51 protein-coding genes, 2 tRNA genes, 1 other RNA gene and 3 riboswitches (1 of these 57 cut by a window edge) are annotated in these 56662 nt (G+C 72.2%); of the genes, 31 read left to right on the top strand and 23 right to left on the bottom strand.

Annotation, left to right across the window (positions count from 1 at the left end):
• Positions 1-351, top strand: partial view of a lytic polysaccharide monooxygenase auxiliary activity family 9 protein gene (locus KJS59_RS20890; RefSeq protein ID WP_249714575.1) — the 3' portion only. The gene continues 231 nt to the left of window position 1, outside the view; only the last 351 of its 582 coding nucleotides appear in the window; the start codon falls outside the window, past its left edge; the stop codon is at positions 349-351.
• A 212-nt stretch (positions 352-563) separates the two neighbouring features.
• Positions 564-1145 (top strand): hypothetical protein, encoded by a 582-nt coding sequence (locus KJS59_RS20885; RefSeq protein WP_213454638.1) that lies wholly within the window; start codon positions 564-566, stop codon positions 1143-1145.
• Between the two features lie 94 nt (positions 1146-1239).
• Here KJS59_RS20885 and KJS59_RS20880 read toward each other — a convergent pair whose 3' ends face one another.
• Positions 1240-1692, bottom strand: a complete 453-nt coding sequence (locus tag KJS59_RS20880) for an iron chaperone (protein WP_213454637.1) — start codon at positions 1690-1692, stop codon at positions 1240-1242.
• Positions 1693-2075: 383 nt separating this feature from the next.
• On the opposite strand from KJS59_RS20880, the gene KJS59_RS20875 reads away from it, so the two are divergent.
• Together KJS59_RS20875 and KJS59_RS20870 are read left to right on the top strand one after the other, a co-directional pair.
• Positions 2076-2279, top strand: coding sequence for a cold-shock protein (locus KJS59_RS20875; protein ID WP_213454636.1), 204 nt, complete (start codon positions 2076-2078; stop codon positions 2277-2279).
• A gap of 225 nt (positions 2280-2504) precedes the next feature.
• The gene (locus KJS59_RS20870) at positions 2505-3176 is read left to right on the top strand and encodes a class I SAM-dependent methyltransferase (RefSeq protein WP_249714573.1); all 672 of its coding nucleotides are present in this window, start codon (positions 2505-2507) and stop codon (positions 3174-3176) included.
• Positions 3177-3179: 3 nt separating this feature from the next.
• On the opposite strand, the gene KJS59_RS20865 is transcribed toward KJS59_RS20870, so the two are convergent.
• Positions 3180-4610 carry a DEAD/DEAH box helicase gene (locus tag KJS59_RS20865; RefSeq protein ID WP_213454635.1) on the bottom strand — a complete coding sequence of 477 codons (1431 nt, stop codon included), beginning with the start codon at positions 4608-4610 and terminating at the stop codon, positions 3180-3182.
• A 298-nt stretch (positions 4611-4908) separates the two neighbouring features.
• On the opposite strand from KJS59_RS20865, the gene KJS59_RS20860 reads away from it, so the two are divergent.
• A complete protein-coding gene (locus KJS59_RS20860; protein WP_213454634.1) occupies positions 4909-5523 on the top strand; it encodes a superoxide dismutase in 615 nt (204 codons plus the stop codon).
• Between the two features lie 51 nt (positions 5524-5574).
• Here KJS59_RS20860 and KJS59_RS20855 read toward each other — a convergent pair whose 3' ends face one another.
• Both KJS59_RS20855 and KJS59_RS20850 read right to left on the bottom strand, forming a co-directional pair.
• The gene (locus tag KJS59_RS20855) at positions 5575-6198 is read right to left on the bottom strand and encodes a LysE family translocator (protein ID WP_213454633.1); all 624 of its coding nucleotides are present in this window, start codon (positions 6196-6198) and stop codon (positions 5575-5577) included.
• A 3-nt stretch (positions 6199-6201) separates the two neighbouring features.
• On the bottom strand, positions 6202-6648 hold the full coding sequence (locus tag KJS59_RS20850; protein WP_249714587.1) for an acyl-CoA thioesterase: 447 nt from the start codon (positions 6646-6648) through the stop codon (positions 6202-6204).
• Positions 6649-6841: 193 nt separating this feature from the next.
• Positions 6842-7056, bottom strand: a riboswitch (cobalamin riboswitch).
• Between the two features lie 159 nt (positions 7057-7215).
• On the opposite strand from KJS59_RS20850, the gene KJS59_RS20845 reads away from it, so the two are divergent.
• Positions 7216-7692 (top strand): nucleoside deaminase, encoded by a 477-nt coding sequence (locus tag KJS59_RS20845; RefSeq protein ID WP_213454631.1) that lies wholly within the window; start codon positions 7216-7218, stop codon positions 7690-7692.
• Positions 7693-7771: 79 nt separating this feature from the next.
• On the opposite strand, the gene KJS59_RS20840 is transcribed toward KJS59_RS20845, so the two are convergent.
• Positions 7772-8509, bottom strand: a complete 738-nt coding sequence (locus KJS59_RS20840; RefSeq protein ID WP_213454630.1) for a TetR/AcrR family transcriptional regulator — start codon at positions 8507-8509, stop codon at positions 7772-7774.
• A 113-nt stretch (positions 8510-8622) separates the two neighbouring features.
• Between KJS59_RS20840 and KJS59_RS20835 the strand changes: the two genes are divergently transcribed.
• Entirely contained in the window at positions 8623-9606 is a 984-nt protein-coding gene (locus tag KJS59_RS20835) for an NAD(P)-dependent alcohol dehydrogenase (protein ID WP_213454629.1), read from the top strand.
• A gap of 23 nt (positions 9607-9629) precedes the next feature.
• Here KJS59_RS20835 and KJS59_RS20830 read toward each other — a convergent pair whose 3' ends face one another.
• The gene (locus KJS59_RS20830; protein WP_213454628.1) at positions 9630-10214 is read right to left on the bottom strand and encodes a TetR/AcrR family transcriptional regulator; all 585 of its coding nucleotides are present in this window, start codon (positions 10212-10214) and stop codon (positions 9630-9632) included.
• 85 nt (positions 10215-10299) lie between these two features.
• Here KJS59_RS20830 and KJS59_RS20825 point away from each other — a divergent pair, with 85 nt between their 5' ends.
• The gene (locus KJS59_RS20825) at positions 10300-11232 is read left to right on the top strand and encodes an SDR family NAD(P)-dependent oxidoreductase (RefSeq protein WP_213454627.1); all 933 of its coding nucleotides are present in this window, start codon (positions 10300-10302) and stop codon (positions 11230-11232) included.
• Between the two features lie 158 nt (positions 11233-11390).
• Here KJS59_RS20825 and KJS59_RS20820 read toward each other — a convergent pair whose 3' ends face one another.
• The gene (locus KJS59_RS20820; protein WP_213454626.1) at positions 11391-12050 is read right to left on the bottom strand and encodes a hypothetical protein; all 660 of its coding nucleotides are present in this window, start codon (positions 12048-12050) and stop codon (positions 11391-11393) included.
• A 302-nt stretch (positions 12051-12352) separates the two neighbouring features.
• On the opposite strand from KJS59_RS20820, the gene KJS59_RS20815 reads away from it, so the two are divergent.
• The 4 genes from KJS59_RS20815 to KJS59_RS20800 all read left to right on the top strand — a co-directional run bounded on the left by KJS59_RS20815 (position 12353) and on the right by KJS59_RS20800 (position 14812).
• Positions 12353-13156, top strand: a complete 804-nt coding sequence (locus KJS59_RS20815) for a metallophosphoesterase (protein WP_213454625.1) — start codon at positions 12353-12355, stop codon at positions 13154-13156.
• A gap of 179 nt (positions 13157-13335) precedes the next feature.
• Positions 13336-13974, top strand: a complete 639-nt coding sequence (locus tag KJS59_RS20810; RefSeq protein ID WP_213454624.1) for a DUF6928 family protein — start codon at positions 13336-13338, stop codon at positions 13972-13974.
• 70 nt (positions 13975-14044) lie between these two features.
• Positions 14045-14224 (top strand): hypothetical protein, encoded by a 180-nt coding sequence (locus KJS59_RS20805; protein WP_213454623.1) that lies wholly within the window; start codon positions 14045-14047, stop codon positions 14222-14224.
• Positions 14225-14461: 237 nt separating this feature from the next.
• Positions 14462-14812 carry a hypothetical protein gene (locus KJS59_RS20800; protein WP_213454622.1) on the top strand — a complete coding sequence of 117 codons (351 nt, stop codon included), beginning with the start codon at positions 14462-14464 and terminating at the stop codon, positions 14810-14812.
• Here KJS59_RS20800 and KJS59_RS20795 read toward each other — a convergent pair.
• On the bottom strand, positions 14758-15438 hold the full coding sequence (locus KJS59_RS20795; protein ID WP_213454621.1) for a TetR family transcriptional regulator: 681 nt from the start codon (positions 15436-15438) through the stop codon (positions 14758-14760). The genes KJS59_RS20800 and KJS59_RS20795 overlap by 55 nt on opposite strands.
• A gap of 74 nt (positions 15439-15512) precedes the next feature.
• On the opposite strand from KJS59_RS20795, the gene KJS59_RS20790 reads away from it, so the two are divergent.
• Both KJS59_RS20790 and KJS59_RS20785 read left to right on the top strand, forming a co-directional pair.
• Complete coding sequence (locus tag KJS59_RS20790; RefSeq protein WP_213454620.1) at positions 15513-16631, top strand: FAD-dependent monooxygenase; 1119 nt, start codon at positions 15513-15515, stop codon at positions 16629-16631.
• 145 nt (positions 16632-16776) lie between these two features.
• Entirely contained in the window at positions 16777-17445 is a 669-nt protein-coding gene (locus tag KJS59_RS20785) for a DUF433 domain-containing protein (RefSeq protein WP_213454619.1), read from the top strand.
• 77 nt (positions 17446-17522) lie between these two features.
• Here KJS59_RS20785 and metE read toward each other — a convergent pair whose 3' ends face one another.
• From metE to KJS59_RS20770, 3 genes are all read right to left on the bottom strand, one after another.
• A complete protein-coding gene (gene metE / locus KJS59_RS20780) occupies positions 17523-19763 on the bottom strand; it encodes a 5-methyltetrahydropteroyltriglutamate--homocysteine S-methyltransferase (protein WP_213454618.1) in 2241 nt (746 codons plus the stop codon).
• Between the two features lie 109 nt (positions 19764-19872).
• Positions 19873-20086, bottom strand: a riboswitch (cobalamin riboswitch).
• Between the two features lie 74 nt (positions 20087-20160).
• The gene (locus tag KJS59_RS20775; protein ID WP_249714585.1) at positions 20161-21138 is read right to left on the bottom strand and encodes a ribonucleotide-diphosphate reductase subunit beta; all 978 of its coding nucleotides are present in this window, start codon (positions 21136-21138) and stop codon (positions 20161-20163) included.
• 68 nt (positions 21139-21206) lie between these two features.
• Positions 21207-23603: a ribonucleoside-diphosphate reductase subunit alpha gene (locus KJS59_RS20770; RefSeq protein ID WP_213454616.1), complete on the bottom strand. Its 2397-nt coding sequence runs from the start codon at positions 23601-23603 to the stop codon at positions 21207-21209.
• 131 nt (positions 23604-23734) lie between these two features.
• Positions 23735-23954, bottom strand: a riboswitch (cobalamin riboswitch).
• A gap of 265 nt (positions 23955-24219) precedes the next feature.
• On the opposite strand from KJS59_RS20770, the gene KJS59_RS20765 reads away from it, so the two are divergent.
• On the top strand, positions 24220-27201 hold the full coding sequence (locus tag KJS59_RS20765; RefSeq protein WP_249714564.1) for a S8 family peptidase: 2982 nt from the start codon (positions 24220-24222) through the stop codon (positions 27199-27201).
• A gap of 163 nt (positions 27202-27364) precedes the next feature.
• On the top strand, positions 27365-27853 hold the full coding sequence (locus KJS59_RS20760) for a hypothetical protein (RefSeq protein ID WP_213454615.1): 489 nt from the start codon (positions 27365-27367) through the stop codon (positions 27851-27853).
• 174 nt (positions 27854-28027) lie between these two features.
• On the opposite strand, the gene KJS59_RS20755 is transcribed toward KJS59_RS20760, so the two are convergent.
• The 4 genes from KJS59_RS20755 to KJS59_RS20740 all read right to left on the bottom strand — a co-directional run bounded on the left by KJS59_RS20755 (position 28028) and on the right by KJS59_RS20740 (position 36511).
• A complete protein-coding gene (locus KJS59_RS20755; RefSeq protein ID WP_213454614.1) occupies positions 28028-28867 on the bottom strand; it encodes an LppX_LprAFG lipoprotein in 840 nt (279 codons plus the stop codon).
• A 144-nt stretch (positions 28868-29011) separates the two neighbouring features.
• Positions 29012-30877 carry a molecular chaperone HtpG gene (gene htpG / locus KJS59_RS20750; RefSeq protein ID WP_213454613.1) on the bottom strand — a complete coding sequence of 622 codons (1866 nt, stop codon included), beginning with the start codon at positions 30875-30877 and terminating at the stop codon, positions 29012-29014.
• A gap of 103 nt (positions 30878-30980) precedes the next feature.
• On the bottom strand, positions 30981-33323 hold the full coding sequence (locus KJS59_RS20745) for a bifunctional diguanylate cyclase/phosphodiesterase (RefSeq protein ID WP_213454612.1): 2343 nt from the start codon (positions 33321-33323) through the stop codon (positions 30981-30983).
• Positions 33324-33535: 212 nt separating this feature from the next.
• The gene (locus KJS59_RS20740; protein ID WP_213454611.1) at positions 33536-36511 is read right to left on the bottom strand and encodes an EAL domain-containing protein; all 2976 of its coding nucleotides are present in this window, start codon (positions 36509-36511) and stop codon (positions 33536-33538) included.
• 156 nt (positions 36512-36667) lie between these two features.
• On the opposite strand from KJS59_RS20740, the gene KJS59_RS20735 reads away from it, so the two are divergent.
• The 6 genes from KJS59_RS20735 to KJS59_RS20710 all read left to right on the top strand — a co-directional run bounded on the left by KJS59_RS20735 (position 36668) and on the right by KJS59_RS20710 (position 42804).
• Positions 36668-36973 carry a type VII secretion target gene (locus tag KJS59_RS20735; protein WP_213454610.1) on the top strand — a complete coding sequence of 102 codons (306 nt, stop codon included), beginning with the start codon at positions 36668-36670 and terminating at the stop codon, positions 36971-36973.
• Positions 36970-38481, top strand: a complete 1512-nt coding sequence (locus KJS59_RS20730) for a WXG100-like domain-containing protein (protein ID WP_213454609.1) — start codon at positions 36970-36972, stop codon at positions 38479-38481. The genes KJS59_RS20735 and KJS59_RS20730 overlap by 4 nt, the downstream gene beginning before the upstream one ends.
• Before the next feature lie 2 nt (positions 38482-38483).
• On the top strand, positions 38484-39179 hold the full coding sequence (locus KJS59_RS20725; protein WP_213454608.1) for a hypothetical protein: 696 nt from the start codon (positions 38484-38486) through the stop codon (positions 39177-39179).
• Between the two features lie 92 nt (positions 39180-39271).
• Positions 39272-40255, top strand: coding sequence for a pirin family protein (locus KJS59_RS20720; protein ID WP_213454607.1), 984 nt, complete (start codon positions 39272-39274; stop codon positions 40253-40255).
• Between the two features lie 328 nt (positions 40256-40583).
• Positions 40584-41204, top strand: coding sequence for a DUF6230 family protein (locus KJS59_RS20715; protein ID WP_376771221.1), 621 nt, complete (start codon positions 40584-40586; stop codon positions 41202-41204).
• A gap of 79 nt (positions 41205-41283) precedes the next feature.
• On the top strand, positions 41284-42804 hold the full coding sequence (locus tag KJS59_RS20710) for a DUF6114 domain-containing protein (protein WP_213454606.1): 1521 nt from the start codon (positions 41284-41286) through the stop codon (positions 42802-42804).
• 51 nt (positions 42805-42855) lie between these two features.
• On the opposite strand, the gene KJS59_RS20705 is transcribed toward KJS59_RS20710, so the two are convergent.
• Entirely contained in the window at positions 42856-44523 is a 1668-nt protein-coding gene (locus KJS59_RS20705) for a DUF885 domain-containing protein (RefSeq protein WP_213454605.1), read from the bottom strand.
• A 102-nt stretch (positions 44524-44625) separates the two neighbouring features.
• Between KJS59_RS20705 and KJS59_RS20700 the strand changes: the two genes are divergently transcribed.
• Positions 44626-45651: a DMT family transporter gene (locus tag KJS59_RS20700; protein WP_213454604.1), complete on the top strand. Its 1026-nt coding sequence runs from the start codon at positions 44626-44628 to the stop codon at positions 45649-45651.
• Positions 45652-45785: 134 nt separating this feature from the next.
• On the opposite strand, the gene KJS59_RS20695 is transcribed toward KJS59_RS20700, so the two are convergent.
• A complete protein-coding gene (locus KJS59_RS20695; RefSeq protein WP_213454603.1) occupies positions 45786-46865 on the bottom strand; it encodes a PHP domain-containing protein in 1080 nt (359 codons plus the stop codon).
• A gap of 22 nt (positions 46866-46887) precedes the next feature.
• Here KJS59_RS20695 and KJS59_RS20690 point away from each other — a divergent pair, with 22 nt between their 5' ends.
• Complete coding sequence (locus tag KJS59_RS20690; protein WP_213454602.1) at positions 46888-47643, top strand: translation initiation factor eIF-2B alpha/beta/delta subunit family protein; 756 nt, start codon at positions 46888-46890, stop codon at positions 47641-47643.
• Positions 47644-47648: 5 nt separating this feature from the next.
• Here KJS59_RS20690 and KJS59_RS20685 read toward each other — a convergent pair whose 3' ends face one another.
• Together KJS59_RS20685 and KJS59_RS20680 are read right to left on the bottom strand one after the other, a co-directional pair.
• Positions 47649-48641 carry a prephenate dehydrogenase gene (locus tag KJS59_RS20685; protein WP_213454601.1) on the bottom strand — a complete coding sequence of 331 codons (993 nt, stop codon included), beginning with the start codon at positions 48639-48641 and terminating at the stop codon, positions 47649-47651.
• Between the two features lie 78 nt (positions 48642-48719).
• Positions 48720-49493 carry a M23 family metallopeptidase gene (locus KJS59_RS20680; RefSeq protein ID WP_376771225.1) on the bottom strand — a complete coding sequence of 258 codons (774 nt, stop codon included), beginning with the start codon at positions 49491-49493 and terminating at the stop codon, positions 48720-48722.
• 91 nt (positions 49494-49584) lie between these two features.
• Here KJS59_RS20680 and KJS59_RS20675 point away from each other — a divergent pair, with 91 nt between their 5' ends.
• The 4 genes from KJS59_RS20675 to tadA all read left to right on the top strand — a co-directional run bounded on the left by KJS59_RS20675 (position 49585) and on the right by tadA (position 51450).
• A complete protein-coding gene (locus tag KJS59_RS20675) occupies positions 49585-49989 on the top strand; it encodes a hypothetical protein (protein WP_376771219.1) in 405 nt (134 codons plus the stop codon).
• Between the two features lie 89 nt (positions 49990-50078).
• Positions 50079-50255 (top strand): hypothetical protein, encoded by a 177-nt coding sequence (locus tag KJS59_RS20670; RefSeq protein ID WP_213454600.1) that lies wholly within the window; start codon positions 50079-50081, stop codon positions 50253-50255.
• Between the two features lie 161 nt (positions 50256-50416).
• Positions 50417-50947: a tRNA adenosine deaminase-associated protein gene (locus tag KJS59_RS20665; RefSeq protein WP_213454599.1), complete on the top strand. Its 531-nt coding sequence runs from the start codon at positions 50417-50419 to the stop codon at positions 50945-50947.
• A complete protein-coding gene (gene tadA, locus KJS59_RS20660; RefSeq protein WP_283775831.1) occupies positions 50944-51450 on the top strand; it encodes a tRNA adenosine(34) deaminase TadA in 507 nt (168 codons plus the stop codon). Before KJS59_RS20665 ends, tadA begins: the two co-directional genes overlap by 4 nt.
• Here tadA and KJS59_RS20655 read toward each other — a convergent pair whose 3' ends face one another.
• The 3 genes from KJS59_RS20655 to deoD form a co-directional block, all read right to left on the bottom strand.
• Positions 51451-51894 carry an acyl-CoA thioesterase gene (locus tag KJS59_RS20655; RefSeq protein ID WP_213454598.1) on the bottom strand — a complete coding sequence of 148 codons (444 nt, stop codon included), beginning with the start codon at positions 51892-51894 and terminating at the stop codon, positions 51451-51453.
• A gap of 1 nt (position 51895) precedes the next feature.
• Complete coding sequence (locus KJS59_RS20650) at positions 51896-52534, bottom strand: TetR/AcrR family transcriptional regulator (RefSeq protein ID WP_213454597.1); 639 nt, start codon at positions 52532-52534, stop codon at positions 51896-51898.
• Positions 52535-52622: 88 nt separating this feature from the next.
• Complete coding sequence (gene deoD / locus KJS59_RS20645) at positions 52623-53330, bottom strand: purine-nucleoside phosphorylase (RefSeq protein ID WP_213454596.1); 708 nt, start codon at positions 53328-53330, stop codon at positions 52623-52625.
• 76 nt (positions 53331-53406) lie between these two features.
• Between deoD and KJS59_RS20640 the strand changes: the two genes are divergently transcribed.
• Positions 53407-53493 (top strand) — tRNA-Ser (locus KJS59_RS20640).
• 1059 nt (positions 53494-54552) lie between these two features.
• Here the strand turns inward: KJS59_RS20640 and KJS59_RS20635 are convergent.
• Positions 54553-54637: transfer RNA gene (locus KJS59_RS20635), tRNA-Ser, on the bottom strand.
• 81 nt (positions 54638-54718) lie between these two features.
• On the opposite strand from KJS59_RS20635, the gene ffs reads away from it, so the two are divergent.
• Positions 54719-54813: signal recognition particle sRNA small type (gene ffs, locus KJS59_RS20630), an RNA gene on the top strand.
• 186 nt (positions 54814-54999) lie between these two features.
• Positions 55000-56662, top strand: a 1663-nt coding sequence (locus KJS59_RS20625; RefSeq protein ID WP_213454595.1) for a DNA polymerase III subunit gamma and tau, incomplete at its 3' end; no start/stop codon positions are given.

Genomic DNA, 56662 nt, shown 5'->3' with positions numbered 1-56662 from the left:
CAGCTGTGCAGCAACGCCCTGTCCAGGAACGACAGCCTGAACCAGCCGGGGGCGTGGCGGGCGAGCAACGTCAGCAGCAACTTCACGGTCCAGCTGTACGACCAGGCCAGCCACGGCGCTGACTACTTCCGGGTCTACGTCAGCAAGAACGGGTACAACCCGGCCAGCCAGCGCCTCGGTTGGGGCAACCTCGACTTCATCACCCAGACCGGCCGCTACGCGCCGGCAAACAACATCTCGTTCAACATCTCGACCTCGGGATACACCGGAAAGCACGTTCTCTTCGTCATCTGGCAGGCCTCGCACATGGACCAGGCATACATGTGGTGCAGTGACATCAACTTCGTCTGATCGGCAAAACCGGCAGTCGTAGTACCGCTCCGGCCCAGGACGTCCGACTGACGTCCTGGGCCGGAACCCCCGCCAAAACGCTGCCGGCATCGGGCGGTGCCGGGCAGGTCGGCCCGGCCGGGACCACGCCGAAGGTCGTCGATCTAGGACACGCCGGAGCGCCCGATGCGGTCTGTCAACGCACCAGAACCAGCGACGAGGTGAGAGCAATCATGATTTCCGGGGAAAGTTCCGCGGGGTGGTACCGGAACCGCTTCGTGTGGGTGGCGGTGATCCTGCTGGTGTCGGCCGGCGCGGTCGTACTGCTCAACTCGGCCGGCTCGAAGGCGAAGCCGGCAGATCTGCAAGGGCAGATCGCGGCCCGGATGCGCAGCACGCTCGAACAGGCGGACCCGGGGCAACACAACCACGCCGGACACGCTGTCCAGCAGGTGGCCACCGGGGAGGGGGCGAAGCCGGCGGTGGTCTGCGGGGTCCGCGTCTACGGCTACGAGCCGGCCGAGGCCACCGCGCTCGCCGACGTGCGGACGGTCTACGGCTTCCACCTCTGCGGGGTCGCCGAGCAGGAGAGCCCCTGGGACGTGGCGGTCAAGCTGGCCGGTCCGGTGATCATGGACATGTCCACCGAGCCTCCGGGCATCCGGGTGGTCGAGGCGACCGCCGACGTCAGGTACGTCGACCGGCTGCGGGAGATGTTCCCGGAGAAGTACGCGGAGCTGGCACTCAAGGAAGCGCTGACCGACTCGGAAGTGGCCGACCTGCGCCGCCGGTACGACGCCGCGGCCGGCTTCTGACCGGTGCTGGACGGCCGCCCAGCCATCCGGACCTCCCGGCGGACGGCTGGGCGGTACCGGCTACCGGTCGGCGGGGTGGGCTGCCGCCCCCGCGTCACGACGAGACCGCGACGCGCACCAGCGCGACGACCTTCTTCTCCACCGCGGGGCCCCACTTCACCAGCGCGTACGACACCGGCCACAGGTCCCCGTCGTCAAGGTTGGCCGGGTCCTGGAACTCAAGGCTGGAGTACCGGGTGTTGAACTTGCCCGAGTTCTTGAAGGCCACAACGATCTTCTCGTCGGCGTTCGCGTAGGCGGGCATCCCGTACCAGGTCCTGGGCGTCAGCCCCGGGGCGGCAGTGGTCACCGCCACATGCACCCGCTCGGCGAGGGCCCGGTCCTCCGGCGTCATCTTCGCGATGCTGTCGAGGACCGCCTGCAGCCCGTCCGCCTTCTTGGCGCCCTTCCTGCCCTCGGCCCGCAACTCGTCCGCGCGCGCCTTCATCGCGGCGCGCTCCTCGGCGCTGAAACCGCCGGACTCGGTCGTGGAGTTCTTCGCGGGCATGTCGGGCTGCCTTTCGACGCGCAGGGCCCGGCGACGTGCCGGCCATCTAGAAGGCTAGGCCCGACGGCACCCGGCCGCTTCTCGGTTCCTGACCCGTTCGGGTGCTGGTTGAGGCGTCTCGGTAGGCGCTCTCAGCGGACCTGGATGGTGCGCGCCACCGCCGACGGGAAACACGGGGTGGTGATCGACGGGGTCGGTCACCTTCAGTGCTACGGTAGCCGGGTTGCAAGTTTTGGTTTCCGTAGACGTTGCCAGCGCCTGATGGGTATCCGAACCCGTCAGGCGCTGTTTGCGTTCGTCGTCTTGCTCGGACGCGGATGATCAACGCGGCGACCGGAGATTCCACACGGTGTGGCGTCTCATCAGCCTGCGAGGGAGAAGACATGGCTACCGGCACGGTCAAGTGGTTCAACGCGGACAAGGGGTTCGGCTTCATCGCCCAGGACGAAGGCGGCGCGGACGTGTTCGCCCACTTCTCGGCGATCGCCGCGACGGGCTTCCGGAGCCTGGAGGAGAACCAGCGGGTGGAGTTCGACATCACCCAGGGCCAGAAGGGCCCGCAGGCGGCCAACATCCGCCCGCTCTGAGTCGCTCACGGTAGGGCGGTCCGACCGGTTCAGCGGGCCGCCTACCGTGCTGAGCCAACACCACGTTTCCGCGCCGGTTGTTTCCCGTGCTGGCGGCGAAGCTGGTGGATGCTCTCGGGGTCAAACAGCTCCAAGAGTCGCGGATGTCAGGGGTGGCGCAGCATCTCGACGCTCGGTCGAGGCGTTCGGCGGCCCGCTGTGTACCAGCCATGAACGGAGTATGTCTTGCCCACGCCGACCGGCGGCCTGCTCGCGCCCTTTGTCGCATCCCGCGCCGACGCGCCCGACGGGCTGCGCCTCGTCCGCCTTCCGTTCGTCCCGGAGATCCGCCTGCACCTGGCCGATGACGCGATCCTGCTACGGGCAAGGATGGAGGCACAGGCCGGCTGGTCGGTCACACCGTTCTGGGCCACCGCGTGGGCCGGCGGTCAGGCCCTCGCCCGGTACATCCTGGACCACCCACGGGTCACGGCCGGCCGGCGGGTGCTCGACGTGGCGTCCGGGTCCGGCCTGGTCGCCATCGCCGCCGCCAAGGCGGGCGCCGCCGAGGTGACCGCCAACGACATCGACCCGTACGCGGAGGCGGCCGCCGCGATGAACGCCACGGCCAACGCGGTCACCATCGCGGTGAACGGGGACGACGTGCTCGACGGGGACGGCGGCGACGCCGACGTGATCCTTGCCGGCGACGCCTTCTACGACTCCGAACTGGCCGCGCGGATGCTGGCGTTCCTGCGCCGCGCCGCCGACCGGGGCGCGGCCGTCCTCGTCGGTGACCCCGACCGTGGGCACCTGCCCCCCGACTGGCCGAAGATCACCAGCTACCGGGTGCGTGGCCTCGGCGCCGCCGAGGACGCCGAACTCACCGAGGTCTCGGTCCTCGGCCCCGGCCGGTAGCGCTCAGCGTCCACCGCCGCGCCTGCCCGGCCGGGCCCGGGACGAGAAGGCCGCCGCACCGGACCCCGCCGACGGCGCGGATCGCGCGGATCGCGTGGCCGTGGACGACGGCGCGGGCTTGCCGCCGCGCCGGCCCCGGCCGCCCCGTGCGGGCTGCACCTCGTGTGGCGGGGCGGCGGGCTGCCGCGCCGGCTGTGGCACCAGCCGCCGCTCCCCGGGCGCGAGCTGGCGGAGCAGCGCGTCACCCGGGCGCGACCGGGTGGTGGTCGCCTTGATGCCCGCCTTGCGGGTCAGTTCCCGCACCTCGGACGCCTGCGTGTCGGTCATCAGCGTGACGACCGTGCCGGCCGCGCCGGCCCGGGCGGTACGACCCGAGCGGTGCAGGTACGCCTTGTGCTCCACCGGTGGGTCGGCGTGCACCACCAGGGCCACGTCGTCGACGTGGATGCCCCGGGCGGCGATGTCGGTGGCGACCAGCGTGTGCGCCGCACCGTCGGAGAACGCCCGCAGGTTCCTGGTGCGCGCGGCCTGGGCCAGGTTGCCATGCAGTTCCACGGCGGGCACACCGGCCTCGACCAGCCGGCGGGTGAGCGTCTTGGCGCCCCGCTTGGTGCGCGTGAACACCACGGTCCGGCCGGACGCGGCGGTCAGCTCGATGAGTACGGCGAACCGGTCGTCGGCGTGGACGTGCAGGACGTGGTGCGTCATCGCGGCGACCGGCGACAGGCTCGAGTCGATGCTGTGCACGACCGGATCGGTCAGGAACCGCCGCACCAGGACGTCGACGCCGCCGTCCAGCGTGGCGGAGAACAGCAGCCGCTGCGCGCCGCGCGGGGTCCGCTCCAGCAGCCGCCGGACGATGGGCAGGAAGCCGAGGTCAGCCATGTGGTCGGCCTCGTCGAGCACGGTGATCTCGACGGCGTCCAGGTGGGCGTGGCCGGACTCGACGTGGTCGGCGAGCCGGCCCGGGCAGGCCACCAGCACGTCGACCCCGGCGCGCAGCCCGGCGATCTGCGGCCGGGCGGCGACGCCGCCGAAGATGGTCATCGTGCGTAGCGACAGTGCCCGCGCCAGCGGCGCCATCACGCTGTCGATCTGGGTGGCCAGCTCCCGGGTGGGCGCGAGGATCAGCGCGCGGGGGCGGCCGGCGCGCAGCGGGGTGGCGCTGGCGGCCAGGCGGGTCAGCACCGCCAGGACAAAGGCATAGGTCTTGCCGGAGCCGGTGCGGCCCCGGCCGAGCACGTCCCGCCCGGCGAGCGCGTCGGGCAGGGTCGCGGCCTGGATCGGGAACGGCCGCTCCACCCCGGCCGCGGCCAGCACCCGGGTCAGCGGGTCGGGCACGCCGAGGTCGGCGAAGGTGAGCGAGGCGGACGGGGTGGTCGGGGCCGGGGTGGTCTGGGGCGAGGTGGTCTGGCGTGGGCGGCGTGCCGCCATAAGAACTCCGAACGTTGAAGGGACGTCCCGCCCGGCGCTGACCGTGTCGGCCGCGGCGCGTGGCGTCGGACATCGAACCGGTCCGCCCTGCTGGGCGGGCCGCGCCGGCAAGTCTACCCGAGCCCGCGACCGGACCCGCTGCCGCTGATGGCGGTACCGGCGCGGTCTTGTTGCCAATAACTTGCAATTGCGAAAGACTGGCAACAGCGGGTGGGGGTCGCGGCTTGCGATGATCCGAAACTCTGTCGGGGCGCCCACCCGCGGACGATCCGACGACTGTGAGGCGGGGAACTTGCCGATGGGCCTCTACACGCTGCCCGACATGCCCTACGACTACGGCGCCCTCGAACCGGCGATGTCCGGCGAGATACTGGAGCTGCACCACAGCAAGCACCACGCCGCGTATGTCAAGGGCGCCAACGACGGTCTCGACCAGCTCGCCGAGGCGCGGGAGAAGGGCGACTTCGGCCGGCTGGTGGGGCTGGAGAAGACGTTCGCGTTCAACCTGTCCGGGCACGTGCTGCACACCATCTTCTGGGGCAACCTGTCCCCCGACGGCGGTGATCGCCCGGACGGCGAGCTGGCCGCCGCGATCGACGAGCACTTCGGCTCCTTCGACGCGTTCGCCGGGCACCTGTCGGCGGCCACGAAGAGCGTGCAGGGCTCCGGCTGGGGCGTGCTGGCGTGGGAGCCGCTCGGTCAGCGCCTGATCGTGGAGCAGGTGTATGACCACCACGGCAACGTCGGCCAGGGGGCGACCCCGCTGCTGGTCTTCGACGCCTGGGAGCACGCCTACTACCTGCAGTACAAGAACGTGCGCCCCGACTACGTCGACCGACTGTGGAAGCTGGTCAACTGGTCGGATGTGATCGGCCGCTTCGACGCCGCCCGCACCGCGACGCCGAAGATCTGACCGGGGGACGGCATCGACGCGGAACTGCACCGACGCGCGCCTGGCCCGACGTCAGCCGGCCGCCAGGCGAATTCCGAGGGCGACGAACGCGACGGCGCAGATCCGGTTGATCCGTCGTGACCAGCGGTCGTCGGTCAGCCGGGCGGCGAGCCGCCCGGCGCCCGCGCCCAGCGCGATGTCGACGGTGAGCTGCACGGCCATGAAGACCGCGCCGAGCAGCACCAGCTGCGCGGTGGTGTTACCCGTGGCCGGGTCGACGAACTGGGGTAGGAACGCCACGCTGAACAGGATCATCTTCGGGTTGAGCAGGTTCGTCACCAGCCCGCGCAGGAACGCCCGCCCGGGCCGGTCGCCCCGCTGCGGCTCGACGCCGACCGGGCCGTGGTCGCTGCGCAGCGCCCGCACCCCGAGGACGATCAGGTAGGTGGCGCCGGCCCAGCGGATCGCGGTGAACAGCACCGGTGAAGCGGATACCAGCGCCGCGAGGCCGCAGACCACCGCCGTGACGTGCACCGCCTCCCCCGCCGCGACGCCGAGCGCGGCGACCACCCCGGCGCGGGTGCCATAGCGGGCCGCGTTGGCCAGGACGAACATCATGTCCGGGCCGGGGGTGACCATGAACACGACGATCGCGGCGAGGTAGCCGGCGAGCGCCGCCACGGACAGTCCTAGCACCTCTCAGCCCTCCCCGGCGCCGTCGAGCAGGGCCTGCCGCAGCGTGAGCCGGTGTTGGCGGCGGATCTGCGCCTCGCGGTAGCGGCGCCGGTCACCGTCGGTCTGCGGCAGCAGCGGTGGGACCGTACGGGGCTGGCCGTCATCGTTCACGGCGACCATGACCAGGTGGGCGGTGGCCACGTCGACCGGTGGAACCGCCCGGTCCCACCGGTCGGCGGTGACCTTGACGGCGACCTCCATGGAGCTGCGGCCGGCCCAGGTGATCCGGGCGTCGACGTGGACGACGTCGCCGACCCGCACCGCGCGGAGGAAGGCGGTTTCGTCGATGGCCGCGGTGACGGCCGGCCCGTCGGAGTGCCGGGCGGCGACCACCCCGGCGACGGAGTCGATGAGGTTGAGGATCCGGCCACCGTGGACGGTGCCCATGAGGTTGGTGTGGTGCTGGTCCATGATCTGCGACAGGGTCAGGTGCGACGCCGACGGGGGTCGGCCGGCGATGGCGGCGGTGTCGTGCACAGCGGTATTCCGTCCCTCGGGGAGCCACACCGCCGGGACGCGGACACGCTGTCGAGGACCCGTCCGCGTCGGGACGCGGCGGGCCACCCGTCCAGCCCTCCCACGAGGCCGACGGCAGCGCACACGGGTCGTGTACGCGGCGCCGGCAGGTCTTCGGACTCGTGGGCGGGCCGGGGTTACCGGTCTCCTACTGGCCGTCGCTTCCCAGACCTCGTGGTCCAGTGCGTGGTGACGGCGGTCGTTCCCACTTACCGCTGCGGGGCAGTCCCGGACTCGCACCGGGTTCCCTCTTACGACGCCCGGCCGGTTCCGGCCGGGCGAACCAGCGCCGTCTGGCAGCGTATCCCCTCGCCGGTCACGTCTCGGCTGGTCGCAGGTCCGTTGTGAGGTAACTCCTGCCGCCCTCGCGGGCGGTGGCGGCGCCACCGGCGGTGACCGCCCGGATTTGTCCCCGCCGTGCGTGGCCGGGGCCGGCGTCGGGGATGTGGTAGGTCTATGCGCATGAGCGCCACGGATAGCGACCTTGTACATCTGCGCCGTTGCGTTGATCTGGCGCGGGAGGCCCTGGCGGACGGGGATGAGCCGTTTGGGTCGGTGCTGGTGTCGGGCGATGGGGTGGTGCTGTTCGAGGACCGGAACCGGGTCAAGGGTGGGGATGCCACGCGGCATCCGGAGTTCGAGATCTCGCGGTGGGCGGCGGCGAACCTGAGCCCGGCGGAGCGGGCCCGGGCGACGGTCTACACGTCGGGTGAACATTGCCCCATGTGCGCGGCCAGCCATGGCTGGGTCGGTCTGGGCCGGATCGTGTATGCCCTGTCCGGTGCGCAGCTGGCGGGGTGGCTCGCGGAATGGAATGTCCCGGCGGCGCCGGTCGCGGTGTTGCCGATCGGTGAGGTGGTTCCGGGAGCGGTGGTGGAAGGGCCGGTCGCGGAGCTCGAGGCGGAGTTGCGTGAGGTGCACCGCGCCCGGTTCCGCTGACCCCGCACGGCTCCATGCCGACGACCGGATCGTGACCGCGGAGGCGCGCCGGGAACGGGCCGAGGTGGCGTTCGGCGAATCAATGCGAATCTGGTGCGCGCCGGGCGGGGGCCGAAAACGAGGTCCAGCCTTGCTGTTGCAGCCGTTCGATGCCGTCCAGCAGCAGGTCCAGCGCGAACTCGAACTCGAACTGGTCGTCGCAGCCCTGTCCCACGACCGACGCGTCGTCGTGGGACGCCGCCGTGGCGATCTCGGCGAGGTGCGGGAACCGGGCCGCGACCTCCGGTGGTAGGGGCGCCGGCGGCGCCGGGTCGGTCGGGCCGGTCCGGCCGGCGTTCCGGGAGGCGTCGAACAGTTCCTGGCTGAAGCCCAGGATTCGGCTGCCCATCGCGTGCATCACGTGGTGGGCGAGGTCGGCGGAGAACCCGCCGGCCCGGAAGGTCCCGACCATCGAGTTGAGGTAGGCAAGGGCGGCCGGCGTCGCCATGTTCCGCGACTCGATCGCGAGTGGCGCCCAGGGGTGGCGCAGCAGCACCTGCCGCGCCGAGAGGATGCGGGCGCGGACGGCCTGCTTCCAGCCGGCGTCGGGCACCAGCGGATCGATCTCACCGACGACCACGTCGATCATGCCGTCGAGCAGTTCGTCCTTGTTGGCCACGTGCTTGTAGAGGGCCATCGGGACGACGCCCAGATTCTGGGCGAGGTTGCGCATGCTGAGGGATTCCAGCCCGGTCGCGTCGGCGAGCGCGACGGCGGCGCGCATGATCCGGTCCCTGCTCAGCGGGGTCCGGCGCAGCGTCTCGGCCTGCTCAGCCATCTCGGTCCTTGTCTTCCGGCGGCGGTTGACACGATAACCGCCTTGACAGGTGTACGGCGTACACCTACGGTACCTCCAGGTAGGTGTACGCCGTACACCAGGGGAGGGAAGAGATGAAAGCGATCGTTCAGGATCGATACGGTTCGCCGGAGACGCTCACGCTCGCGGAGGTCGACAAGCCGGTGCCGGCCGCCGACGAGGTACTCGTGCGGGTCGAGGCCGCCGCGCTCAACGCGTACGACTGGCATGCCATGCGGGGCGACCCGCGGATGGCGCGGTTGGCGATGGGCCGGTCAGGGCCCAAGGCGCGCATCCGTGGTCGCGACTTCGCCGGCCGGGTCGAGGCGGTCGGCCCGCACGTTCGAGAAATGCGCCCGGGCGACGCCGTCTTCGGCGACCTCGGCGATGCCAACGGCGCGTTCGCCGAGTACGTGTGCGTACCCGAGGCCCTGGTCGCGCCGAAGCCGGCGAACCTGACGCCGCAGCAGGCCGCCGCCCTGCCGCTGGCGGGCATCACCGCACTCATGGGACTGCGCGACGCCGGGCAGGTCGAGCCCGGCCACCGCGTCCTCATCAACGGCGCCTCCGGCGGCGTCGGCACCCTGGCCGTCCAACTGGCCAAGGCGCTCGGCGCGACGGTGACCGCGGTGTGCCGCACCCGCAACGTCGACCTGATCCGCTCCCTCGGCGCCGACCGCGTCGTCGACTACACCCGCGACGACTTCACCCGCGACGCCCGCCGCCACGATGTCCTGTTCGACCTGGTCGGCAACCGCTCACTCACCGCGCTTCGGCGGGCACTGACCCCAACCGGGACGCTGGTGCTCTCCGGCGGCGGGGTGTACCGCGGCGGCAGTGTCATCGGACCGGTCTGGCTGCTCATGCGCGGGCGGATGCTGGCGCCCTTCATCCGACACCGCATCGTCATCCTCGCAACGGCGCCGAGCCGGCAGCACCTCGACGCGCTCCGCGCCTACGCCGAGGCCGGCCGGCTCACCCCGGTCATCGACCGGACCTACCCGCTCCACGGGGTGCCCCAAGCCATCCGGTACCTCGAAGGTGAACACGCCCGGGCGAAAGTGGTCATCACCACCTGACGGCCGACACAGGCCGGCCGGTGTCACCGCTTCCGCTGGTTCGGCGGCGCGGTGCGGATGCCGTCGAGGAGGACCCGCAGGTAGCGCTCGACCCGTTCGCTCGGCTCATCGCCGATGCGCAGGGCGAATACCGTGCCGCAGACCAGGTGGTGCAGGTCGTCGTCGGTGAGGCCGGCCCGCACCACATCGGCCTTTCGGGCGTGTCCGAGTACGGCCCGGGCCAGCTCGCTGAACTCGTCGCGATGGGTGGCGGTGCGCGCCGACACGTCCAGGTCCGGCGACGTGGAGATCACTTCGGCGAACGCCGGGTCGGCCAACTGCCGCATGAGCAGCGCCCGCAGGAGGATCTCGACGCCGGTCCAGGCGTCCTGGTGCTGGCTCGCGGCGCGGGCGTCGTCGAGCAGCGCGGTGAAGGCGTCGTCGGCGAGGGCCTCGAGGAGCGCCCGGCGGGTCGGGAAGTGCCGGTAGACCGTGCCGACGCCCATCCCGGCCCGGCGGGCGATGTCGTTGAGCTGCAACGACAGCTCGCCCGCGGCCACCGCGAGGCGGGCCGTGGCCAGCACCCGGTCGCGGTTGCGGGCGGCGTCGGCGCGCAGCGGCGTGGTCACCGGGCCAGTCTACCGAAGCGGATTGACAATCCGGTTCGGCTGGCCTTCAATCGGATAAGTCATCCGCTTACCCTCGGGAGGGTTCATGACTCGCACCGCCACATGGAGCGTCGCCGACCTTCGCGACCAGACCGGCCGTACCTTCGTGGTCACCGGCGCCAGCAGCGGCCTCGGCGTGGCGATCACCCGCCACCTCGCCGCGCGCGGCGCTCGCGTGATCATGGCGGTCCGCGACACCGACAAGGGCGATCGGGTACGCCGTGAGCTGCGCACCGACAACGCGAAAGCCGACCTCGACATCCGCCACCTGGACCTGCTGGACCTCGACACCGTGCACCGGTTCGCCGACGATCTGCGCGCCGACTCGGTCACCGTCGACGCGCTGATCAACAACGGCGGCATCGGCAACGTGCCCCGGCGACTCAGCCCGCAGGGCGTGGAAAGCCAGCTGGCCACCAACCACCTCGGCCACTTCGCGCTCACCGGCCGGCTCCTCGACCGGCTGACCGCCGGACGCGACCCCGTCGTGGTGACCGTCGGGTCCGGCCTCTACCGGCTGGGCCGCCTCGACCCGGCCGACCTCGCCGCCGAACGCGGCTACTCACCAGGCGGCGCCTACGCCACGTCCAAACTCGCCAACGTGCTCTTCGCCCTCGAACTCGACCGCCGGCTGCGTGCCGCCGGGTCACCGGTACGCAGCCTGCTCGCCCACCCCGGCATGGCCAGGACCGACCTGGACCGGGACGCGCCGCCCCTGACCCGCGCGGCCGGCACGTTGATGGGTCTCCTCCTGCGCCGACCGATCGACGAAGCCGTGGCGCCGATCCTCTACGCCGCCACCGAGGCCGCGGCACCCACCGGCCGGCACATCGGCCCGGGCCGGCCACTACGCCAAGCCCGACCGACGTTCGAGGCGCTCACCGGAGCGGCCACCGATCCCGACCTCGCGGCCCGCCTGTGGGTGCGGTCCGCGCAACTCACCGGCATCGACATCACCCCGTCCGCATCACGCCACTGATCGGCGTCGCGACCGACCCGCAATGACCCCACCATCACACGGCCGACGCGCGCCGGTGGTAGACCTTCTGCCGGAGGAGTGAGCCAGGCCCTTGAGGATCCCGGTCACTGATCCGGCGGCCCGGTTGATGGCTGCCCGGAGGTCGAGGCCAACGATCGCTAGAGGCGGCCGTTCTCGCTGAGGGTTACCAGCGCCTCCACCGTGACCCAGCCTCGCCACTCGGGGCGGGTGATCGGCGTCCAGGACTCGAAGGTGAAGTCCCACCCGCCGTCCGGTTTCTGCCTCGCCGCCAAGGCGTCCAGGTGGCGGTCGAACACATCGGCGGGGAGCATGGATCGCGCCAGGCTGCGCGGGGTCGGTGCGAAGTCAAGCGGCCCGTGTGTCTCGCCCTCGGCGTCCGGATCGAGGTCGACCACAGTGAGGACGGCCCTGCTCAAGGCGGCCCAGATCGTCTCGGCGCGACGACGATCCGGCACGTGCTCAAGGAACTTGAGGATGGCGCGTATGTCGTACGGGCCGGGTGGCTCGGTCAGGTTTTCGAGGGCCGTCCAGCAGAAGTCGGTGGCCCGGTTGACCCATGGGTGGGCGATGCCGTTCTTCAGCAGCAGGCCGGCGATCGAGGTGGTGGGGTTGAGCGAGCCGGGCAGGCCGTCGGCCGGTGCCCACCATGGGCCGCGTGGGCTGCGCGTCGGCAGAACCCAGGGGACGCCGCCATCCGGCCTGGTGATTGACTCCAGGTAGCGGAGGCAGCCGGAAAGCAGGTCACCGTCGATCGTGCCCACCTCGTCCATGACGAACAGCGCCACCTCGACCGGCACGGGTTGGCTTTCGGGGCCGCGCAGGTCCGGTTCGAGTCCGTGCCCGAACCGCCGTCAGGGTTCTGGTATGGCCGCAACGCGTCGATCACCCGGGCCGGGTCGCCGTCGCGGAAGTGGAACGCGAAGCGCAGCCGATCAAGCAGACGGGCGTTGACCCAAAGGAACGCCTCCGCGCGGTCCAGCACGTCCATCAGGCCACAGTACGTGCCCGGTGCGACACGAAATCGGCATCGCGTCGACCATCGTTGGTACGCCAACCATGAACGTTTACCGGGTTGGCCGCCCGGGGGTAGGTTGACCCGATGTCAAGATCGAGCAGGCCGCTGTATGTGGTCGCGGATGTTCATGGTCACCGGTCGGAGTTGCGGGACGCGCTTCGTGACGCGGGATTGATCGACGGTGCCGGTCGGTGGTGTGGGCGGGATGCCCGACTGTGGCTGCTTGGTGACTACGTCGATCGCGGTCCCGACGGTATCGGCGTTGTTGATGACATTCGAGAGTTGGCGGCGACCGCCACGGCCACCGGCGGTGAGGTGCGGGCGTTGCTGGGCAACCATGAGGTGCAACTGCTCGCCGCGCACCGTTTCGGCAACGCGCCCGTCGCGGGGTGGGACGAGCCGGGCGGGTTCCGGGGTGGTTGGGCGCGGTTCGGCGGGCGTGAGGAGGACCTGCGCCGACTGACGCCGCAGCATGTCGCCTGGATCACCGGCCTACCCGCGGTCGCGGTCGTCGATGGGTATCTGCTCGTCCATTCCGACACGGCGCGGTACCTGGAGTTCGGTTCGAGTATCGCTGCGGTGAACGCGGCCGTTGCCGAGGCGTTGAACTGCTCGGACGGCGCCAGGTGGCTGGAGTTCTGCGGGCGGATGAGCGATCGCGGCGCATTCCGTGACGCCGAATCGGCGCGGCCGGACGACCCGGTGTCAACGATGCTGCGCGTGCTTGGCGGTGACGTGCTGGTGCACGGGCACAGCACGCTCACCAAGCACTTTGGGGTGGCGCCGCGGGATGTTCAGGAAGCGCTGTGGTATGCCGGCGGCCGGGTGATCGCGATCGATGGCGGGATCTACGAGGGCGGTCGTATCCTGCTCACCCGACTCAGCTAGGTCGCTTTCTGTGGCTGTGAGCGCGAGGAGCGCCGGGAGCGCGCCGGGCCGGAGGATCGGTGGTTGCGGAGGAAGCACCGCGGTCGTGAACGAATGGTCAACTCTGTCCCGATCGGGTCGGCCCAGGATCCGGTACCGTGCCGGGCACCATCACACAGTGGACGGTTGGGGGAATGGGCATGGGTGCGAAGACCGCGTTGCTTGCGTTCGCTGATGGGGACCTGGTCCCGGCGTTGCGCGGCGCGACGGCGTGCGATCCGGCCGAGGCCGAGGACCTCGTCCGGCGGGTCCACCCGGAGTCCGAGGTGACGCGCGCCGAGGGTGACACGCTGTTCGAGCGGCCGTACCCGCCAGACGGCATCACCTACGCCACCGTGCTGGCCGGGGCCGAACTGCTGTGCGATCGCAGGCTGGTGCTCGATCGCCCCTCCAAACTCCCCGAACACCCGCGCGCGGCCGGCGCCGGTCGGCGGATCATCATGCACGGGATGCATTCCATGGTGGACTGGGTGTGCTTCGCCGTCTGGGAGGACGGGAAACTCATCCGCTCGCTCAGCCTGTCAACGGACGGCGGCATCGAGGAGAACATCGGCGAACCGTACGACTTCGAGCTGCCGCTCTGGGCCGGCCAGAACCCGGATCCGTATCGGTTGCCGTTCCATCCGCTCGAGTTGGGTGAGCGGGCGCTGCGGGCGCTGTTCGGCTTCGTGGTCGAAGGCCGCCGAGACCCGGGCGACATCGATGCGGAAGCCGTCTCCCTGCACGGCTTCCGGGTGACCGACCGGACCGGACGGGAGCGGGCCGAACGGGTGTTCTGAAACATGGGACCACCCCGCCTGTTCCGTATGGGACCGGATGAACACTGATAAAACCGCGAAGGGAAAGCGGATGAGCCCCCGTATCAACCTAGTTCTCGGCCTGATTTGTTCGGCGATCGCGATCTCGATCCTGGCAGTTCGTGTGCCGTACTACGCAACGATCGCGTCAATCTCCGTCATTCTCATTCTGGCGGTCTGGGCCTCGCTCATTATTCCGACGATAAGGCGCCGATCCCGCGCGTCCGAGTAGACGAACATCGTGGTATCCCAGCCGAAGACCGCGCGTAGTCCTCGTCGGTCAGCTCGTTGACGACGGCCTTGGCGGGGTCGCGGACGTCCCAGAACACCCGCTCGCCCTCGGCGCGGAACGTTCCGGCCACGATCACGCCGGGGACGTTCGTGCCGGGGCCGCGCCGGCCCTTCGGCTCACCGACGATCCCCGGGTCGGGCGTGGAGCCGCGGACGGTCGCGCCGGTTGCGGCGCCGGGTGCTGGTCGACAGGGAATGCGGTATCAAGCAGACCACCGGGAAACCGACACAATCGGTCGCTTCGTCGACGGTCAGTTCCTTGCCGGGGTGGTTGCCGCCTTCCGGCGGCACCACGGCCGATGGCGAGCAAGCGGCCGTTGCCCGAGCCGAGCGCGAGCTGAGCGAGCTGCTCGCCGGTCTGCCCGGCAGGCACTACGGCGACGTGGCGATCCGGTTGTTCCAGACCGTCCTGGACGGTGTGCTGTTCGGTCTCGTGGACGAGACGGACGACGAGTTCGGCGAGAGTGTCGAGCTTTACCCGGATGAACTCGGCTTCGTGCCCCCATGGGACGGCGAGTACGACACCTGACCCGCGTGTGGGGACACGCCCGGGCACTTCTGCGACGCCCACGGACGCAGGGCGATCTCGGTGGCCCGCTGCATTGATTCGCGGATCGCGGCGGGGTCGGCTCGCCGCGTCGGATCCCGCATCAGCGTGGCAAGTGCGCCGGTAACCGCGCCGACGAAGGCGCCGACCAGGGCGGCGGCGCTCACCTCGGTCAAGCGGTCGGGGTAGGCCGCGGCCAGGTGCCCGGCGATCTCGCGCTGGCTTTCCCACAGCAGTTGAAGGGCGCGCCCGCGGACCGCGGGCACCTCCATGGTCAACCGGATCCGCAGGGCGGCGAGCGGGCCGGTCAGGTCCGCGCTATCGTCGTTCGCCGCGCTGAGCGCGCGCAGCAGAACGTCGGCGGGCTCCTCGTCGGGCGACCGGTGGGCGATCGCCTCGACCGCGATGCGTACCCGGCGGTCGCCCTCCGGGAAGAGCAGATCCTCCTTGCTCGGGAAGTAGCTGAAGAAGGTGCGGGCGCCGATGTCGGCGGTGGCCGCGATGTCGGCGATCGTGGTTGCCTCGTAGCCCTTCCGCGCGAACAGCTCGGCGGCGGCGTCGATCAGCGCCTGGCGGGTGCGGGCCCGCTTGCGGTCGCGAAGTGACATGGCGGCAGTTTAGTGCACTGACTGCAAATCTGCACACGTTGCGGTCTTGCATCGAGTGCACCTAAACTCCGGTCATGCGGAAGGTGCTGATCTCCGGAGCCGGCGTGGCCGGCCCGACGCTCGCCTACTGGCTGGCCCGCGCGGGGTTCCGACCCACGGTTGTCGAGCGCGCGACCGGGCAGCGATCCAGCGGCAACCCGGTCGACGTACGCGGGCCGGCCCTTCCGGTGGTCGAGCAGATGGGCCTGGTCGAAGCCCTGCGCGCGGCGGCCACCCAGACGGCCGGCGTGCGGTTCGTCGACTCGTCCGGCCGGCTCAGCCGCCGGATCTCGATGCCCGCCACCCGCAGCCCGGCCGGCACCAGCGAGGTCGAGGTGCCCCGCGCCGACCTCGCCCGGATCCTGCACCGGGCGGCCCGCGACGACGCCGAGTTCGTCTACGACGACACCATCACCCGGTTCGACCAGGACCCGGGCGGGGTGGACGTCACCTTCGAACGCGGCCCGGCCCGCCGGTTCGACCTGGTCGTCGGGGCGGACGGGCTGCACTCCGTGGTGCGCCGGCTCGCCTTCGGCCCGGAGCGCGATTTCGTGCGCCACCTCGGCATCTACGTGGCCACCACACCGCTCGGTGAACCGCCCGACGAGCCGCACGACGTGCTGCTCCACAACACGCCGGGCCGGCTCGTCGCGGTGCATCCCGTCCGCGGCGAAGCGGGCGTGGCGTTCATCTTCCGGCACCCCGTCATCCCCGACTTCGACTACCGCGACTCCGCCCAGCATCGACGGATCCTCGCCGAGGCGTACGCGGGGGAGCGCGGCTGGCGGGTGCCCGAGTTGCTGGCCCGGGCCCAGCGGACGGAGGACCTCTACTTCGACGCCGTCTGCAAGGTGGTGCTGCCGTCCTGGTCGGCCGGGCGGGTGGTGCTGCTGGGCGACGCGGCGGCCTCCGTCTCGCTGCTGGGCGACGGTTCGAGCATGGCCATCGCCGGCGCCCGCACGCTGGCTGCCGCTCTCGCCGAGAGCGACCACGTCGCTGCTTTCCGGCGCTACGAGGCCGAGCACCGGCGCCGCACCGATCCCCGGAAGCGCGGCGCCCGCCTCGCGGCGGCGATGTTGATCCCAAAGAGCCGGGCGGGCCTCGCCACCCGTAACGCGATGGCGAGGTTGCTGCCGGGCCGCCGATCGTCCTGATCCGGCCAACTACCCGAACCATGAACGCGACGCCGCGTTCCAGCAGTCGATCGCATCGTCGCGCGCTGGCTCATCGGCGGCGGATGTCGACGCGTGCCTGCCGTTCCCCCTCCCCGCCGGGGAGCGTGGGAAACTGGGCCGATGGGTGAGCGTCCTGGAGCATGAGGTCTTCTCGGAGGCGGAGGCTGCCCGGCTGCTACGGGTCGCCCAGTCGACGCTGCACTACTGGCTGGAGGGAGGCGAGCGCAGAGGGCGCAGCTACAAGCCCGTGCTGCGGACCGAGTCGCGCGGCGCCCGTTCGGTGACCTGGGCCGAGTTCGTTGAGGCGGGGCTTCTGCGGGCGTACCGCCGTACCCACCGGGTACCGATGGTCGAGTTGCGGGCGTTCATCGATCTGCTCCGCGAGCAGTTCGGGGTGCCCTACCCGCTCGCCGACCGCCGTCCCTACGTCGCCGGCAAGAAACTCGTGCTGCAGGCGCAGGCCGAAGCTGGCCTCGACCCGGAGTATTGCCTGGTGGCCGCAGTGGGCAACCAGTTGCTGCTCACTCCGCCGTCGGCGGCGTTCGTCGAGCGGATCACCTGGGACGGTGACGTCGCCGCCGGCTGGCGACCGGACCCCAACCCTCAGTCCCCGGTACGGATCCTGCCGGATGTCCGGTTCGGTCGGCCCTCGATCAAGGGAATCAGCACCGAGGTGCTCTGGGAGCAGGACGAGGCGGGGCTGGACGTCGACGAGATCGCGGAGATGTACCGGCTCGATGTGCCCGATGTGCGGTGGGCGCTGGCGTACGAGAATTCCCAGCGGGCGGCGTGAGCAGGGTCAAGCCTGCCGAGGTTTCGCTGGCCTGACGCGAGTGAGCCGGGTGGCAGCGTCACCCGGCTCACTCGTTGTCAGGACTGTCCGCGGACCTCGGCCGCGGCGGCGACGAGGTGGCGCAGCGAGGCTTCGACCTCGGGGTAGCCGCGGGTCTTGAGGCCGCAGTCCGGGTTGACCCAGAGCCGCCGCGCGGGGACGGCGGCGACCGCCCGGCGCAGCGCTTCGACCACCTCGTCCAGGGCCGGGACGCGCGGGGAGTGGATGTCCCACACGCCGGGGCCGACGCCGCGGCGGTACCCGATGGCGGCCAGGTCGTCGAGTACCTCCATCTTGGAGCGCGACGCCTCGATGCTGGTGACGTCGGCATCGAGGGCGTCGATGGCGGTGATGACGTCGCCGAATTCGCTGTAGCAGAGGTGGGTGTGGATCTGGGTGCTGTCGGCGACGCCGCTGGTGGCCAGCCGGAAGGCGGCGACGGCCCAGTCCAGGTAGGACTTCTGGTCGGCCTGGCGCAGCGGGAGGGTCTCCCGCAGGGCCGGTTCGTCGACCTGGATGACCCGGATGCCGGCGGCCTCCAGGTCGCGGCACTCGTCGCGCAGGGCGAGCGCGACCTGGTCGGCGGTGTCGGCCCGGGGCTGGTCGGTGCGCACGAACGACCAGGCCAGCATGGTGACCGGTCCGGTGAGCATGCCCTTGACCGGCTTGGTGGTCAGCGACTGCGCGTAGGTGGACCAGGCGACCGTCATCGGCGCCTTGCGGGCCACGTCGCCGTAGATGATGGGTGGGCGCACGCAGCGGGAACCGTAGGACTGGACCCAGCCGTTGTCGGTGGCGGCGAAGCCGTCGAGTTGCTCGCCGAAGTACTGCACCATGTCGTTGCGTTCCGGCTCGCCGTGCACCAGCACGTCCAGGCCGAGCTGCTCCTGGAGGCGGATGACGTGCTCGACCTCGGCCCGCATCCGCTGGGCGTAGCCGGCGTCGTCGAGGGTGCCGGCGCGTAGTTCGGCGCGGGCCTTGCGCAGTTCGGCGGTCTGCGGGAAGGAGCCGATGGTGGTGGTGGGCAGCGGCGGCAGGGTGAGCCGTTCCTGCTGGGCGGCGGCCCGCTCGGTGTACTCGCCGCGCCGCCGGTTTGCCGGGGCCAGCGCGGCGAGCCGGCCGCGCACGTCGTCGTGCCGCCACGCGGCCGGGGGCGGGGGCGGCGGTTCGGGCAGCTGGGCGGTGCCGTCGCGCAGCGCCTTCCCGAGCAGGACGACCTCGTCGACCTTCTGCCGGGCGAACGCGAGCCGCTCGTACAGGTGCGGGTCGAGGCGGGTCTCGGCGGACAGGTCCACCGGGACGTGCAGCAGCGAACACGAGGAGGAGACGGCGACGTGGTCGGCGAGGGCGGTGACCGTCGCGCCGGTGGTGACGGCCTTGCGCAGGTCGGCGCGCCAGATGTTGTGCCCGTCGACGAGCCCGGCGACGATCGTCTTGCCGCGCAGTGAGCGGGCGGCGGCCAGCCACCGCAGGTTGCCGGGGCCGGCGACGAGGTCCAGGCCGACCGCCTCGATCGGGGTGTCGAGCAGGGCCGGCAGGGCGGCGCCGAGTTCACCGAAGTAGGTGGCCACGAAGATCTGCGGCCGGTGTGCCAGGTCCCCGAGCCGGGTGTAGACGGCGCGGAGCGCGTCGATCTCGGCGGCGGTGCGGTCCGCCACGTAGGCGGGTTCGTCCAGTTGCACCCACGCGACACCGGCGTCGGCCAGGGCGGCCAGAATCCGCGCGTACGTGTCGACCAGGTCGTCGAGCCGCGCGAACGGGTCGGCGCCCTTGGCCAGCAGCAGGAACGTGGCCGGGCCGACGAACACCGGGCGGGTGGTGATCCCCAGCGCGCTCGCCTCGGCGTACTCCCGCAGGGCCTTCTCGGGGTTGGCGGTGAAGACGGTGTCCGGGCCGATCTCGGGAACCAGGTAGTGGTAGTTGGTGTCGAACCACTTGGTCAGTTCGAGGGCCGGCTCGGCGTCGACGCCGCGGGCCATCGCGAAGTAGGTGTCCAGGTCCGTCAGGCCCAGCCGGCGGAACCGCTCCGGGACGGCGCCGACCGCGACGGCGGTGTCGAGCATGTGGTCGTAGTAGGAGAACGTGTTCGACGGGATCGCGTCCAGGCGGGCGTCACGCAGCGTCTGCCAGACCTCGGCCCGCAGCCCGGCGGCGGTCGCTGCCAGGGCGTCGGCGTCGATCCTGCCGGCCCAGTAGGCCTCGACGGCCTTTTTCAGTTCCCGGTTGGCGCCGATGCGCGGGTAGCCGAGCACGGTGCTCTGCCCGAAGGTGGTGCTCACAAGGGGTCCTTCCCTCGAAGTTCCCGGCGAGCGGGAGGGGGAAGGCGAGGTACGCGGGGTACCGGCTTCCGCCCGGGCCCTCCCGAGAGGCCGCCGACGGCACACACCGGCGGTGTGCGCGGCGCTGGCAGGTCTTCGGACTCGCGGGCATGACCCGAAGGTCGCCTACCGGCCGTCGCTTCCCAGGCCCGGGCGGGCCCAGTGCTTCATGACGGCGTTCGTTCCCGCTTACCGCTGCGGGGCAGTCCCGGACTCGCACCGGGTTCCCTCTTGCGACGCCCCGTCCGTGGCGGTCGGGGCGAACCAGCACTGCCGGCCATCGTACCGGGATCGGCGGCGGAGCCGCCGCCGTCCTGGGCAATGAGAATCGCCCGGGACGGCGGCGGGAAGCAGCGGATCAGAAGTCGTCGTCGAAGCCGACCGTGCCGGTGACGCCGACCTGGTAGGCCGAGACGCGGCGTTCGAAGAAGTTCGACAGCTCCTGCACGTCCTGCAGTTCCATGAAGGCGAACGGGTTCCCGCTGCCGTAGAGCGGTTCGATGCCGAGCGCGGCCAGGCGCCGGTCCGCGACGTGCTGGAGGTACTCGCGCATGTCGGCCGGGGACATGCCGGAGACGCCCTGCTCCAGCAGGTCCTCGGCGAACTGGACCTCGCACTCGACGGCCTCGGCGAGCATCTCCCTGACCTGCTGCTCCATCCGCGCGTCGAACAGGTCCGGCTCCTCCGCGCGGACGGTGTCGACCACGTCGAACGCGAACGCCATGTGCATGGACTCGTCGCGGAACACCCAGTTGGTGCCGCTCGCCAGCCCGTGCAGGAGCCCCCGGGAGCGCAGGAAGTACACGTACGCGAAGGCGCCGTAGAAGAACAGGCCCTCGATGCACGCCGCGAAGCAGATCAGGTTGAGCAGGAAGGCCCGCCGGTCCTCCTTCGTCCTCAGCTCCCGCAGCTCGAAGATCGAGTCGATCCACTTGAAGCAGAACTCCGCCTTGCGGGCGATCGACGGGATGTTCTCCACCGCGGCGAACGCCTCGAACCGCTCCTGCTCGTCGGGCACGTAGGTGTCGAGCAGGTTCAGGTAGAACTGGACGTGCACGGCCTCCTCGAACAGTTGCCGGGAGAGGTAGAGCCGGCCCTCGGGCGAGTTGACGTGCTGGTAGAGGTTGAGCACCAGGTTGTTCGCGACGATGGTGTCGCCGGTGGCGAAGAAGGCGACCAGCCGCGAGACCAGGTGCTGCTCGGCGGGCGACAGCTTGTGCAGGTCGGCGAGGTCGGAGTGCAGGTCGACCTCCTCGACGGTCCAGGTGTTCTTGATGGCGTCCCGGAAGCGGTCGAAGAAGCGCGGGTAGCGCATCGGCCGCAGGGTCAGGTCCATGCCCGGGTCGAGCAGCAGGTGCCGCTCGCCGGCGGCGCTGGAGCTGGTGCGGGCGTCGGGAATGGTGGTCACTGGCAGGCCTCGCAGGATTCGGGGTTTTCCAGGGAGCAGGCGAGCGCTTCGGCGTCGGGCAGGACGGCGATCGGCGCGGTTGCGGCGGCCGGTGCGACCGGCACGGTGGCCTGCTGGATGCGCGTCGCGGGGCGCGAGCGCAGGTAGTACGACGTCTTCAGGCCGGACTTCCAGGCGTAGAGGTACATCGAGGAGAGCTTGCCGATGGTCGGCGCGCTCATGAACAGGTTCAGTGACTGCGACTGGTCGATGAACGGCGCCCGCGCGGCGGCGAGGTCGATCAGCGCGCGCTGCGGGAGTTCCCACGCGGTCCGGAACAGTTCCCGGACGTCGGCGGGCAGCTCGGCGATCTGCTGCACGGAGCCGTCGGCCCGCTTGATCTGCTCCCGGATCGCCGACGTCCAGAGCCCGCGCGCCTTCAACTCCCGTACCAGGTAGGTGTTGATCTGAAGGAACTCGCCGGACATGGTCTCGCGCTTGAACAGGTTGGACACCTGCGGCTCGATGCACTCGTAGCAACCGGCGATCGAGGCGATCGTGGCGGTCGGCGCGATCGCGATCAGCAGCGAGTTGCGCAGTCCGTGCTCGGCGATCCGCTCCTTGAGGGCCGCCCAGCGCGGGGTCTGCTCCATGTCCGCACCCCAGATTTCGGGGTGCAGCTCGCCAGCGGCGGCGCGGGTCTCGGGGTACGCCGGGTGCGGGCCGAACCGCTGCGCCAGGTCGGCGGACGTCTCCAGCGCGGTCAGGAAGATCTCCTCCTGCACGCGGGTGGACAGCGCCCGGGCCTCGGCCGAGTCGAACGGCAGGCGCAGCGCGAAGAACGCGTCCTGCAGGCCCATCAACCCGAGCCCGACCGGCCGCCAGCGCGGGTTGGACGCCGCCGCCTGCGCCGACGGGTAGTAGTTGATGTCGATCACCCGGTCGAGGAAGACCACCGCGGTGCGGACCGTCTCCCGCAGTCGCGCCCAGTCGATGCCGTCCGCCGTGACGTGCGCGCCGAGGTTGACCGAGCCCAGGTTGCAGACCGCCGTCTCGTCGTCGGAGTTGACCTCGAGGATCTCGGTGCACAGGTTGGACAGGTGGATCGTGTTGCCCGCGGCGCCGGTCTGGTTCGACAGCCGGTTCGACCGGTCCTTGAAGGTCATCCAGCCGTTGCCGGTCTGCGCCAGGGTGCGCATCATCCGCCCGTACAGCTCGCGGGCCCGGACCCGCCTGACCGCCTTCTTCTCCGCGGCCCGGTACGCCTCGTCGAACTCCTCGCCGAACAGGTCCGGCAGTTCGGGCGCGTCCGACGGGTCGATCAGCGACCATTCGCCGTCCGCCTCGACCCGGCGCATGAACTCGTCCGGGATCCAGTTCGCCAGGTTCAGGTTGTGCGTGCGGCGGGCGTCCTCGCCGGTGTTGTCGCGCAGCTCGAGAAACTCCTCGATGTCCGGGTGCCACGGTTCGAGGTAGACGCACGCCGCGCCCTTGCGCCGGCCGCCCTGGTTCACCGCCGCCACGCCCGCGTCGAGGGTCTTCAGGAACGGCACGATCCCGTTCGACTTGCCGTTGGTGCCCCGGATCAGCGCGCCCCGGCCACGCACCCGCGACCAGGAGATGCCGATCCCGCCGGAGAACTTCGACAGCTTCGCCACCTGGTGGTAGCGCTCGTAGATCGAGTCCAGTTCGTCCTGGGGCGAGTCCACCAGGAAGCAGGACGACAGCTGCGTGTGCCGGGTGCCCGAGTTGAACAGGGTCGGCGAACTGGGCAGATAGGCCAGCGACGACATCAGCCGGTAGAAGCCGATCGCCTCGCCGGGCGTCTGCGACAGTCCACAGGCGACGCGGAGCAGCCAGTACTGCGGGGTCTCCACCACGAGGCGGGTCTCGGGGTGGCGCAGCAGGTAGCGGTCCGCGACGGTGCGCAGCCCGAAGTACTCGAACCGGAGATCGCCGTCGAGGTCCACGGCGTCGTCGAGCTTGCGGGCGTTGCGCGCCACGAACGCCGCCGCCTCGGCACCGATCAGCCCCTGCTGGTGGGCGTAACGGATCGACTGGCTGAAGCTGGCCACGCCCTGGCCGCGGACCTCTTTGTCCACGTACGCGGCGAGCAGCCGCGCGGCCAGCTTGGAGTACTGCGGCTCCTCACCGATCAGCTCCGCCGCGGTGTGGATCGACAGCTTGTCCAGTTCCGCGGTGGTCGCGCCGTCGTACAGGCCGCTGATCGTCTTCGTGGCGACCCGTAGCGGATCGACGTCGTCCAGGTCGCCGACCCACCGCTCGACCGCCTTGACGATCTTGTTCACGTCGACCGGTTCGAGGTCGCCGTTGCGCTTGCGGACCCGCATCGCGTGCCGGCGCTGCGTCGGCACCGCCTGATCGGGCGCGCCCTGCTCCTGCGTCGCCGTCATGTCCCCCTCCTCACGCCACTGAACGAGGTCGACGAGCGCGCAGGGGACGCCACCGGATCCGTACGGCGTCAGGCCGCACCGGTCCGGCCGATGGCGTCGGCCGTCCCGCGCGGCCTCCGACCGCCACACGCGGTGCGTGTGGCGCGCTGGCAGGTCTTCGGACTCGCGGGCGTCGTGCACACGGACGTCGTGTCCGCGCCTACTGGCCGTCGCTTCCCAGGCTCTCGCCCAGTGCTGTGTGACGGCGGTCGTTCCCGTTCACCGCTGCGGGGCAGTCCCGGACTTCCACCGGGTTCCCTCTTGCCTCGCCCGCCGTGTGTCGGCGGCCGAACCAGCTGCGAGCAACACCATATATGGCCCACCGACCGAAAGCACAACACAAGATGATGTGTCGGCGTGTCGCGTTCGCGCGATCGACGGCCGGCCATCGCCGCGGTGCGTCGCACCCGAATGGCGGCGCACTCTTCCGTGGCCCTGTCCGCACCCCGTACGCTCACCGCCACCGCGGGTCCGATCGATCCGTGGCGGCCGGGCAGTACGCATCGTCGTCGATGGGGCACCGCACCCGTCGCTGGCTGTCCGGGCGACGGCACAAGGCACTGGAGGGCCACCGCTCGTGTCGGTACGAAGAAGCCCTGGGCAACGCTCAGGCCGGAAACTGTTCGCTCTCACCGCGCTGACCGCCCTGGCGGTCGGCACCGTCACCTACTCGGGCCCGGCGCAGGCCGTCCCCGATTCCAGCACCGATCTCTACCTGGTCCAGGTTGCGGACGCGCCGGTCGCCTCGTACGGCGGCGGCGAGGCCGGGCTGCCGGCCACCAAGCCGGCCGTGGGCGCGAAGCTGAATCTCGGCTCCGCCGCGGCGCGGGCCTACCGCGGCCACCTCGCCGCGAAGAAGAAGGACATCCTGCGCAAGGGCGGCGTCGGCGCGAACCAGCAGGTCCGCGAGTACGACGTGACCTTCAACGGCTTCGCGGCCAGCCTGACCGCGGCGCAGGCCAACGCCCTGCGGCACACCGCCGGCGTGGTCAACGTGTGGAAGAACGAGATCCGCCAGGCGGACACCATCTCCACGCCGCGGATGCTCGGCCTCGACGGCAAGAAGGGGGTCTGGGACAAGCAGTTCAAGGGCGACAAGCACGCGGGCGAGGGCGTCATCATCGGCGTCATCGACACCGGCTTCTGGCCCGAGAACCCCAGCTTCGCCGCGCTGCCCGAGCCGCGCCCGGACGCGAAGACCATCGCCGGCAAGTGGAAGGGCACCTGCGACCAGGGGGTCAGCGACACGATCACCTGCAACAACAAGGTGATCGGCGCCCGCTACTACAACGCCAGCGGGGTCGGCGACCGGTTCGCCGGGGAGTTCAAGTCCCCGCGGGACTACAACGGCCACGGGTCGCACACCGCGTCGACGGCGGCCGGTGACTTCGGCGTCCCCGCCACGATCAACGGCCTGCCGGTGGGCAACGTGTCCGGCATGGCGCCGGCCGCCCGGATCGCCGTCTACAAGGCCCTGTGGCAGCAGTCCGACGGCAACGGCAGCGGCGCCACGGTCGACCTGGTCGCCGCGATCAACGACGCCGTCGCCGACGGCGTGGACGTCATCAACTACTCCATCTCGGGCTCGACGACCTCGTTCGTCGACCCGGTCGAGCTGGCGTTCCTGGGCGCCGCCGACGCCGGCGTCTTCGTCGCCGCGTCGGCCGGCAACAACGGCCCCGCGGCGAGCACCGTCGCGCACAACTCGCCGTGGGTCATGACGGTCGCCGCGAGCACGCACGACCGCTCGTTCACCAAGACGGTGACCCTGGGCAACGGGTCCACCTACAGCGGTGTCGGTGTCGGCGGCGCGGTGGCCTCCACCGGGCTGGTCGATGCGATGACCGCGGGCAAGGCGGGCGTGCCGACCGGCGACGCCGAGCTGTGCCTGCTCGACTCGCTCGACCCGGCGAAGGTGACCGGCAAGATCGTCCTGTGTAAGCGGGGCGTCAACGCGCGGGTGGAGAAGAGCCAGGCGGTCCGGCAGGCCGGCGGCGCCGGGATGATCCAGTACAACGATCCCGACAACTCGCTCAACGCGGACTTCCACTTCGTCCCGTCGGTCCACGTGGACCAGGCCGCCGGCCTGGCGATCAAGGCTTACGCGGCCACCGCCGGCGCGACCGCGGCCCTGTCCGCCAGCGTCTCCGGCACCGCCCAGGCGCCGGAGATGGCCGCCTTCTCGTCCGCCGGTCCGGCCCTGGCCGGCGACGGCAACCTGCTCAAGCCGGACATCACCGCGCCCGGTGCCGATGTCATCGCGGCGGTCGCCCCGCCGGGCAACAGCGGCAACAACTGGGACGCCTACTCCGGCACCTCGATGTCCAGCCCGCACATCGCCGGGCTGGCCGCGCTGCTGGTCGGCAAGAACCCGACGTGGTCCCCGATCTGGGTCAAGTCGGCCCTGATGACCACGGCCGGGCAGGTGGACAACGCCGGCCGGCCGATCCAGCGCGCGGGCACCGACGCCACCCCGCTGGACTTCGGCGCCGGGCACGTGCGGTCCGCCGCCTCGTTCACCCCGGGCCTGGTGTACGACAGCGGCTACGCCGACTGGGTGCGGTTCCTCTGCGGCACCGGGCAGGTCATCGGGCCGGCCTGCACCCTGTACGGAAAGATCGACGTCAGTGACCTGAACTACCCGTCGATCAGCATCGGCGCCCTGTCCGGCACCCAGACGATCACCCGTACGGTGACCAACGTCGGCAACGGCGCCGGCAAGTACCGGGCGAAGGTGTCGGCCCCGGCCGGCTTCTCGGTGTCCGTCTCGCCGTCGGAGCTGCACATCAAGAAGGGGCAGAAGGCCACCTTCACGGTGACCGTCACCCGCACCACGGCTGCTCTCGGCCGGTTCTCGTTCGGCTCGCTCACCTGGGTACCGAACGAGAGCGGCGTCTCCGAGGTGCGCAGCCCGATCGCGGTCCGCGCCACGGCGATCGCCGGGCCGAGCGAGATCAGCGCCGCCGGTGCCAGCGGGACCGCCGAGGTCAAGGTCCGCGCCGGCTACACCGGCACCCTGACCGCGAACGTCGGTGGCGCGGTTCCGGCGAACGTCACGGCGATGAACCTGGTCGGGACGAACACCACGTTCAGCTCGGCCGCGCCGGCCGCCGGCCCGGCGGTCGGCAAGGTCACGGTGACCGTGCCGGCCGGTACGAAGGTGGCCCGGTTCGCCACCTTCGACGCCGACTACGGGGCCGGGACGGACCTCGACCTGTACGTGTACAGGTCGGGCCAGCTGGTGGCGCTGAGCGGCAGCGGCACCGCCGAGGAGTCGGTCACGCTGACGGCGGCCGGCACCTACGAGGTGTACGTGGTGCAGTACGCGCTGCCGCCGGGTCAGACCCAGGCGACGGTGAAGCACTACGACTGGGCGGTCGGTGACGCGACCGGCAACCTGACGGTGACACCGGCCAGCCAGGCGGTGACGACGGGCGCCGAGGCGTCGCTGACCCTCGGCTGGACCGGCCTCACCGCCGGTACCCGCTACCTCGGTCTGGTCGTCCTGAACGACGGGACCAGCGAGATCGCCCGGACGATCGTCAACCTGAACGCCTGACGATCCGCGCACATCCCCGGCCGGCAGCCCCGAAAGCGGTGGCTGCCGGCCGGATCCGTCTCCCGGGACCGGTCGAGTTCATTGACGCAGACGAATGTGGATGATAATCGATGTTCATCCATCGATTCGGGCTCACGACCGGCCCCCCGAAAGGGAGTACGCCATGCGACCCATCCGCCTGCTGGCCGCGCTAGTCGCCGCGCTGGCCATGCTCGCCCTGCCGACCGCCGCCCACGCGGCCACCGTCATCGACAACTTCGCCGCCGACTCCGGCGACGCCTGCCACTACGGCGCCACCAGCGGCACACTCGTCTGGCGCTACGGCGCCATCTCCCCCCTGCCGGGGGCCGGTGTCGACCTCAAGGGTCAGGTCACCGACCGGCCGCTGCTCGCGGACCCGGGCATCTCCTGCCGCGACGACGGCTACTACAGCACGGCCACCTTCACCGCCTACGCCGGCAACGTCGCCGTCGACCAGCAGAGCTACTCCGCCAACAACGCCATCGTCACTTTCGGATTCACCCTCGGCACCAACTCCGCGGTCGCCCGCATCGACCGCGTCGTGGTGCAGGTCTGCCGCAGCCCGCTCATCACCTTGCCGCCCAGCTACTGCGGCCGGGCCGTCACGTACCTCGCCCCGCCCACCGCCTGACCCGGTAGCGCCCTGCCGTCGGCGGGCCGCGGTACCGGTTGATCACACTCCTATGGATAAGCGTCTGTGGGCGGCGTTACGTCGCGCCGCGCCCGGGTGTGGCGCGGCATGCGCTGACGTTCCATCCGGAAGCACCCTCCGGGCCTGCCAGCCCGGAGGGTGCCCCGCCACGCGTCACTTGCCGGTCGGCAGCTTCAGGCCCTTCAGCATGTCCGAGAAGTCGGCCGTCTCCGCGGCGGGCGGCGCGGTCACCGACACCGGCGTACCGAAGTCGCTGTACGTGACGGTGCTCTCGGTCCGGCCCGCGACCGAGCGGACCCGGCGCGGCTGGTAGTTCTCGTCCACCCACAGGTCGACGGTCATCTCGGCCGCGCCCATCGCGCCGAGCTGCTTCTTGACCTCCGGCTGCACCTTGACGTCGAGCTGCTTCAGGTACGTGTCGATCGGCGCGGTGCCGGTGTAGTGCATGGTGCGGGCGCCCTCGACCTGCTCCTCGCCGACCGCCTTGAGCGTGCCGCCGGCCAGCAGCAACCGCACCTGCTTACCCGGGTCCATGTCCTGGAACTGCCTGATGGCGTCGCCCCCGCCGGCCTGCTTGGCCAGCTCGGTGAGGTCGAGCTTCATCCACTTCTTGCCGTCGAGCCCGCCGCGATCGGTGGCCGGGATCTGTATGTACTCCACCGCGCCGATCAGGCGGACGGTCATCTTCCCGTCCGGCATGTCCATGGTCAGCTCGGCCTTCATCGGGTCGCCGTAGGCGATGACGCCCTCGGCCTTGGTGGCCACGCCGTCGAACCTGGCCTCCATGGTCAACCGCATGGACCTGGTGTTCTTGGTGACCTCGGCGACCTTGTGCACCGAGCCGGTCACGTCGCTGGCCAGGAGCGCGAGCACGTCCGCCGGCTTGGTATCGCCGCCCGCGGACGGTGCGTTCGGGGCGGTCCCGCAGCCGGCGCTCAACGCCAGTGCCAGCGCCGAGACGGCCACTGTGCTGATCTTGATTGTCCCCCGCACGGGTATCCTCCGGTGTAGACGGTCGTGTCGAGCAGGCAAGGTAACGCATGCCGGCAAGTCCGGTCAGCCGCGTTTCGATCGTTTCGCGTGATCGGTTCCCGCCGCCCGTCGCGGGTGCCGGCCGGGGCCGGCACCCGCCGCGGATCAGAGGGTGCGGGCGAGGCGGTCGGCGAGGAGACGGGAAAAGCGGGCCGGATCCTTCAGGTCGCCACCCTCGGCCAGCAGCGCCATGCCGTACAGCAACTCCGCCGTCTCGCCGAGTACCTCGTCGGCGCCGCCCTGCTCCTGAGCCGTGCGCAGGCCCGTCACCAACGGGTGGGTCGGGTTCAGTTCGAGGATCCGCTTCACCGGCGGCACCTCCTGCCCCATCGCCCGGTACAGCTTCTCCAGGGTGGGGGTGATGTCGTGCTCGTCGCCGACGATGCACGCCGGGGAGGTGGTGAGGCGGGTGGAGAGGCGGACCTCCCTGACCTCGTCGCCGAGCCGCTCGCCCAGCCAGGCGAGCAGGGCGTCGAAGCCCTCGGGTCGCTCCTCCTGCGCCGCGCCGAGGTCCACCTGACCCTTGGCGATCGACTGGAGCGGCTTGCCGTCGAACTCGCCGACCCGGTCCACCCAGATCTCGTCCACCGGGTCGGTGAGGACCAGCACCTCGTACCCCTTGGCGCGGAACGCCTCCATGTGCGGCGAGTTCTCGATCATCGAACGGGATTCGCCGGTCATGTAGTAGACGGCGCTCTGGCCCTCGGGCATTCTCTCCACGTACCCGCGCAGCGTGGTCAGCGATTCCGCGTCGTGCGTGGAGGCGAGCGAGACGACGTCGAGGATCGCCTCGCGGTTCTCCTCGTCCTCGATCAGGCCCTCCTTGACGGCCCGCCCGAACTCCCGCCAGAACGTCTCGTACCGGTCGGCGTGGTTGGCCATCATGTCCCTGACGGTGGCGAGCACCTTCTTCACCAGGCGCCGCCGCACCACCTGGATCTGCCGGTCCTGCTGGAGGATTTCCCGGGAGATGTTCAGCGACAGGTCGTGCGCGTCCACCACGCCCTTGACGAAGCGCAGGTAATGGGGGATCAGCGCCGCGCAGTCGTCCATGATGAAGACGCGCTTGACGTACAACTGGACGCCGCGCCTGGCCTCCTGCATGAACAGGTCGAACGGCGCGTGGGAGGGGATGAACAGCAGCGCCTCGTACTCGAAGACGCCCTCACCGCGCATGTGGACGATGTCCAGCGGGTCGGCCCAGTCGTGGCTGACGTGCTTGTAGAACTCGTGGTACTCCTCGTCCGCGACCTCGCTGCGCGGGCGGGCCCAGAGGGCCTTCATCGAGTTGAGCGTCCGCGGCTCGTCGGCACCCTCGGCGGCCATGCGGATCGGCCAGGCGATGAAGTCCGAGTACCGCTTGACGATCTCGCGGATCTTCCACTCGGTGGTGTAGTCGTGGAGGTTGTCCTCGCTGTCCTCCGGCTTGAGGTGCAGGGTGACCGTGGTGCCCTGGGGCGCGTCCTCGACGGCCTCGACGGTGTAGGTGCCCTCCCCGGTGGACTCCCACCGGGTGCCCTCGCTCTGCCCGGCACGCCGGGTCACCAGGGTCACCGTGTCGGCGACCATGAACGTCGAGTAGAAGCCGACGCCGAACTGCCCGATCAGTTCCCGCGACGCGGCCGCGTCCTGCGACTCCCGCAGTTTGCGCAGCAGTTCCCCGGTACCCGACTTGGCGATGGTGCCGATCAGTTGCACCACCTCCTCCCGGGACATGCCGATGCCGTTGTCCCGCACGGTCAGCGTGCGCCGTTCCTTGTCGACCTCCAACTCGACGTGCAGGTCCGACGTGTCCGCGACGAGTTCCTTGTCGACGAGTGAGGAGATGCGCAGCTTGTCCAGCGCGTCCGAGGCATTGGAGATCAGTTCCCGGAGGAAGATGTCCTTGTTCGAGTAGATGGAGTGGACCATCAACTGGAGCAGCTGGCGCGCCTCGGCCTGGAACTCCAGCGTTTCAACCCCGTTGCTCACCTGGTTACCTCCCGATGCACTTCTGTCGCCACCGAGAATACGAAACAACCGGCCGGTGCCGGCCGCGGCACCGGCACTCCCGGGTACGTGGCCGCGCCGGCCACTACCGGCCCCTGACGGCTCCCCGCCGGGGCGCCGGCGCCGTGACCCGTCGAGGGGACCGGACCGGCTGCGTGGCGAGCCAGGCGTCGAGCTGCTCCGGGTCCATCGGCTCGCCCGGCAGCGGCCCCTGCACCCCGCTGCACCCGTACGTGGTGAGCGCCGCGAGCACGTCCTGCGCGGCGACCCCCTCCGCGACCGTGGCGATATTCAGCGAGCGGGCCAACTCGATCGTGGAGCGGACCACCGCCGCGTCCTGGGTGCTGCGGGGGACCGGCGCGACGAACGAGGCGTCCAGCTTGATCTCGTCGACCGGCAGGGTGCGCAGCCGGGTGAGGGACGGCGCGGACCGTCCGTAGTGGTCCAGCGCCAGCCGCAGCCCGAAGTGGCGGAACTGGCCGAGCGCGCTCGAGGTCCGCCGGGGGTCGACGAGCAGCACGTCCTCGGCGACCTCCAGGGTGACCGCGCCGGGCGGGATGCCGGCCCGGTTGATCATCTTGGCCAGGTCGTACGGGAGCTGGCTGTCCAGGATGTCCGGCACGTCGATGTCGGCGGCGACCCCCAGTTCGACGCCGCGGGCCAGCCAGCCGGCGCAGGCCTGCACGCTCGACTCGAGCAGCGCGCGGGTGAGCCGCCGGCGCAGCCCGACCCGGGCGGCCAGCGGCTGCACGTCCTCGGCCTCGATCAGGCCCCGGTGCGGGTGGTGCCAGCGCAGCACCGCCTCCAGCGCCACCGGCCGCCCGGTGGCCACGTCCACCTTGGGCTGGTAGTACGTGACGAACTGCTCCTCGGCGAAGGCGCGCAACAGGTCCGGGAACAGTTGCGGGCCGAACCGGCTGCCGGCATCCAGCGCCGGGTCGTACGCCTCGATGCCCGTGCCGTGCTCCCGCGCGGTGCGCAGCGCGTCGGCCGCGCACCGGATCAGCGCCTCCGGGGTGGCGGCGTGTGCCGGCGCCGCCGCGATGCCGGCGCTCACCTCGATGTGCACCGGCAGGTCACCCGCCTCCACCGGCTCGGCGAGGACCCCCACGAGCGCGCGGGTCTGGGCCAGCACCTCGGCCGGGTCGGTTCCGGGCCGCACCGTGCGCAGGACCGCCAGTTCCACGCCGCCGAGCCGGGCACAGACCGCGTCCGCCGGGATCTCCCGGCGCAGCCGCTCGCCGACCGCGTTCAGGACCAGGTCGCCGACCGGGTAGCCGAGGGTGCCGTTGATCTCCGACATGTGGTCGATGCCGAGGATGGTCAGGTACAGCTGCGAGCCGGGCCGCAGCCGGTGCAGCAGCGTGGGCAGCTCGGCGTCCAGGGCGCGGCGGTTTCCCAGCCCGCTCTGCAGGTCCGTGTGCGCGGCGACCCGGGTGCGGGCCAGCTCGCGGGTCTGCTCGAAGGTGAGCGCCGTGCGCACCCCGGCGGCGATCAGGCAGGCCGCGGCCAGCAGCACCGCGACCGGGTGCAGCCGGACGAACGTGCCCACCACCAGCACACCGAGCGCCGCCAGCGAGAACAGGATCGGCACCAGCAGCGCCGCGAAGCCGCGCACCTCGGTGGTGACCCGCCGGCGCGGCAGCGAGGCGGCGTAGGCCATCAGCGTCAGGCCGAGAATCCACAGCCCGTCGATCCAGCCGCCGTCCTCGTAGGTCTGGTGGTCGAGGGCGATCAGGTACGCGGTGTCGGCGACGGCGAACAGCGCGGCGCCCAGCCCGAGCAGCCACCAGACCGGGTCGGGGCGCCAGCGCACCATGGTCAGCGCGGCGACCGCCACCGCCAGCAGCACGAGGTCGCCGACCGGGTACAGCAGGTTGGTGATCTGGCCGGCCAGGTCGGCACCGTCGTCGGTGTGCAGGACCTGCCCCATCGCGATGCCGCTGAACACCGCGCCCGCGGCCAGCGAGCTGACCAGCGCGTCCAGCCAGACCGCCGCGGGCAGCCGCCGGGCGGCGCCCCGGGCGAGCAGGATGAAGCCGGCGTACGCCAGCGGATACAGCCCGACGTAGCAGGCGTCGGCCACGGACGGCACCGGGATGTCGCCGGCCGGCCGGTTGGCGAACGTGGCCGTCCAGTACACGTCGCCGACCGCCCAGCAGGCGATGCCCAGCCCGACGCAGGTCCACGTCGCCCGGGCGGTGCGCACGAGCGCCGGGCGCAGCAGCGCGAGCAGGGTCGCGCAGATCAGGAGGCCGCTGTACCCGACCGTGTCCAGCAGCGGTGGCCGGTGGGCGAGCGGGATCAGCGTGCTGACCAGGTACGCCACGGCGATCGAGGCGGCCGCGACCCGGACGGCGCGGTACGGCCCGGAACCGAGCACGGCGGCGTCCCGGTCCAGCGCCTCGGTGGCGGGCATGGTCGTCATCGCGACCCCTCTCGCGCCGGTCCGGCTCATCGCCGCGGAACTGTAGGGAAACGGAGTGTACGGCGGATGAGGAATGCGTGCGGGGCCATCAGACCGGCATACCGGGCATCAAATTTGAGGCTTTTCCCGAACGCGGTCGAATTGATCGTGATCCCTGCCCGGGTTCGACGCTCCGAGGCCGATCAGCCCGGAAAGTCGGACACCCGCGGCGGTCAGACCCGGAAGGAGAGGCGGGAAAGCAGCCGTTCGGCCTGGGTGGCCGGTACCGGTCGGGAAAAGGCGTACCCCTGGCCCAGCGGGCAGCCCAACTGCAGCAGCCGGTCGCGGTGATCGCTCGTCTCGATGCCCTCGGCGATCAGGTCGATGCCGAGGTTGCGTCCCATGAGGACGATCGTGCGGACCAGTTCCCCGCTGCGCGTGTCCAGGCCGAGGCGGGAGACGAAGGAGCGGTCCACCTTGAGGGCGTCGATCGGCAGGCGGTGCAGCGCCTCCAGGGACGAGTAGCCGGTACCGAAGTCGTCGATGTGCACCTGGCAGCCGAGCGCGTGCAGATCCTCCAGCAGCTTGCGGGCCTGGTCCACGTTGTCCATGATGACGCCCTCGGTGATCTCCAGCGCGAGGCAGCCGGGGTCGAGGCCGGTGCGCTCCAGCGCCTCCCGGATGTCGTCCAGCAGCGTGCCGTGCCAGAACTGGCGATTCGAGACGTTGACGCTGACCCGCAGGTCGGGTCGGCCCCCGCTGGCCTGCCAGGCGGCGATCCGGCGGCAGGACTCGGTGAGGATCCACCGGCTGATCGGCAGGATGAGGCCGGTCTCCTCGGCCACCGGGAGGAAATCGTCCGGGCCGACCAGGTCGCGGGTGGGGTGCCGCCAGCGGATCAGCGCCTCGAACGCCATCGTGCGACCGGTGCGCAGGCTGACGATGGGCTGGAAGTGCGCCTCGAACTCGCCGCGCTCGACCGCCTGGCGCAGTTCGGTCTCCAACTGGAGGCGGTTCACCGCGCGGGTGTGCATGGCCACGTCGAAGATCGCGTGCGAGCCCTTGCGCTGCGACTTGGCCTCGTACATCGCGATGTCGGCGTCGCGCAGCAGATCCTCGGCCTCCGAGTAACGGGCGCTGCTCAACGCGATGCCGATGCTGGCCGTGACCACCACGTCCTGCCCCTCGAGGTGGAACGGCTCGGCGAGCGCGGCGTGCAGGCGGGCCGCGACCTCGTTCGGCCGGCCGAGATCCTCCACGCCGTCGAGGAGCAGCAGAAACTCGTCGCCGCCGAAGCGGGCGGCCACGTCCGACTCGCGCAGCCCGCTCTTGATCCGCTCGGCGACCTGGATGAGCAGGCGGTCGCCGGCCGAGTGGCCCAGGCTGTCGTTGACCACCTTGAAGCCGTCGAGGTCCAGGAACAGCACGCCGAAGTGGCGGTCCGGCCGGCGCTTGGCGCGGGCGATGGCCTGGCGGAGCCGGTCCAGGAACATCGCCCGGTTCGGCAGGCCGGTGAGGTGGTCGTAGAGGGCGGCCATCCGCAGCCGCTCCTCCTGCATGCGCAGCGCGCCGAGCACGCCCTGGTGGTCCAGCGCCACGGCCACCAGGGCCGCCCACTGGTTGATGGTCTCCCGCCCGTTGGCGACCCGGGTGTCCACCGAGTCGACCACGGCGAGCAGCCCCCAGTCGCTGGTGTTGACCTTCACGGGTACCACGAAGACCACCCGACCGGGGCGGCTGCCGGCGGCGTCGACCAGGTCGCGCGGCGGGAACTTGGCGACCGGGATCCGGGCGCTGGGCTCGGTCGCGGCGCCGGGGCGCTCCCGCAGGTAGAGGCCGACCGGGTTGAGCGCGGCCTTCGGGTCGGCGCCGGCGCGGCCGTCCGCCCACAGGCCGAGACAGCCGGCCCAGGCGGACGTGCGGGCCAGCCAGCTGAGGCGCTGCGGGTCCTGCTCGTGGCTGCGCAGCAGGTCCATGCTGACCTCGAACTGGGTGCTGAGCGTGGCCTGCAGGTACATCGCGTCCTCGTGCTGGGCGCGGCCCTGGGTCTGCATCAGGGTGAGGATGGCCGACTGGATGCTGTCGCCGATCTGCTGCACCGAGTCCGCGTCGCGGCCGGGCACCAGCGTCGCCTCGCGCCCCGCCTGGTGGACCAGGTGCGCCATCTCGACCAGGCTCTCCGGGCGGCCGTTGTGCTGGAACAGCAGCTCCAACTCGGTGCGGACCACCTCGGCGGCGGGCGGGAGGGTCGTGCCCCCGCCACCCGGCTCCCGCGGCGTCGTCGGGCGGTGCGGCGTCGCGGGGTGGCGCGGATTCACCGGCGCCGCGGCGAGCACCGCCCGTGCCTCGCCGTCCGGCATCGGGCAGCCGCAGGACTCCCGGACCACCAGCGCGGTGGGCACCTCGATCCGGCCGGGGTCGGGTGGGTCGCCGGCCAGCAGGCGGGTGAGGGTCGCCACGGCGGCGGCGCCCAACCGGTCCACGGGTTGCCGGACGCTGGTCAGCCGGGGCATCGCGAACGAGGCCGCGCGCAGGTCGTCGAAGCCCACGACCGCCTGGTCGCGGGGCAGTACCCGGCCGGCGGCGACGAGCGTGCGCATGAGCCCCATCGCGTTGAGGTCCGTGCCGGCGATGACGGCGGTGGACGGCAGGCCGGCCGCGAGCATCATCCGCGCCGCCGCGTCGCCGCCGCTGACCTGGTTGTTGTCGACCTCGTAGGTCAGCGCCGGCCGCGGCTCGATCCCGTACGCGGCCAGCGCCTCCCGGTACGCGGTGTGCCGCTCGCGCACGTCCGCCGTGCGCAGGTACCCGGCGAACGCGATCTGCCGGTGACCGTGCTCGATCAGGTGGGCGACCGCGTCGCGAATGCCGGTCCCGTTGTCCGCGCGGACCGCCGGCAGGCCCACGCCCGGGTACTCGTGCCCGACCAGCACCACCGGGCGGCCCGACTCCCGTACGGCGGCCAGGTACTCCGGGCCGGCCGCGTTCGTGACCACCACGAAGCCGGCGATGTGCTCCCACGCCAGCGGGTGCCGGACCTCCGGCGCGATGTCGACCTCGATCTGGTCGGTGCCGGCGTCGAGCGTCTGTATCGCGAGGACGGTCGAGCCGGCCCGGTGCGCCGCCTCGGCGATGCCGGCGAGGACGCCGCCGTAATACCAGCCACCGAGGAAGGGCGACAGGACGCCCAGCGCGCGCTTGCTCGGCACGAGCTCCACGCCTCCTTCGCTGACCGGCGGACCGCGGCGGCATCGGATCGGATCCAAGGGTATGCACCGGCAAGGCTCCGTATGGCCCATCACGGTACAGCGGGGACCACGCATCGTGCGCCGACTGCCTACAGTGTCCAGCGGGGAGGAACGCGCATGGTCGACAGTGTTGTGGTGAGCCCGGCCGCGCTGCGATCCCGGGGTGGTGAGGTGGCCGGGCTGGCCGAGCGGCTGGCCGGGGTGCGCCGGCGCTGGGCGCCGGTCGCCGACGAGCCGGGCGGCGCCCTCGGCTACCGGGAATCCACGCAGCGGTACGCGGAGTTGGCCGACGCCTGGTTCGGGGAGCTGGGCGGGTACGTGCGGGTGCTGGAGGAGTTGGCCGCCGGGCTGACCGAGGCGGCCGCCGGTTACCGGGCCGCCGACGACGAGGCGGCGCGGCGCATCGCGGCGGCCGGCCCGTGACCGCCGCCGAGCGGGTCCAGATCAGCCAGGTGCTGCACCGGCTGGACGAGACGCTGGCCGCGCTGAACCCGGCCAGCGTGGTGTACCGGCTGGAGAACGCGATCCACGCGGTGGCCGATCCGCCGCCGGGGGAGCCGGGGCGGCTGCGCGACCTGGCCGCCGCGTACCGGGACGCGGCCCGCGACCTGGCCCCCATCGCGGCCGAGGTGCGCGCGGTGGCCAAGGCCGGCGGGCTGCCCGCGGTGTGGAGCGGACCGGCGGGCGGGCGCGCCGCCCAGGTCGTCACCGCCACGGCCGACCTGGTGGACCGGGCGCCCGCCGCGTTCACCCTGGTCGCCGGGGCGCTGGAGGAGTACGCGGAGTCCGTCGAGCGGCTGCGCGCCCGCCACGCGGACCTGCGCCAGGCGCTGTTCGACGCCTGGCACGAGGCGTCCCGGGTGGTGCTGCTCGGGGTGACCGTGCGGATGGTCGACCCGACCAGGCTGGCGGGGCTGGTGCGCCGGGCCACCGACCTGGTGACCGGCTGCCGGGCCGTCTACCGGGAGAGCCTGACCGCGGCGGAGCGGCTGGAGGGCCGGCTCGCGGACGCCCGCGGGCGGGCCCGCACCGACGCCGCCCGGCGGGCCGGCCGCCCGGTCGCGGAGGCGGTCCTGCTGGCGAACGCGGCCACCGGCCCGACCTCCGGTGGGGACAACGCGATCCTGCCGCTGGCGCAGGTGGAGCGCGCCGCGCGGTTGCGGGCGGCGCTGTCGCCGGCCGACAGGGCCACATTGGATGGGGTGCTGGCCGCCGCCACGGACCCGGTGGAGGAGGCGTACCTGCTGAAGGCGTTCGCCGCGGGGCACACCGTGGCGGAGGTGGTGACGTTCGCCGCGCAGATCGCCGGACGCGGCCGGGAGTGGCTGCGCACCCACCTCAGCCTCGTCGACCCGGGCCGGGTCGGGCCGGTCCGCTTCAAGGGCACGCCGGTGCGCCAGTACGACGCCTACACCTGCGGGTCGACCTCGGTGCTGCTGGCCCGGGCGATGACCGACCCGCTGTACGCGCTGCGCCTGACCACGGGCGGCGAGCCGGACGACGACGCGCAGACCGGTGCGGACGCCTTCGACCGCCGGCTCGCCGCCGAGGAGCAGCGCATCCACGACGGGACGAACCTGATCTGGCCGCAGCGGCTGGGCACCACGCCGTGGGGTGTGGCCGGCGCGCTGACCGAGGGCGGCGACGGCTACCGGTGGCGGCTGGTCGACGACGGCGACCCGCGCAGCGTCGATCCGGCGCTGCGCGACGCGGTGACCGCCGTCGACGCGGGGCGGCCGGTGCCGATCCTGCTCGGCGATGTCGCGCCCACCCATTACGTGCTGCTGGTGGGGCACGAGGAGGGAGACCTGCTGGTGTATGAGCCGAGTGGTGGCGAGGTGGTCCGGGTGCCGGAGGACGACTTCCGTGCCGGGCGGATGCGGGCGCTCGGACCGGCGCACGTGCAGGCCGTCGTCACGCCGGGCGGGTAGCGGTGGGCGCGCTGGGAACCGGCTTCGCCGGCCTGCTGGGGCTGTTCGGCCTGCTCGTCTGCGGCGGGCTCGTCGCGCTGGTCGTGGTGCTCGCCGTGCGCTCGTCCCGCCGCGAGCGGGCCCGGCTGGAGCGGGTGCGCCAATGGGCGGTCGGGCAGGAGTGGATGTACACCCCGAACCCGGCCACGGAGTGGCCCGCGCGGCTGCCCGGGCACAACCGGCGGGGCGTGCGGTTCGCCGTGGCGGGCCGGGCGCGCGGCCACCACGTCCATGTCGGCGCGTACTTCTACGGCGAGAGCTCCACCACCACCGGCGCGGACGGCACCTCGTTCAGGTCCTCGACCACGCACACCTTCGTGGTGGTCGCGGTCCGGTTCCCCCAGCCGCCGTACCAGCCGATCGGGGTCCAACCGCGTGGGGGGCTGTCGAAGATGGGGCGGGCGCTGTTCGGCGACGAGCGTTCGGTCGGCCTGGAGCAGTTCGACCGGCAGTTCCGGGTGACCGCGAGCGATGCCGCGTACGCCCGGCGGATGGTCGGCCCGGCGCTGGTCCAGGCGCACCTGAGCGGCGCGGTGCCTGCGTGGGAGTTGTACGGCAACGAGTTGCTGGCGTACTTCCCGGGCCGGATCGACGAGCCGGAGCGGATACCGCGGTTCACGGCGCCGGTCCTGCGGGTGGCCGAGTTGCTCGGCCGGTGAGCGGGGGCACCGGGGCAGTACTTGCGTAGCGGAATGTTGCGGCATCAAGTATCGTTCGGGTGGGTGTTCAGATCGCTCCCGAAGGAGGAGTCATGCCCGCCGTCACCGCCCCGACGCTGCAATTGCCGCGCACCCCGCTCACCGACCCCGCCGTCGACCGCGACCGGCCGGTGGTCAGCCTCACCACCGCACCGACCGGGTACGAGGGCGAGGGCTTCCCGGTCCGCCGGGCGTTCGCCGGCGTCGACCTGAGGAGTCTCGACCCGTTCATCCACATGGACCAGATGGGCGAGGTGGACTACGCGCCGGGCGAGCCGAAGGGCACGCCGTGGCACCCGCACCGGGGCTTCGAGACCGTCACCTACATGATCGACGGCGAGTTCCAGCACTCCGACTCGCAGGGCGGCGGGGGCCTGATCACCAACGGCGACACGCAGTGGATGACGGCCGGCAGCGGCCTGCTCCACCTCGAGGTGCCGCCGGAGCACCTGGTGGTGAGCGGCGGGCTGTTCCACGGCTTCCAGCTGTGGGTGAACCTGCCCCGCACGCTGAAGTTCACCGCCCCCCGGTACCAGGACATCCGCGCCGGCAAGGTGGTGCTGCTCTCCTCGCCGGACGGCGGCGCGCTGCTGCGGGTCATCGCCGGCGAGGTGGCCGGGTACCGCGGGCCGGGCGTCACCCACACGCCGATCTCGCTGGTGCACGCCACCCTGGCGCCGGGTGCCTCGCTCACACTGCCCTGGCAGCCGGAGTACAACGCGCTGGTCTACGCCATGGCCGGCACCGGCAGCGTCGGCGCCGAGCGGCGGCCGATCCGGATGGGCCAGCTCGCCGTGTACGGGTCGGGGGACACCGTCACGGTCGCGGCCGATGCGGCGCAGGCGTCCAACAGCCCGCACCTGGACGTGCTGATCCTCGGTGGCAGGCCGATCCGCGAGCCGGTGGCCGCGTACGGGCCGTTCGTGATGAACACCCGGGCCGAGTTGGTGCAGGCGTTCGAGGATTTCCAGGCCGGCCGGCTGGGCACCATCCCCGCCGCGCACGGCGCGGTCCGGGGCGCCACCGACGACGCCTGAGCCCGTCGGTACGGCACCGTGTGTTGTTACCGAACTGTAACTTGTCGTTGAGCGGGTCACCCCTGGTGTTTCCCGCGGCGCCATCCACAGCGGATACGTCCGAATTGGCGGGCTATCCCGGCGGGTGGCGTGGTGACGGACCGTGACGGTTGGTGGCGACCCGCGGGGGTGCGGGTTACTAGCCAGTAGCTCGGGTCTTGTGACGCACGTCGCTTAGCGGGAGCATCTGGGCCGGCGCCCCGCCCGTGTCTGGCGCGGCGCCGCGAAAGCCGCCCGCACCCCCGCTGACCGCCCGCAGTGCCCGGGCGGCAACCTCCCAGGAGGAACCGTGCAGGACAGCCACAGCACGCCGGTGCAGGGAAGCACCCGGTGGCGGCGGTTCGCCGCGCTCATGATCCCCTCCGCGGTCGCGGCCGGCGCGATCGTCGTGGGCATGGCCAACGGTGCGATCGCCGCCTCGTTCTCCGTCTCGGGCCAGTCGTTCAAGGTCTCCGCCGACAACCTCAACGGCACCGGCTTCAAGCAGTACGGCGGCGCCGACGTGACCGCCGGCGGCCAGGCGATCCCGGTCGCCGTGTCGGAGATCAGCCAGGCCGAGTTGACCAACCTGTGCCAGACGGTCGACGTGAAGAACCCGTTCGGCGTGAAGATCGTGCTGCGCATCGAGGCCGGCAAGGGCCCGAAGAAGGCCGACCACGTGACCGCCAAGAACCTCCAGATCGGCATGACGGAACTGAGCGGCGACGCCACCTTCACCAACATCGACATTGGCCGGGACGGCGGCGAGTTGGCGACCGGCAAGGCGGACGGCAGCTTCGGCCAGGCCGCGGAGGGGGTAGACATCGACGGTCTTAAGCAGATTGCCTACTCGACCCACGCCGGCACGTTCGCGCTCAAGGGCCTGACCATGAAGGTCCTGGTCGGCGGCGACGCGAAGGAATGCTTCTGAGGTAATGCCCGGAGCCCGCGGGGCGGTGACCCCGCGGGCTTGGTATCGCTGACGCCAACGAGAGCCGAGGAGAGGTCGAGTGACGGCGGTGAGCCGCTACCGGGCGGCGTTCCGGCGCTGGCGGCGGGCCCGCCCGTTCTGGGGCGGTCTGCTCCTGCTGCTGGCCGGGGGCGAGCTGTTCCTGAGCGCGAACCTGGACCTGGGCAGCATCCAGATCCACATGGGCCCCGAGGGGTACCTGTCCTACCTGCTGCCGCTGATCGAGGTGCTCTGCGGCCTGCTGATCTGGTTCACCCCGCAGCAGCGCCTGTTCTACGCGATCGTCGGCTCGGTCACGTCGGTGTACTCGCTGATCGGGCTCAACATCGGCGGCTTCCTCCTCGGCATGCTGTTGGGCATCGTCGGCTCCGCGCTCGCGTTCGGTTGGCAACCACGCCCCCAACCGGCCGCCACCGGGGAGGCACCGGCCACCGAGCCGGACCCGTCGGACGGGCCGGGCGACGAGCCGGCCGAGGACGAGGGCCCCAACCAGGTGTACGACGCGGTGTTCGGGGACGGCTACCCCATCCCGCGGCACCGGTACCCGGAGGACGAGGCACCGACCCGGGAGCAACCCTCCACCACCGACGGGCTCAACGACGGCCGGCTGCCGCCGCGGGGCGGCGCCCCCGGCACCGGCGGCACCTACGCCGTCCTGCTGCTGGCGCTGGCGCTGGCCGCCGGCACGGTGGCGGTCTTCCGGGCGCCCGCGCCCGCCGAGGCCACTCCCGCGGCACCGCCGGCACCGTGCGTGACCGCCAAACCGGCACCGGCGAAGACGGCCACCGCGCCGAAGGGGGCGGCCGGGCCGACGGCCGGTCCCACCACGAGCCCCGCGCCGTCCGGCGGCGGCGATGGCGCCGGCATCATCGGCGGCGTCGCGGACGGCCTCGGCAAGCTGCTCGGCGGCGACGAGCCGGCGGACGAACCCGCACCCACCACCGCGCCGACGCCGGCGCCCACCGCCACCGGGCAGCCCACCACCCCGCCGGCCCCGGTACCGACCGGGCGGCCGACCATCGGCGGCTGCTCGGGCACCACCGCGCCGGGCGGCAAGGCGGCCCCCGGGGGCAAGGCCACCCCGAAGACCGTCCTCCCACCGCGGCCCGGGCAGCCGACCGTGCAGGCGCACCCGTCGAAGCTGACCGGATCCAAGATCCGCATGGACGAGTTGCGCTACGACGGGCTGGCCGACCTGCCCACCCGCGACAACGGCACGATCCGGGTGCTTCAGTTCCACATGCGGCGGTCGGTCACGGACGACTTCAAGCTGGTCACCACCGGACCCGGCGGCAAGCTCGCGGACCTGACCAGCAGCCGGCTCACCGTCGAGGCCGAAAAGGGCGGCGACCCGCTGTACTTCTACTGCACCCAGTTCTCCGGCGACCTGATCGGGGTCGCGCCGATGACCTTCAGCGTGGACTCGCCACCGCCGGAGATCCTCATTCCGGTCATGAACGCGCTGCCGTTCGCGACCTTCACCAAGCCGGAGATCGGCCTGGTGTTCGTGGACACGTACCAACTGGTCGCCAGGGGCCTGAAGGTCACGGCGCGCTCCTGAGCCGGTGGGAAAGCCGTGCGGGCCCGCCCGGCATCCCCACCGGCGCCGCCGCTACAGCCGCTCCAGCGCCTTCACCAGCGGGTCCAGCCCGATCGAGCCGAGGTTCAGCGCGTCGGCGTGGAAGGTCCTGAGGTCGAACGCCGCTCCCTTGCGCAGCTGGGCGTCCTCCCGCGCCTTCAGCCAGATACGCTCGCCGACCTTGTACGAGGGCGCCTGCCCCGGCCAGCCCAGGTACCGGTTCAGCTCGTACCGCAGGTTCTCATCCGGCAGGCGGCAGTGCCCGCGCATGAACTCCCAGCCCAGTTCCGGCGTCCAGCGCTCGCCGGGGTGGAAGCCGAACGGGTTGTCCCGGGGGATCTCCAGTTCCAGGTGCATGCCGATGTCCACGATCACCCGGGCCGCCCGGAAGCCCTGGAGGTCCAGCATGCCGAGCTTGTCGCCCGGGTCCTGGAGGTAGCCCAACTCATCCATCAGCCGCTCGGCGTACAGCGCCCAGCCCTCGCCGTGCCCGGAGACCCACAACAGCAGCCGCTGCCAGCGGTTCAGCAGGTCGGCGCGGACCGCCGTCTGCGCCACCTGGAGGTGGTGCCCCGGCGCGCCCTCGTGGTACACGGTGCTGACCTCGCGCCAGGTGGAGAACTCACCGATGCCCTGCGGCACCGCCCACCACATGCTGCCGGGGCGGGAGAAGTCCTCGCTGGGGCCGGTGTAGTAGATGGCGCCGTCGCTGGTCGGCGCGATCCGGCAGTCGATCCGGCGAACCTGCTCCGGGATGTCGAAGTGGGTGCCGTGCAGGTCGGCGATGGCCCGGTCGGCCAGTTGCTGCATCCAGTCCCGGAACGCCTCCTTGCCGGCGATCGTCCGGCCGGGGTCGGCGTCCAGCGCCGCCACCGCGTCGTCCACCGTGCCGCCCGGGACGATCTTGTCGGCCACGGTGCGCATCTCGCCCTCGATGCGGGCCAGTTCGGCGAAGCCCCAGGCGTACGTCTCGTCCAGGTCCACCCGGGCGCCCAGAAAGTACTGCGAGGCCAACTCGTACCGCTCCCGGCCGCACGCCTGCTTCTCGCGCCCGCGTCGCGCCAGTTCGTCGCGCAGGAACTCGCCGAACCGCACTGTGGCCCGGTTCGCCGCCTCGGCGTTGCGATCGAGATCGGCGCGCAGGGCGCCCTCGGCGGACAGCCGCCGCGCCAGCCCCGGGAAGAAGTCGTCGCCGGCCGGATCGGTCCAGGTGACGCACTGCTTGGCCACCTCGAGGATCTGCGCGCGGGCGCTCACGTGCCCGGCGTCCGCCGACTCCAGCAGCGTGCGCCGGTACTGCTCCAGCGCCCGCGGCACCTCGGCGAGCCGGGCGGCGATGTTCGCCACCGCCTCCTCACCCTCGGTCGGCATCAGGTCGAAGGCGCCGCGCACCGAGTGTAGCCCGCTGGTGGCCACGCTCAGTTCCGCGGTCGCCTCGCCGGACTCGTACAGCGCCAGGCTGAGGCCCAGCCGTTCCCGCATGGCCTCCTGGGCCACCCGCTCCCGCTCGGTCCGCGGGTCCACCACATCCAGTTCGGCCAGGGCGCGCCGGTCCAGGTCGGCCTGGGCCGCGTACCCCTCGGGCGACAGGTCGTCCAGCCGGTCGTCGTACCCGGCGATGCCGACGAAGGTGGCGCCGATCGGATTCAGCGGCGCCCAGTCGGTCACATAACGGTTGGCGAGGTCATCGATCCGTCCCACGGGCCGACCCTACGGCACCGCCGGGCCGGGTCAACATCGAATACCGGACCACTTCGGCCGGTGACGCGGCACACAGTGCGGCGTCCGGAATCGGCGCGACAAATGTCGTACCGGGACGGCAAGGTGTCAGGAGTGAAAACCGGCCCTGCCCCTGACCCGCGAGGGTCCCTCGCCGGCTGGCTCCCGCCGTTCGCCGCCCTGGCCCTGATCTGGGGATCCAGCTTCCTGCTCATCAAGGTCGGCGTCCGCGAACTGCACCCGCTGTACGTGACGCTGGGCCGGGTCGCGGCCGGCGCGCTGACGCTGCTGGCGATCCTGGCGATCACCCGCACCCCGCTGCCGCGGGACCGGCGGCTGTGGGTGCACATGCTGGTCACCGCGACGGTCGGCGTCGCCCTGCCGTTCAGCCTGTTCGGCTTCGGCGAGCAGCGGGTCTCCTCGGTGCTGGCCGGCATCTGGAACGCCACCACCCCACTGGTCGCGCTGCCGCTGGCCGTCCTCGCCTTCCGGACCGAGCGGATCACCGCCCGCCGTGTCGCCGGCGTCGCGCTGGGCTTCCTCGGCGTCCTGGTCGTCCTCGGCGTCTGGCACGGCGTCGGCGGTGCCCAGCTCACCGGCCAGCTCATGTGCCTCGGCGCCGCCGCCTGCTACGGAGTGGCCATCCCGTACCAGAAGCGGTTCGTCGCCGGCCGCCCCGAGTCCGGGCTGGCCATCTCGGCCGCCCAACTGATCGTCGGCACGGCGCTGCTCGCGGTGGTCACCCCGCTGGCCGCCGGCGCGCCGCCCGCGCCGACCACCCTCTCCGGCGACGTGGTCGCGGCGGTGCTCGCCCTCGGCTCGCTCGGTACCGGGGTGGCGTTCGTGCTGAACTTCCGGATCATCCGGATCGCCGGCGCCAGCACCTCCGCCTCGGTCACCTACCTGATGCCGGTGGTCGCCAGCGTCATCGGCGTGCTGGCGCTGCACGAGCACGTGGTCTGGTACCAGCCGGCCGGAGCGGTGCTGATTCTGGTCGGGGTGGCCGTCTCGCAGGGTGTGCTGCGGCGCCGGCGGCCGCGCCCGCTGGCCCCCGAACCCGGTCCAGCCGTGGCGCCGCCGCCCGTGCCGGAGGCCAGCCCCAGCGTCTAGAAAGCGCCGGCGCGGAAGGGTCGGTCGAGTCGCGGCGAGGCCGCGCCGGCGATCCGGCAACGCGCCGGTCGTCCGGGTCCGGCGCGGCCGACCATGCCCTTGGGAAATGGGCGCCAACCACCGTGGCGTCCCGCTCAGGCGGCGTGGGCGGCGGCCCAGGCGGTGAGCGTGCCGGCGTCCCAGGTGTTGACGACCCGCTCGGCCGGTACGCCGCACAGCGCGGCCCGCTCGCAGCCGAACATCAGCCAGTCGAGCTGGCCGGGCGCGTGCGCGTCGGTGTCGATCGCGAACGGGCAGCCCGCCTCGACCGCCAGCCGGAGCAGCCGCTTCGGCGGGTCCAGCCGGTCCGGCCGGCAGTTGATCTCGACCGCCTTGCCGTACTCGGCGCACGCGGCGAAGACGCGCCTGGCGTCGAAGGCGCTCGGCGGGCGGGTCCTGGTGCGCGAGTGCGAGGCGTCGCCCGCGCCCTTCAGACCCACCCCGGTCGCGGAGACCCGCCGACCGGTGCAGTGACCGAGGATGTCCAGGTGCGGGTTCTCGACGGCCCGCAGCATGCGCCGGGTCATCCGGGCCTCGTCGTCACGCAGCCCGCTGTGCACCGAGCCGACCACCACGTCCAGCCGGGCGAGCAGGTCGTCCTCCTGGTCCAGCGAGCCGTCGGCGAGGATGTCGACCTCGATGCCGGTGAGGATGCGGAAGCCGGCCGGAAGCTGCTCGTTGATCTCGGCCACCCGGTCGAGCTGCCGGCGCAGGCGGGCCGGGGTGAGACCGCGGGCCACGGTCAGCCGCGGCGAGTGGTCGGTCAGCACCAGGTACTCGTGGCCGAGGTGCACCGCCGCGAGCGCCATCTCCTCGATCGGGGAGCCGCCGTCGGACCAGTCGGAGTGGCTGTGGCAGTCGCCGCGCAGCGCCCCGCGCAGGGCATCGGCCGCCGCACCCGGATCGCCGCCCTCGACCGACGCCATCCGGCGCAGGTACACCGGCTCCTCGCCGGTCAGCGACTCGGTGACGCAGCGGGCGGTGACCTCGCCGACCCCGGCCAGCTCGGTGAGCGTGCCGGCGGCGGCCCGCGCGGCGATCTCCTCCGCGGGCAGGCCGGCCAGCGCCTTGGCCGCCGACCGGAAGGCCCGCACCCGGTACGTGGCCTCGTTCGCCCGCTCCAGCAGGAACGCGATGCGGCGCAAATCCTCAATCGGGTCCCGAGATCCGGCCATGCGACAACCCTAGGCTGACCGCATGCGGACGATTGACTGGGCGGCCGGCGCCATCGAGATCATCGACCAGACCGCGTTGCCCGCCCGCGAGGTGACCCTGCGCCTGGGCACCGTCGAGGAGCTGGTCGCGGCGGTCCAGCGGCTCGCGGTGCGAGGCGCGCCGGCGCTCGGCGTGGCGGGGGCGCTGGGCGTCGCCCTGGCGGCCCGCGAGCACGCGGGCGACCCGGCGGCGCTGGCCGCCGCGGTCCGCCGGATCCAGAACGCGCGCCCGACGGCGGTGAACCTGGCCCGCGGCGCGCGGCGGGCGGCGGCGCGGCTGCCGGAGGGGCCCGACGCGGTGCTCGCCGAGGCGCTGACCGTCCGGGACGAGGAGATCGCCGCCTCGGACGCGATGGCCACCCGCGGCGCGGACCTGCTGATCGAGCTGTGCGGGCGGCGCCCGCGGCTGTTGACGCACTGCAACACCGGCGCGCTCGCCGCCGTGACCGTGGGCACCGCGCTCGGGGTGGTCACCGAACTGCACCGGCGCGGGGTGCTCGGCGGCGTCATCGCCAGCGAGACCCGCCCGCTGCTGCAAGGCGCCCGCCTCACCGCCTGGGAACTGGCCCGCCAGGGCGTGGCGTACCGGCTGGCCGTGGACGGCGCCGGCCCGTTCCTGATGGCGCGCGGCGAGGTCGACGCGGTGAACCCGGCGTTCGACGTCACCCCGGCGGACCTGGTCACCGTGATCGTCACCGAGCGCCGCACGGTCCGCCTGGACCGGGGCGAGCGGGTCTGATCCCGCTACCGGGCGGGGCGCACGGCCGTGACCGTGCGCCGGTCCGCCGCCACGGCGGTGACCCAGCCGCCGTCGCGACCGAGGGCGAGTAGCGCGTCGGGGTCCGCCGGCAGGTCGACCGGCTTGCCGGGCGAGGGCGGCCAGGCGCGCCGGGCGGTGTTACCGGGCGCCAGCCACGGCGTCAGGGCGGCGATCGGATCACCGGCGTCCAGCGCGGCGCGCGCCGCCGTGAGCAGCGAGATCACCTCGTCGAGGGCCGGCCGGACCGCCGGGGCGTTGCCGCCGCACATCGCCGCGACCAGTTCCGCACGGCTGGCGGCGACGCGGGTGCCGTCCCGGTAGGAGCCGGCGGCGAGCGTGCCGGCGAGCGGCTCGGCGGCGCTGACCCGGGCGAGCGCGCTGGCCAGCAGGTGCGGGACGTGACTCACCGCGGCGACCGCGCGGTCGTGGTCGGCGGCGGTCGCCGGCACCGCGCGGGCACCGAGCGCGGTCACCAGCGCGGCCATGGTCAGCCAGTCCGGCAGCACCGTCTCGCCGGGCTCCAGGCAGAGGACCCAGGCGCAGCCGGCGAACAGCTCCGGGTCGGCCGCGCCGAAGCCGGAGGTCTCCCGGCCCGCCATCGGATGCCCGCCCACGTACCCCGCGAGCCGGCTGTGCCGCCGGTGCAGCCGGCTCGCCACCATGCCCCGCACCGGCCCCTTGACCGAGGTCACGTCGCTGACCAGCCCCGCGTACCCGGCGCCGTCGAGTTCGTCGAGGACCCCGGCGACGGCGGGCAGCGGCACCGCGAGCACGGTCACCTCGGCGCGGGCCGCCGCGTCCCGGACGGTGGGCGCGATCTGCCAGCGGGTGCCGGCGGGTGCCTGCGCGGACGCGGTCCGGGCGGTGGCGCGGGTCGCCGGGTCCGCGTCGTACCCCAGCACGGAGTGGCCGGCGGCGGCGAGCGCCCGTACCAGCGAGCCACCGATGAGCCCGAGACCGATCACGGCGACATCCACGCCGCGAACTGTCCCACACCGCCGCCCCCGTGCGGGGGGCCGGTGCGGGCCCACGCGTGACCCCGGGTGGAATTCGGGCTACGTGGCGGGAGCCTTGGGACAGCCGGTGGTCTTCTTGTAGCGGGTTGTCTCGGCGACCGGGGACTTGTTGCCGCCGGCGTACCACGAGTCGAGGTACGGGTAGGGCCAGATGACGCCGCGGCGGATCCACCAGTCGCCGGTGCGGGCGCACGGCGGGGAGATGCCGTAGTGCAGGTGGCAGACGTTGTTGGCGTTGCCCGTACGGCCGACGGCGCCGATGTGCTGGCCGGCGCGCACCCGCACGCCCGCGTTGACACCCGCGACGATCTTGGACAGGTGCGAGCCGTAGTAGCGGACGCCGTCGTCGCCGAGCAGGGAGACCGACAGGCCGCCGTTGTCCGGGCCCTGCGGACCCGACTTGCTGTACGTGTCCTCCCGGCTGACCTCCAGCACGATCCCGTCCGTGGTGGCCAGGACCGGCTTGCCGCAGCCCGCGAAGATGTCCGTCGCCTTGTAGCCGCTGTGGGTGTGGTGGTACGAGGCCGGCTTGCCGCCGACGGGGAAGACGTAACGGGCGGCGCTGGCAGCGGGCTTGGTCGTCGGGGTGGGCGGTGCGGTTGTCGGCGCGTCGGTGCTCGGCTCCCCCGCGGGGGTGCTCGCCGGCGCGCTGGTGCCGCCCGCGACCCAGGCGGGTTCCGCCCCGGTGGCCTGCCCGCCGGCCGTGCCGCAGCCCGCCAGCAGCGCCAGCGCACCGGCGGCCGCCAGGATGCCGGCGATTGGTGCTGCGGCGCGTTGTCGGGGAGACGGGGCAGGCTCGCCGTGGAACAGCACCCGGTCATCCTGACAGATCCGCACGTTCCGAACCGGCCCGCCCGCCGGCCGGTAGGCTCGACCCAGCCGGGACCGAGGGGGTGGGTGAGCCGTGACCAACCGGCCGTACCAGTCGCACCTCGCGTACCAGCCGGCCGTGCCCCCGCCCGGCGCGGCGCCGCCGGGGCGCCACCCGTCCGGCCTGTTCCCGGCCGGTCGCCAGCGGCCCTCGTACCGGGAGCCGCACCCCGTCCGCGCCGCCGGGCTGCTGGCGGGGCTCGGCGCCGGTGCGCTGTGGATGCTGCTCTTCGGACTGATCGCGTCGACGCTGCGCGGGTACGGCTGGTGGACCATCCTCGCCGGCCTGCTGGCCTGGGGGGCGGCGCTGCTGCTGGGGCGCGCCGGGGACCGCGGCGTGGCCGCCGGGGTGGCGATCAGCGCGGCGGTCGGCTGGTCCATCGCGGCCGTGGTCATCGCGGCCTACTGGTCCACCCGCCTCGACTGGCCGCTCTGGTAACCGCCCCATCGGCGGAAACCGCGGGTGCCCGACCCATCGCGGGGCGCGACGGGGTTGACGGCGCGAGGCCCAGGTTGCACGCTCGGCCCATGGCCTGGACCCCCACCCGGCTCGACCCCGACCGGCAACGCCGGCGGCTCCAGTTGCTCGCGGCGCGGGCCGGCGCGATCGCCCCGCGGCGCGCCGCGGGGCGGCTGTCGCCGCGGCGGGACGGGGAGCACCGTCTCCGATCGCTGATCGCCCAGCGCCGCCGGCTTGCCGGCTGAGCGCGGGCGGCAACGGCATCCGGCGGGCGTCCGGCGTTTGACCGACTGCGGACCGACTGGATTCGCTAGCGTTTCGCGTGACGGCCATCCGGCCGCCACAACCTGGGGTGCGGACCGGCACCGACGATTCTCGCCAGCGCCGCGACTTCTTTGGGGGGACCGTGTCGTACTTCGCTGCCGTGGCGTCCCGCGGCCCGGACGGCTGGAGCGCCGCCGAGCTGGACCTGACCGGCGCGGCGGATGTGGAGGAGGTGGCCGACCGGATGCGCGAGGCGGATCCGGAGGCGACCGGTTCGGTGCTGTTCGTGGAGGCCGACGACGCCTACCTGGCGATCGTGCGGGTGGACGAGGCCGGCGACATCCGGGTGTTCGGCTCCGACTCGGCGTTCGCCGAGGAGTCCCGGATCGGCGCCCTGCTGCTCGGCGACCTCGAGGCGCCGGCGCTGGAGATCGAGGAGGTGGCCGCGCCCGCCGGCGACGGCGAGGACACCGGCGACGGCGATCATGGCCCGGTCGGCGACCCGGATGCGGACCCGGTCGGCGACGCGGACCTCCTGGCCGACCTGGGGGTCTCGGCGCACCGGCTGCTCAAGCTCTGCGGCGAGGAGGGGATGATGCCCGCCGACGTGACCGCCGAGATCGGCCAGATCATCGGCTGCGGCGACGAGATCGAGGAGCTGCGGGAGGCGTGACCCCGGCACAGCCGACCCGCGCCCAACGGCACGCGCGGTGGATGCGCCGCGCCCTGGCGGTCGCGGCCGCCTCGGGCCTGCCCGGCGGTCCGGACGACGTGCCGGTGGGGGCGGTCCTGTTCGGTCCGGACGGCGAGGAACTGGCGGTCGGGCGCAACGAGCGCGAGCTGTCCGGCGACCCGACCGCGCACGCCGAGGTGCTGGCGCTGCGCCGGGGCGCCGTCGCCCTGGGCCGCTGGCGGCTGACCGGCTGCACGCTGGTGGTCACCCTCGAACCGTGCACGATGTGCGCGGGTGCGTTGGTCCTGGCGCGGATCGACACCCTGGTCTTCGGGGCCTGGGAGCCGAAGACCGGCGCGGTCGGGTCGCTGTGGGACGTGGTCCGGGACCGCCGGCTCAACCACCGCCCCGAGGTGTACGGCGGGGTACTGGCGGACGACTGCGCCGCCCTCCTCCGGGCGTTCTTCCACCGACCTGTGGACAACGCCGGGCCCTGTGGATAACTACGGTTTGAGCAGGGTGACGGCCACCGACCGGGCGGCGTCGGTCCACGGCGCGGGGCGCAGGGTCGCCGGGTCCAGGCGGACGTTGACGCGCCGGCCCTCGGCGTAGGTGGTCGAGCCGTCCGGGCTGACGAACCGGAAGCCGTAGACGGCGCTGCTGCCGCCCAGGTGCTCCAGCCAGAAGTGCACGAGCACCTCGCCCGTGCCCCGGATCGGCACCTGGTAGGCGATGGTGAACTCGCGGACGGCGGTGAAGGCGTCCGGCGAGGTGGGCCGCCCGCCGCGGTACGAATGCCCGTACCGCGCCCAGTACCCGGCCAGCGCCCGTTCCAGCAGCACCGCGTACCGGGCGTTGTGCACCAGCCCCATCGCGTCCAACTCGTCAAAGTGGATCTCGATCGGCTCCGCGTGCCCGTACTCCACGGCGAGGGCGGCCAGGCTCATCTCAGTCCTCCGGTAACAGGTCGGGATCGGTGCACAGGGCGCGCAGCCGGTGCAGCACGCCGCCCCTGGCCAGCGCGAACGCCTCGGCGGCCGGTAGCAGGCGAGCCTGGTAGACCACGGCCGCGCTGGCCGCGTTCACGTCGAAGGCAAGCTGCTGCGGGGACACCTCCGGGCGCAGTTCGCCGGAGTCGATCGCCTCCCGGGAGAGCCGCACGAGGGTGGCCATCCACTGGGCGAGCGCGTCGGCCAGCCGATCCCGGATCGGGCCGGGTCGGGTGTCGTACTCGAACTGGGCATTGGTGAAGAAGCAGCCGCCGGGCAGCACGGCGCCCCGCTCGTACGCGAGCTTGTACTCGTGCATGGCCCAGAGCCGGCGGACGCCGCGCGGTGCGCGCAGCGCCGGCACCACGATGTGCTCGATGAAATGCTCGCTGGCGCGCTCGACGGTGGCCAGCTGAAGCTCTTCCTTGGACCGCCAGTGGGCGAACAGCCCGGACTTGCTGACGCCGAGCCGGTCGGCGAGCTGCCCGAGGGACAGCCCGCTCAGCCCGGCCTCGGTCGCGAGCGCGACGGCGGCGTCGAGCACGGCGTTGCGCGTGCGCTCGCCGCGCAGCAGCCGCCCGTCCACTCGCGTCCCCATGCCGGGGGACTCTACCGAAAGACGAACGACCGGTCGTTAACTTTCCTGCGTGGGTGAGGTCACAGGGGCGGGCGCCCGGACGGGACCGTCAGGAAAGGGCGGCCTCCAGCGCGATCTCGACCATCTCGGAGAAGGTCTGCTCCCGCTCGGCGGCCGTGGTCCGATCGCCGGTCTTGATGTGGTCACTCACCGTCAGCAGGGTCAGCGCCCGCGCCTTGAACCGCGCCGCGATCGTGTACAGCGCCGCCGACTCCATCTCCACCGCCAGCACGCCGTACTCCGCGAGCCGGTCGTACAGGTCCGGCCGGTCCGTGTAGAAGGCGTCCGCCGCCAGGACCGAACCCACCTGTACCGCGATCCCGCGCCGCTCCGCCACCTCCACGGCCGCCCGCAGCAGCCCGAAGTCCGCCACCGGCGCGTAGTCGATCAGTCCGTCGAAACGAACCCGGTTCATGTTCGAGTCGGTCGCGGACCCGATCGCCGCCACCACGTCCCGCAGCCGCAGCGACTCCGCCAGCGCCCCACACGACCCCACCCGGATCAGCGTGCGCACCCCGTACTCGCTCAGCAGCTCATGGGCGTAGATCGAGGCGCTGGGCATCCCCATCCCCGAACCCTGCACCGACACCCGCTCGCCCCGGTACATGCCCGTGAAGCCGAACATCCCCCGCACCGTGGAGTAACACTTCGCGTCCTCAAGGAACGTCTCCGCGATCCACTTCGCCCGCAGCGGGTCGCCCGGCATCAGGACCCGCTCTGCGATCTCACCCGGCTGGGCACCGATATGCACACTCATGCCCCCGATCCTGCCAGGGCTGGCACGCCGGATACCGATGGGACGTCACCCCGGGGCGTCGGGTACCCTTTGCGGCGGTGGTGTGTCCGAGCGGCCTAAGGAGCACGCCTCGAAAGCGTGTGAGGGTTCACGCCCTCCGCGGGTTCAAATCCCGCCGCCACCGCTCATGACCAGGCGAAACGCCCGGCGACTCTGAGTGAGCCGCCGGGCGTCGCTGCTTTCTGGCAGACGGGCGGTCCGGTTTGTCGCGGCGGCGAACCCTGGATCCGGCGAAGGCCCGGCGGGGGGCCGGGCCTTCTTCGTTTTACCGAGGGGGATGGGTTGAGGGGGATGGCGCGCTCGGGGACCGGGTCAGCAGGGCATCTCCCGCCACTCCGACCGACCGCCGAGCCACGCGCTAGCGAGAATCATGGCCGACGCTTTACCGGGGCATTGCTGCACCTTTGATCGACCCTCGGCACCGCCGACCTGTGCTTCGACTTCCCACAGTTCGCCGTCGGTGCGCACGTACACATCGCGGCGACCGAGTTGGCCTCGGTTGCCGTTCCACCAGTGCCGTTCAACTCTCACCCGGCCACGTTATAGCACCGCGTGAAAAAGGTGAATATCCCCGGGGTCGCCATTGCGGGGCGTCCCCTTCCGGCAACTTTCCGTTACTTTTTCGGTGTCGATGGGCCACCGCGCCGGGTGACGATCTTGCTGCTCACCAGCGCCAACCCCACCCGGTGGCCCTCTCGCCGTGCGGGCGAGGCGGTGCGCCGCGCGCATATTCCACAATGACTGTAATTGCCAGTGATCGCTTTTCGGCCGCACGGAAGCGCCCGGTTAACTGACGGGGCGAAGGGCGCTCGCCTATCAGTGCCGGGCGCTCTGGGAACGCCGCAATAACCGGAGCCGCTACCGCTTTGTGCCCCTCCGCACTCAGCGCGGTCGCCGGTGTCGCACGTTATTAACAAGAGAGTTACAGCGATGCCGGGACCGGGTGTGGCGGGTGCGAGTCCTGGTCGTCGTCCCGCCGGTCTCGCCGAGGCGCCCCGCGTCGCCGTACCGCATGAGGATACCGCCTTCGCACTCGGCGGCCCAACGCGCTGGCCTGCCGGTACCGCATGGCCGTCGGTGCCGGGCGCGCGACCGCTGCCGCTACCCGGATGCGGCAGCCCCGGACAACGTTGAAGGGCCGGACCCGACGGGTCCGACCCTTCGACGTTTGCCCTGCTCAGCGCGGAGGATACGAGATTCGAACTCGTGAGGGTGTGAACCCAACACGCTTTCCAAGCGTGCGCCCTAGGCCGCTAGGCGAATCCTCCGCCGGCAAGGATACAGACTTCCCAGGCGTACCGTGGCGCCACCACCCGCGGCGGCGTGCCGGCCGGACCGGGTACAGTTGTCGTGCCCCTCGTGCGGCGTGTATCTCGTGAACCTCCCCAGGGCCGGAAGGCAGCAAGGATAAGCGGGCTCTGACGGGTGCACGGGGGGCCCTTTCGTTCCGGCCGCGGCAGGCTCCGGCCCCGCTCCGGCCCGAATCCGGCATGGCCGGGGGCCGCGTCGGCGAGTCGGCCGGCCCGTGGGCCGAACTGTCGTAGGCCGATGGCAGGCTCATGGGGCGACGGGGGTGGCCGCCGCCCCACGGGGGCGGGAAGAATGGCGCGGTCGAGAGGGGGTGGGCGCGGTGTCGCTGGCGCTCTACCGCAAGTACCGGCCGCAGACGTTCGGCGAGGTGATCGGTCAGGAGCACGTCACCGGGCCGCTGTCGCAGGCGCTGCGGTCGGGGCGGCTGCACCACGCGTACCTCTTCTCGGGGCCGCGGGGCTGCGGCAAGACCAGTAGCGCGCGCATCCTCGCCCGCTCGCTGAACTGCGCCGAGGGTCCGACGCCGGAGCCGTGCGGCGCGTGCGGGTCGTGCCAGGCGCTGGCGACGGACGGGCCCGGGTCGATCGACGTCATCGAGATCGACGCGGCCAGTCACGGCGGCGTGGACGACGCCCGCGAGTTGCGGGAGCGGGCGTTCTTCGCGCCGGCGACCAGCCGGTACAAGATCTACGTGATCGACGAGGCGCACATGGTCTCGTCGGCGGGCTTCAACGCGCTGCTGAAGCTGGTGGAGGAGCCCCCGGAGTACGTCAAGTTCATCTTCGCGACCACCGAGCCGGAGAAGGTGCTCGGCACGATCAAGTCGCGGACCCACCACTACCCGTTCCGGCTGATCCCGCCCGGCGTGCTGCGCCCGTACCTGGAGAAGCTGTGCGCCAGCGAGGGCGTGGCCGTCGAGCAGGCGGTGTTCCCGCTGGTCGTGCGGGCCGGCGGGGGCAGCGCCCGGGATTCGCTCTCGGTGCTGGACCAGCTCATCGCCGGCGCCGGCCCGGCGGGCGTCACGTACGCGGGCGCGGTCAGCCTACTCGGCGTCACGGACGCGGCCCTCATCGACGAGATGTGCGACGCGCTGGCCGCGTCCGACGGCGCCGCCGCGTACGCGACGGTCGACCGGGTGGTCGAGGCGGGCCACGACCCGCGCCGCTTCGCCTCGGACCTGCTGGAGCGCCTGCGCGACCTGATCATCCTGCGACAGGTGCCGGACGCGGTCGCCAAGGGACTCCTCGACGCCCCCTCCGACCAGCTCGAACGCATGTCCGTGCAGGCACAGCAGATGGGTCAGGCCACGCTGTCGCGCTGCGCCGACATCGTGCACAACGGCCTGGTCGAGATGCGCGGCACCACCTCGCCGCGCCTGCTGCTCGAACTCATCGCCGCGCGCCTGCTGCTGCCCGCGGCCGACGACGCCAACAACGCCCTGCTCCAGCGCCTCGAGCGCATGGAGCGGCGGCTCACCCTCACCGCCGGTGAGAATCACGAGGTACCCGCGGCCACCGTCCCCGCCCCGGCGGAGCCGCCCGCCCGCCCCGCGGGTCCGGAGGCACCCGCTCCGGGGTCGGCCTCGCCGACCGGTACCCCCGCCGGTGGCCCGGTCGACGCCGAACAGGCGCCGCCGAGCCCCCCGGCACCAGCGATGGAGCCGGCCCCGGTCGCGGCGCCCACCAGCGCCCTGCCGGCCGCCAGTGACACGACGCCGGCGCCCGTCAGGGCGGGCGCCCCCGGGGTCCTCGACGCGGCCGCCGTGCGGCGGGTGTGGGGCGAGATCCTGACGATGGTCGGCACGAAGAGCAAGAAGGTGGCCGCGGTCGCCCGCGAGGCCACGGTCCGGGACCTGGACGGCGAGACGCTCATCCTGACCTTCAAGACGGGCGCGCTCGCCGCCCTGCTCAGTTCGTCGCCCGGCCCGCTGGCCGACGCGATCTACGAGGTGCTCGGTGGCCGCTGGCAGATCAGCTGCGAGG

The organism is Rhizomonospora bruguierae (assembly GCF_018397995.1).
In the GTDB taxonomy this organism is placed as follows: domain Bacteria; phylum Actinomycetota; class Actinomycetes; order Mycobacteriales; family Micromonosporaceae; genus Rhizomonospora; species Rhizomonospora bruguierae.
The sequence above is the reverse complement of the archived record's forward strand: the minus strand, read 5'-3'. Positions and strand labels throughout refer to the sequence as shown.

Bases quoted from the DNA above. Each gene is read 5' to 3' on its own strand.
- KJS59_RS20885 (WP_213454638.1), top strand. From the start codon at position 564: ATGATTTCCGGGGAAAGTTCCGCGGGGTGGTACCGGAACCGCTTCGTG.
- KJS59_RS20880 (WP_213454637.1), bottom strand. From the start codon at position 1,692: ATGCCCGCGAAGAACTCCACGACCGAGTCCGGCGGTTTCAGCGCCGAG.
- KJS59_RS20875 (WP_213454636.1), top strand. From the start codon at position 2,076: ATGGCTACCGGCACGGTCAAGTGGTTCAACGCGGACAAGGGGTTCGGC.
- KJS59_RS20865 (WP_213454635.1), bottom strand. From the start codon at position 4,610: ATGGCGGCACGCCGCCCACGCCAGACCACCTCGCCCCAGACCACCCCG.
- KJS59_RS20860 (WP_213454634.1), top strand. From the start codon at position 4,909: ATGGGCCTCTACACGCTGCCCGACATGCCCTACGACTACGGCGCCCTC.
- KJS59_RS20850 (WP_249714587.1), bottom strand. From the start codon at position 6,648: ATGGACCAGCACCACACCAACCTCATGGGCACCGTCCACGGTGGCCGG.
- KJS59_RS20845 (WP_213454631.1), top strand. From the start codon at position 7,216: ATGAGCGCCACGGATAGCGACCTTGTACATCTGCGCCGTTGCGTTGAT.
- KJS59_RS20840 (WP_213454630.1), bottom strand. From the start codon at position 8,509: ATGGCTGAGCAGGCCGAGACGCTGCGCCGGACCCCGCTGAGCAGGGAC.
- KJS59_RS20835 (WP_213454629.1), top strand. From the start codon at position 8,623: ATGAAAGCGATCGTTCAGGATCGATACGGTTCGCCGGAGACGCTCACG.
- KJS59_RS20825 (WP_213454627.1), top strand. From the start codon at position 10,300: ATGACTCGCACCGCCACATGGAGCGTCGCCGACCTTCGCGACCAGACC.
- KJS59_RS20815 (WP_213454625.1), top strand. From the start codon at position 12,353: ATGTCAAGATCGAGCAGGCCGCTGTATGTGGTCGCGGATGTTCATGGT.
- KJS59_RS20810 (WP_213454624.1), top strand. From the start codon at position 13,336: ATGGGTGCGAAGACCGCGTTGCTTGCGTTCGCTGATGGGGACCTGGTC.
- KJS59_RS20805 (WP_213454623.1), top strand. From the start codon at position 14,045: ATGAGCCCCCGTATCAACCTAGTTCTCGGCCTGATTTGTTCGGCGATC.
- KJS59_RS20795 (WP_213454621.1), bottom strand. From the start codon at position 15,438: ATGTCACTTCGCGACCGCAAGCGGGCCCGCACCCGCCAGGCGCTGATC.
- KJS59_RS20790 (WP_213454620.1), top strand. From the start codon at position 15,513: ATGCGGAAGGTGCTGATCTCCGGAGCCGGCGTGGCCGGCCCGACGCTC.
- KJS59_RS20775 (WP_249714585.1), bottom strand. From the start codon at position 21,138: ATGGACCTGACCCTGCGGCCGATGCGCTACCCGCGCTTCTTCGACCGC.
- KJS59_RS20770 (WP_213454616.1), bottom strand. From the start codon at position 23,603: ATGACGGCGACGCAGGAGCAGGGCGCGCCCGATCAGGCGGTGCCGACG.
- KJS59_RS20760 (WP_213454615.1), top strand. From the start codon at position 27,365: ATGCGACCCATCCGCCTGCTGGCCGCGCTAGTCGCCGCGCTGGCCATG.
- KJS59_RS20745 (WP_213454612.1), bottom strand. From the start codon at position 33,323: ATGACGACCATGCCCGCCACCGAGGCGCTGGACCGGGACGCCGCCGTG.
- KJS59_RS20735 (WP_213454610.1), top strand. From the start codon at position 36,668: ATGGTCGACAGTGTTGTGGTGAGCCCGGCCGCGCTGCGATCCCGGGGT.
- KJS59_RS20720 (WP_213454607.1), top strand. From the start codon at position 39,272: ATGCCCGCCGTCACCGCCCCGACGCTGCAATTGCCGCGCACCCCGCTC.
- KJS59_RS20700 (WP_213454604.1), top strand. From the start codon at position 44,626: ATGTCGTACCGGGACGGCAAGGTGTCAGGAGTGAAAACCGGCCCTGCC.
- KJS59_RS20695 (WP_213454603.1), bottom strand. From the start codon at position 46,865: ATGGCCGGATCTCGGGACCCGATTGAGGATTTGCGCCGCATCGCGTTC.
- KJS59_RS20690 (WP_213454602.1), top strand. From the start codon at position 46,888: ATGCGGACGATTGACTGGGCGGCCGGCGCCATCGAGATCATCGACCAG.
- KJS59_RS20670 (WP_213454600.1), top strand. From the start codon at position 50,079: ATGGCCTGGACCCCCACCCGGCTCGACCCCGACCGGCAACGCCGGCGG.
- KJS59_RS20655 (WP_213454598.1), bottom strand. From the start codon at position 51,894: ATGAGCCTGGCCGCCCTCGCCGTGGAGTACGGGCACGCGGAGCCGATC.
- KJS59_RS20650 (WP_213454597.1), bottom strand. From the start codon at position 52,534: ATGGGGACGCGAGTGGACGGGCGGCTGCTGCGCGGCGAGCGCACGCGC.
- deoD (WP_213454596.1), bottom strand. From the start codon at position 53,330: ATGAGTGTGCATATCGGTGCCCAGCCGGGTGAGATCGCAGAGCGGGTC.